Raw genomic sequence first — 57,671 nt, 5'->3', positions numbered from 1 at the left:
CCTGGGACTGTGGCGAATCAGCCCCAACCGGATCCTGTCCTGGATTGCCCGCATCTACGTGGCGGTCTTCAGGGGCACACCCGTCCTGGTCTGGGCCTTCTTCTTCTACCTGGGTGTCCCCCAGCTGATCGGCCACCGCATCAGCATCTGGCTGGCCGGCGCGCTGACACTGTCCCTCAACTCCGGAGCCTACCTGGTTGAGATCGTGCGCGGGGCCATCGACTCGGTGGACGTCGGGCAGATGGAGGGGGCCCGCAGCCTGGGACTGACACGACGCATGGCCCTGCGCCGGGTCATCCTGCCCCAGGCCGTAAGGTTCGCCACGCCCTCCATCATCAACCAGCTGGTCATCATGCTCAAGGATTCCTCCCTGCTGCTGGCCATCGGCTTCGGCGAACTGCTCTACCAGGCACAGCAGATCTACGCGGCCAACTTCCGCGTGACCGAAACCCTGTTCATGGTGGGCGTCATCTACTTCGTCGCCATCAGCGCCCTGACCTGGATGGCCAATATGCTCGATAGGAGGCTGCATCGATGAACTTCGAGGACCCGGACATGGACACCGGACGACTGACCCGTCGCATCCGTCAGAACCAAAGTCGCCGCAACCAGGGAGAGTCCCAGATGGCCGTATCCATCCGCGACCTGCACAAGCGCTACGGCGACACCGAGGTCCTCAAGGGGATCGACATGGAGGTCAAGCCGGGCGAGGTCATCTCCATCATCGGCCCCTCCGGCGCGGGCAAGTCCACCCTGCTGCGCTGCATCAACGCCCTGGAGATGCCGACCTCGGGCACCATCAGCGTCTACGGGATCGACATTTCCGATCCAAAGACCAACATCGACAAGCTGCGCGAGCACGTGGGCATGGTCTTCCAGCACTTCAACCTCTTCCCCAACATGAGTGTGGCCGACAACATCATGCTGGCCCCTCATATGCTGCACAAGACGCCCAAGGAGGATGCCCGTCAGCAGGCTCTGGACCTGCTGGAGACCGTAGGGCTTCAGGAGAAGGCGGACGCGCGGCCCACGGATCTGTCAGGCGGGCAGCAGCAGCGTGTGGCCATCGCCCGCGCCCTGGCCATGCACCCGGACATCATGCTCTTCGACGAGGCCACCTCGGCCCTGGATCCGGAGATGGTGGGCGACGTGCTTGAAGTCATCCGCTCCCTGGCTGAGGGCGGCATGACTATGATTCTGGTCACCCACGAGATGGCTTTCGCCCGGGAGGTCTCCTCCAGGGTGATCTTCACCGATGCCGGGATCATCGAGGAGGAGGGCACGCCCGAACAGATCTTCGGCCACCCCCAGAGCCCTCGGCTGCAGTCCTTCCTCTCCAAGGTCCTGTAACGCCTCGGGGCTAGAGTTCCATCAGTTCCTCGATGGGACCCACCCGGTATTCCTTGAAGACCACCTGGCCGCTCTCCTGGGTGGCATCCAGGTCCACGATGCCTGCGATGCCCCAGTCGTGCTCCCCCTCGACGTCGTCGAAGATCTGTTGGACCCGCCAGGTGTGCCCCTGGTGCTCGTCCCGGTCATCCAGGCTGAAGAAGTCCGAGGACCTGGCCTGGGCATCGGTCAGGATCCGCTCATGGTCCTCGTAGAGGTCGTCCAGTGCGTCGCTCCAGGCCCGCAGACCGTATCCCCAGTCCGCATCCAGCTCGGCCAGGGCCTCCGGCCGGTCGGCGGCAACCAGCTCCACCCGCTGGAACATGGCATTGCGCACCAGCAGGGTCAACCCACGCCGGTCCGCCACCACCTGGTTCTCCACCTTGGGCGGGGCGGCATCCAGGCCGCTTGCGGCTTCGCCATTTTCAGCCCTGCCCGCGGCCTCCCACTCATCCACCAGGCTGGAATCCACCGAACGGACTATCAGTCCCAACCAGGCCAGGATGTCCTCCAGTCGCTCATCCATGAACTCTTCGGGGACCGTCCTGCTGAGCGCCCGATAGGCATCGGACAGGTATCGCAGCAGGGTCCCCTCCGACCGGGATATTCCGTAGCGGGCGATGTAGCCGTTGAAGTCCGAGGCCGTCTCGATCATGTCCCGCAGAACGGACTTGGGGTGGATCTCATAGTCGTTGGCCCAGGGAACATCCCGACGGTAGCGGTCGAAGGCCTCCCCCAGCAGCTCCTCCAGGGGCTTGGGCCAGGTCACCTCCTGCAGACGCTCCATCCGTTCCTCGTACTCCAGGCCATCCTCCTTCATCTGCTGGATGGCCGCGTCACGGGCCTGCCGCTGCTGGGCCTTGAGAATCTGCCGGGGATCCTCCAGGGTGGCCTCGACCATGGAGAGCAGATTCATGTCGTAGTCAGGGTCCTCGGGATCCAGCAGCTCCAGGGCGGCCAGCAGGAAGGGCGAGAGGGGCTGGTCCAGGGCGAAATCCTCGGGCAGGTCCACGGTCGTGAAGTAGTCCAGGCCGCCGTCGGGGTTTCGTTCGGTCTCGATGACCCCGGTGTCGGTCAGGGTCTGGAAGATCTCGTCGGCCCGGTCCTGCAGATGCTCCTTCTGCTGCGGGGTCTGACGGGAGTCCTCGATCAGGTCCTCCACCCGCCTCCTGGCATCCCCGCCCTGGTCGACCTCGTTGAGCACCATGGCATGGGAGATCTTCAGGTGCGGCGTCAGGGTCTCGGGACGGGCCTCGATCAGCTTGTCGAAGGTGCCCTTGCCCCAGGTGACGAATCCCTCCTGGGGCTTCTTGTGTTTGATCCGCTTGAGCTTCTTGGGGTCGTTGCCAGCCTTGGCCACGGCCCTGGCGTTCTCAATCTCGTATTCGGGGGCCTCGGCCACGACCAGCCCGCTGGTATCGAAGCCCATGCGCCCGGCCCTGCCAGCGATCTGGTGGAATTCCCGAGCCCTCAGGCGACGCATCCTGTAGCCGTCGAACTTGGTCAGCCCGGTCAGCAGGACCGTGTGGATGGGCACATTGATGCCGACCCCCAGGGTGTCCGTGCCACAGATGACCGGCAGAAGGCCATCCTGGGCCAGCTGCTCCACCAGACGCCGATACCGGGGCAGCATGCCCGCATGGTGGACCCCGACCCCGGTGCGCAACAAGCGCTGCAGAATCCTACCGAAGGCCGTGGTGAAGCGGGTGCCGGCCATGGCCTCCTTGATCCGGTCCCGCTGGCCCCGGTCGGAGACCCCCGTGCTGGACAGGGCCTGGGCCGTCTCCAGGGCGGCATCCTGGGAGAAGTGAACAATGTAGACCGGCGAATCCCCATCGGCCAGCAAGGACTCCACAGTGTTGAGCAAGGGGGTGTCCACATAACGGTAGTCCAGAGGCACCGGTCGTGGGGCATCGGCGACGATGTCCACACCCACCCCGGTTTTGCGCTCCAGGTCCACGGCGATCTGATCCACGTCGCCCAGGGTGGCCGACATGAGCAGGAACTGCACATCGGGCAGGGTCAGCAGGGGCACCTGCCAGGCCCAGCCTCGGTCCGGGTCCCCGTAATAGTGGAACTCATCCATGGCCACGCAACCGATGTCGGCATGCCTGCCCTCCCTCAAGGCCTGGTTGGCCAGGATCTCGGCGGTGCAGCAGATGACCGGGGCATCCGTATTGATGTGGGTGTCGCCGGTGATCATGCCCACCCGGTCGCGGCCCAGGACCGAGACCAGGTCGAAGAACTTCTCGGAGACCAGGGCCTTGATGGGGGCCGTGTAGTAGGAACGCCGCCCGGTGCACAGGGCGATGAAGTGCATGGCCAAAGCCACCATGGACTTGCCCGAACCGGTCGGGGTCGACAGGATCACATGGTCGCCTGAAACCAGGGAGAGGACGGCCTCCTCCTGATGCGGCCAGGGGGTGATGCCTCGGGAAGCCACCCAGGAGAAGAAGCGGTCGTAGATCTGATCCTCGGTCAGGTTGCGGGGGCCTCCCGCCTCGGGGACCAGGTCACCCAGGGATGGAGGCTGGTCGGTTGAGGCGGTTGAGGAATCAGCATGTTCTTGGACCATGTCCACCAGTCTATCCGGCCAGGCACACAAGTCCGGCCGGAGGCCGGCTTCGTTACCTGACGCTTAAGTCCATAAAACGGACAAGCGACCAGGCAACAAAGCAGCCGGGAGATCTTTATCAGCTCCTGTTCTTGCCGTCTTTGTCGTTGCCGCCTTTCTTATCCTTCCTGGTCTTGCCCTCGGCCTTCTGCTCGCCGCCGGAGCGGCTGCCGCGTCCGGGCTTGAGGAAGTCCGGAATTTCCAGGCTCGCCTTATGCGGATCGACCAGCGTGTCGGGCTGGGTCCGGTCATAACCCTGGATGTAACGGGTCTTCCTCCAGTGCTGGATGGAGGCGTTCGATCCGCGGTGATGTGCATGGTACTGCAATGGTGCGCCGCCGTACCGGTCCTCGTCCACCTCCTTGGCCACGGCTATCTGGTTGACGTTGGAGGGATCCATGATGGCCACGGGCGCGGCCGGCTCCACGAAGTCGGCGGGGGCGGCGGTGCGTTCCTGCATCTTCTTGGGCAGCCAGCGGGCGAAGTGGGACAGCAGGAAGCAGACGAAGAAGTAGACCACCGAGGCCACCACCAGGGTCTGCAGGATGTTGAAGTACATGGAGCCCAGACGACGGGACTCCTGCAGCAGATCCGTGTACATGATGATGGAGCCCAGAGCCGTGTCCTTGAGGACCACGACCAGCTGGGTTACGGCCGCCGGCAGCATGGCGTAGACGGCCTGGGGGACCTCGATCTGCATCAGCGACTGGGTCCTGGTCAACCCCAGAGCCAGAGAAGCCTCACGCTGGCCGTTGGGCAGATTGCCCACGCCCGAACGGATGAGCTCAGCCACCACGGAGCCGTTGTAGAGGATCAGACCCAGCACGACGGCCCAATAGGAGGCCTGGCTGACTCCGGCAAATGCGAACCAGCGCCAGAAGAAGATCATCATCATCAGCACCGGGACTGCCCGGCAGAATTCCACGATGATGCCAGAGACCATCCTTACCAGACCGTTGGGCAACAGACGGCCGATGCCGAAGATGAACCCAAAGATGACCGAGCCTATCACTGCAACTACGGAGGCCTTGATGGTCAGCCAGAGCCCGGGCAGGTAGAAGTCGGACCAGGCTTCGTAGTCCAGGGCCGGACGCCAGAGCTCCCAGCTCAGCTGGTTCTCACCGTCCGGAGGATTGTGCAGCCGCATCAACACCAGGATGACCACTATGGCGAAGATGATGGCGGCTATCCAGTTGGCGATTCGTATGGTGCGCCGGCCCTTGGGACCGGGCTGATCGAAGAGCAGCGAGCTCTCATTGTCCTGTGCCAAGGCTGCTCACCTCCTCACTGCCAGCTTGTTGGACAGGTACGTGGTCAAAGCCCCGATGGGCAGAACCAGGATCACGTATCCCAGGGCGAAAATCAGGAAGATGGCCACGATGGCGTTGGCGTGGAACTCGATCATCTCGCTCATCAGGGAGGAGCTCTCGGAGGCCACGGAGGCCGCTGCAGCCACGGTGGAGTTCTTCAGCAGAGCGATGAAGGTGTTGCCCAGGGGGGCCACCGAACCGCGGAAGGCCTGGGGCAGAATGATCTGCGAAGCCGACTGGAAGAAGCTCAGCCCCAGGGCACGGGCCGCCTCAGCCTGGCCCAGAGGCACCGTGTTGATTCCCGAACGCAGGGACTCGCAGACGAAGGCCGCCGTATACAGGGACAGGCCCGTGACCGCCAGCCAGAAGAAGTTGACGGAGAATTCCGGCGAGAAGCTGATTTTGAGCTGGGCAAAGGCCCCCAGGACCATGAAGACCATGATAATGGTCAAAGGCATGTTCTGGAAGAACTCCACGTACCCGCGGCCGACGGCCCGCAGGGAGGAGATGGGCGAGATGCGCATGATCACCAAAATGATGCCCAGGATCAGCGAGAAGAGGGCCGACCAGAGGGTCAGCTGGATGTTGACCCAGAAGGCTGCCGGGATGTCGTAGTCGGAAAACAGTTCGATGATGGTTGACATCTCACTCCCCTTCCTTGGGCTTGGGCGGGTTGTAGCGCGGGTCGGGTTTGTAATGGGTGCCCCGGGTATTGTTCTCCAGCGCACGCTGCCAGGAGCCGTTGGCCTCCATGTCGGCCAGGGCCGCATTGATTTTGTGGGCCAGCTTGGTATTGCCCTTCTTGATGCCTACGCCGTAGTACTCCTGGGTGAAGGGCTTACCGACCAGCCGCAGCCTTCCACGGGAGGCGGAGGCCAGTCCGGCCAGGATGATGTCGTCAGTGGTGACCGCATCGACGATGCCGGAGAAGAGGGCGGTGGCGCATTCGGCATAGCCGGGCTGCTCCATCAGCTGGACCTCCTTGGCGAACCGTTTCTTGACGGTGACGGCCGAGGTGGATCCGGTCACCGAGCACAGCCTCTTGCCGTTGAGATCCTCGGGGCCGCGGATATGATGGTCCTCCTTGCGCACCAGCAGGTCCTGGCCGGCGACAATGTAGGGTCCAGCGAAGGAGACAGCCCGCTTGCGTTCGTCAGTTATTGAGTATGAGGCCAGGATCATGTCCACGTCACCGTTCTGGAGCATGGCCTCCCGCTGCTTGGAGGGGGCCTCCTTCCAGACGATGTCGTCGGCGCTGTAGCCCAGTTTACCGGCGATGTAGGTGGCCACATCCACGTCGAAGCCCACGTAGGTTCCGGCCTTCTTGAAGCCCAGACCCGGCTGGTCGAACTTGATGCCCACGCGGATCTTGCCTGCCTCCTTGTCGGAGCCACAGGCCGCCAGGGAAACCAGACAACCCAAAGCGCACAGGATTGCGGTCAGATTCCTGGCCAGCCGTTTCAGCGGACGGCTCATGCCATGCATGCTTGCATTCATGCGGATATGCTTCCCTCCTGCTTCAGTGGGTCAGAATCTTGGACAGGAAGTCGGCGGCCCGCTGGGTCTTGGGGTGGTCGAAGAAGTCGTCGGGGTTGTCCTTCTCCAGGATGCGCCCATCGGCCATGAAGACGATATGATCGGCGGCCTGACGGGCAAAGCCCATCTCATGGGTCACGCAGATCATGGTCATGCCCTCCTGGGCCAGCTCGATCATGACATCCAGCACCTCGTTGACCATCTCCGGGTCCAGGGCTGATGTGGGCTCGTCGAAGAGCATGACCTTGGGCTGCATGGCCAGGGCTCGGGCGATGGCCACACGCTGCTGCTGGCCGCCGGAGAGCTGTGAGGGCATCTTGGAGGCCTGGGATTCCACGCCCACCCGTGCAAGGAGGTCCATGGCCAGGTCCTCGGCATCCTTCTTGGGCATGTGGCGCACCTTGATGGGCGCCAGGGTCATGTTCTCCAGGATGGTCTTGTTGGCGAACAGGTTGAAGGACTGGAAGACCATGCCCACCTCGGCCCTGAGTCGAGCCAGGTCGCGTCCCTCCTGGGGCAGGGGCTCCCCCTCGATCCTGATGACACCTGAGTCGATGGACTCCAGACGATTGATGGTCCGGCACATGGTGGACTTGCCTGAGCCTGAAGGCCCGACCACCACCAGCACCTCACCGGTGTCGACCTGCAGGTTTATGTCCTTGAGGACGTGCAGGCTGCCAAAATGTTTCTCGACGTGGGCCAGCTCGACCAACGGCCCGGACTTATCCTTGACCGGTCGGTCCGAGACCGGTTTCTCCGGCAGAATCCGCTCCGACGGATGTTTGGTTGTTTCGCTCATATTGGGCAGTTTACTCATCCTTTGTTGCGGAACGGCCATAGAAACGGTTCTCTTGGAAAGCAGAGCCTCTGGCCAACCCTGGCCAATTGGTTCGTCCGCGTATAAAAGTTTCTAAACAATAGGGGCCGGAACCCCGCAGGATTCCAGCCCTTGTAGTCTCTCGTCGGTCAGCGACGGAATGCGCTCAGACGGCATCCTCCTGATCCGGCTCCCAGTCCACGCCGGTCTCGGCGCGTTGCTGGTCGGAGATGGGAGCAGGAGCCCCGGTCATGGGATCCTGGCCGCCGCCGGACTTGGGGAAGGCGATGACATCACGGATGGAGTCGGCTCCCGTCAGGATCTGAGCGGTCCTGTCCCAGCCGAAGGCGATGCCCGCGTGGGGCGGAGCGCCGTACTTGAAGGCATCCAGCAGGAAGCCGAACTTCTCCTGGGCCTCCTCGGGGCCGATGCCCAGCACCTTGAAGATCCTGTCCTGGATGTCGTCGCGGTGGATACGCACCGAGCCGCCGCCCATCTCCTCGCCGTTGCAGACGATGTCGTAGGAGTCGCTCATGGCGTGCTCGGGATCCTTGTCGAAGCGGTCGATCCAGTCGGCCGAGGGCATGGTGAAGGGGTGGTGCATGGAGGTCCACTTGGAATGGCCCACGGCCACATCGTCGTCGTCCGGGTCGTCGGTGGGCTTGAAAAGCGGGAAGTCCACCACCCAGGTCAGAGCGAATTCGTCGGGCTTGAGCAACCCCTGGCGGCGGGCGATCTCCACACGTGCCGCACCCAGCAGGGTCTGCGAGGCCTCGCGGGGTCCGGCTGCGAAGAAGACGGCATCCCCGTCCGAGGCGCCCACAGCCTCCTTGAGGCCCTGGCGTTCGGCATCAGACAGGTTCTTGGCCACGGGGCCCTTGAGGGTGCCATCGCCGGTGAACTGGACGTATGCCAGGCCCTTGGCACCCCGCTGGCGGGCCCACTCCTGCCAGGCATCGAACTGCCTGCGGGGCAGGTTGGCCGCGCCCTGGTAGACCACGGCACCCACGTAGGGGGCCTGGAAGACCCGGAAGGGGGTGTCCTTAAAGTAGTCGGTCAGCTCGACGATGGGGTTGCCGAAGCGCAAGTCGGGCTTGTCGGAGCCGTACTTGTCCATGGCCTCCTGCCAGCTGATCCTGGGGATGGGCAGGGTGACCTCGAATCCCGCAGCCTTCCAGACCTCGGCGATGACCTGCTCGGCCATGGCCATGACGTCCTCCTGGGAGGCGAAGCTCATCTCGATGTCCAGCTGGGTGAACTCGGGCTGCCTGTCGGCACGGAAGTCCTCGTCGCGGTAGCAGCGGGCGATCTGGTAGTAACGCTCGAAGCCGCCCACCATCAGCAGCTGCTTGAGCAGCTGGGGGGACTGCGGCAGGGCGTACCAGGATCCGGGCACCAGGCGGGCAGGCACCAGGAAGTCGCGGGCACCCTCGGGGGTGGACTTGATCAGGGTCGGCGTCTCGATCTCGCAGAAGTCCATCTTGTCCAGGGCGGCACGGGCGGCCCTGTTCATAGCGGCCCTCAGGCGGATGTTGTGCTGCATGGAGGGGCGACGCAGGTCCAGATAACGGTAGCGCAGCCGCACATCCTCGCCTGGCAGCTTGTTCTCGGCCTCGTTCTCCAGGGCAGTGGACACCTGGAAGGGCAGGGCGGCCGACTTGGCCAGAACCTCGATCTTATCGGCCACGATCTCGATGTGTCCGGTGGACAGGTGCTCGTTGTCATTGCCCTCGGGGCGTTCGCGAACCTTGCCGGTGACCTGGATCACGTACTCGCTGCGCAGGGGCCGGGCCTCTTCCTCGTCGTAGATGACGATCTGGACCAGACCGGAGCGGTCACGCAGATCGATGAAGGCCACGCCTCCGTGATCCCGGCGGCGATCCACCCATCCGGCCACCGTCACCTGGCGACCGACCATATCCTGCGTGACATCCGTGGCGTAGCTCGTTCTATAAGCCGACTGGCCCATGCTTTCCTGTACCTCCATAATGCTCGGCCTGCCCCTGCGTCAGGCCTGGTATTCCACACTCTGCCGGGCATACAGGCTATCCGGCGTCCACGACACCAGGTCAGCCGGAACCTGTTCGCCGGTAATGATGTTCTTGACCTGGTCGCCCTCCTGCTGGCCCTCCTTGGCCGGGAACCAGACATAGGGGATGCCCAGGTGGTCGGCATAGCGGATCTGCTTGCCGATCTTGGCTGCGGTGGGAGCCACATCGGCAGCGATCCCCCTGGCCCTCAGGTCCTGGGCGATGTGGTTGCTGGCGGTGCGATCCTCCTCGTCCCAGACAGCGACCATGACCGCCGCCGGGGAGACACGGGAGGCCTGGACCCCCTGGGCCAGCAGGTAGGAGAGCAGGCGTGAAAGCCCGATGGACAGCCCCACACCGGGATAGGTGCGGTTGCCCTGGCTGGCCAGGTTGTCATAGCGGCCGCCGGAGCAGATGGATCCCAGGGACTGCGCCCCCTCCAGGAAGGTCTCGTAGACCGAGCCGGTGTAGTAGTCCAGACCACGGGCGATCTTCAGATCGGCGATGACCGAGCCCGGCCGGATGCGGGCTGCCTCGTCGATGATCATGGCCAGCGTCTCCAGCCCCTCAATGGCCAGAGAATAAGAAGAAGACTGCTTGTCGATGCCGACCTTGTCGACCAGGGCATCGAACCGCTGGCGCAGCTGCTTGCCATCGTCGGCGGTCAGCTCGGCCAGATCCAGGCAGGCCCTGGCCTGGTCCTGGTTGGCGCCGCACTCACTGACCAGCAGGTTGGCCACCTCGTCAGGGCCGATCTTGTCAAGCTTGTCGATCTCGCGCAGGACGCCTTCGATGTCCTCCAGGCCCAGACCCCGGTAGAATCCCTCGGAGAGCTTGCGGTTGTTGGCGTGCACAGTGGGCTTGGGCAGGCCGAAGGCCCGCAGCTCCTCCAGGGCGCTCAGCATGACCAGGGGCACCTCGACCTCGTAGTGGTCGGGCAGCTCCCCGTTGCCGATCACATCAATATCAGCCTGGACGAACTCCCTGAACCGACCCTCCTGGGGGCGCTCCCCCCGCCAGACCTTCTGAATCTGCCAGCGCTTGAAGGGGAAGGTCAAGTCGTTGCTGTGCTCCACCACATAGCGGCTCAGCGGCACGGTCAGGTCAAAATGCAGGCCCAGTCGGCGCTCGACTGGCACATCCTTCTCCTGCCCCAGGTCCTGCAGTCGGGAGAGCAGGTAGATCTCCTTGCTGGTCTCCCCCTTCTTGAGCAGGCTGGAACCCTCTTCCACGGCCCTGGTCTCAATGCCGATGTAGCCGTTCAATTCAAAGACCTTGCGAAGCGTGTCAATGATGCGCTGCTCCACCACTCTTTGTGAAGGAAGCCATTCAGGGAAACCGGATAGAGATGTGCCTTTTGCCATAAGAACCTATACTATAGGAGGTCAAGGAAAATGGTATTGCCATATTTTGCGATCTCTCCAACACACAAGCCTAAGGAGCTGGCCATGGCCGACAACACCGCCATCACACCCGAGAACACCTCGACACCGCAGGAGGAGCACACCGCGGACGCGGAGGGCCAGGTCGCCGCTGCGACGACACCCGAAGCCGGACAGACCGCTTCTACTGAGGATGCGCCCACCCAGAGCACACCGGTACCGGCTGAGCCAAAGCCTGCACCTGTTGCACCCAAGCCCAAGGCGGTTCCTTCCCCTGCTGCTCTGGCCCACAAGGCACCTCACGTCAAGGCCGCTCCAGCCGCCCCCACCTATAGCCAGGAGGAGATCGACAAGGCAGAAGCCTTCGGCCGGGTGGACGAGCAGGGCAACGTATTCGTCCGCGAGGGCGACAAGGAGCGCCAGGTAGGCCAGTTCCCCAACGCTGATGCCAAGGAGGCCCTCAATCTTTATGCCCGCCGATACCTGGACCTCAAGGAGAAGCTGAATCTCTTCGCATCCCGGTTGCGCAGCCCCAAGATCAAGGCCCACGAAATCGACGAGTCCATAGCCTCCCTCAAGGAGGAGACCAGCCAGCCAGAGGCAGTCGGTGACCTGGCCGCCCTGCGCACGCAGCTGGACCAGCTGGCCGAACAGGGGCAGGCCCGCAAGGCCGAGCTGGCGCAGGCCCGCAAGGACGCGATGGCCAAGGCCATCAAGGAGCGGACAGCCATCGTGGAGAAGGCCGAAGACCTGGCCGCCTCCCTGGGCGACTCCACCAATTGGCGTTCCACAGCGGACAAGTTCCGTTCACTCTTCGAGCAGTGGCAACACCACCAGCGCACCACCATCCGCATCGACAAGGCCGACGCGGACGCACTCTGGAAGCGCTTCTCCTCAGCCCGCACCACCTTCAACCAGGCCCGCCGCAAGTGGGCCCAGCAGCGGGACGCCCAGCGGTCCGAGACCAAGCGGATCAAGGAGGAGATCATCGCTGAGGCCGACCAGATCAAGGACTCAACCGACTGGGGACCCACTTCCCATCAGTTCAACGAGCTCATGGACCGCTGGAAGCAGGCCGGACGTGCAGGACGTCAGGATGACGATGCTCTATGGGCTCGCTTTCGCCAGGCCGCGGATGTCTTCTTCAACGCCCGTCAGGCCGACCGCGACAAGACCTCGGTCAACGAGCGCGAGAACCTGACCAAGAAGGAGGCTCTGGTGGCCAAGGCCGAGGCCCTGCTACCCGTCAAAGACACCAAGGCCGCCAAGCAGGCCCGGCAGGAACTGGCCAAGATCCAGGAGGAATGGGACGCCATTGGCTTCGTTCCCCGTGACGACGTGCGTCGAATCGAGGGCAGAATGGATGCCGTGGACCGGCAGATCAAGGCCGTTGAGGATGCCGCTTGGAACCAGTCCGACCCCGAAGCCGATGCCCGAGTCTCCAGTTTCGAGCAGCAGCTGACCGCCCAGCTTAAGGATCTGGACCGGCGGATCGCCGCCGAGCAGGATCCGTCCAAGAAGCAGGAATTGGAGGCCGAGAAGGCCACCAAGGAGCAGTGGATGAACGCCGTGCGCTGATCGCAGCCGTTTCAGCTTGGACCCCCGGCCTGGTCATTGACCAGCGGGGGTTCTTCTGTAACCGCCGTTGATAACCGTCTTTTCGCCTTTGGCCAGGCGAATTATCAAGGCTGAAAGCAATCGATCACTTCGACAGAACAATATGAAGGAGGCCGTCGCAGGAGTCTGGAGGGAAAGCTGACAAAGTGGTAATTGCAGGGGTGCAGGGGAAGGTCAGATGGCCCGCATATGGGGACTGGTCGAGCCCTTGGCCCCGGTCAGCCGGTAGGCATCGAAGACCCCGTCGATCTTCCTGACAGCCGACAGGAGGGTGTTCAGATGCTGGGGGTCGCCCATCTCAAAGACGAACTGGCTGACCGCCACCCTGTCCCGGCCAGTGGACTGGCTGCCCGACAGGATATTGACGCCATGGTCGGACAGTACCTGGGTGATGTCGGATAGCAGGTGGGGCCGGTCCAGGGCCTCCACCTGGATCTGGACCATGAAGGTGCCCTGTTTGCCCGTCCAGGAGACCTCGATGATCCGTTCTGGCTGCTTCTTGCGCAGATCCAGAAGATTCTGGCAGTCGGACCGGTGAACCGAGACGCCCTGGTTGCGGGTGATGAATCCGGTGATGGGGTCTCCCGGCACCGGAGTGCAACAACGGGCCAGCTTGACCCAGACATCGTCCACGCCCTTGACCGAGATTCCCTGGGAGGTCTCCGGCCGACTGGACTTGGTGACCCGCTGCAGGGGAATGGCCTCCTGCTCGACCTCATCCTCGAGGGCTGAACGGCCGGCATCGTGAACCAGCCGGGAGATCACGTTCTGGGTGGAGACCTGTCCATCGCCAATGGCGGCGTAGACCGCCTTCTCATTGGGATAGTTGAGTTCGTCGGCGGCTCCCACCATGGCTTCAGGGGTAAGCAGGGTGGCCACGGGCAGGTTCCGCTTGCGCATGGCGCGGATCAGCTCGTCCTTGCCCTCCTCAATGGTCTCCGAACGGCGTTCCTTACTGAACCACTGACGGATCTTGCTGCGGGCTCGGGGGCTCTTGGCAAAGCTGAGCCAGTCGCGGGAGGGCCCATCGGTGTCCGATTTGCTGGTCAGAATCTCAACCGTGTCCCCGTTGCGCAGCTTGGTGTCCAGGGGGACCAGACGGCCGTTGACGCGCGCGCCCATGGTTCTGTGGCCCACCTCGGTGTGAACGGCATAGGCGAAGTCCACCGGAGTCGAATCAGCCGGCAGGGAGATGATTTTGCCCTTGGGCGTGAACACATAGACCTCGGCTGCGCCCAGATCGTCCTTCAGGGAGCCCAGGAACTCGTTGGAGTCAGGAGTCTCGCTGGTCCAGTCGGCCAGCTGCTGAATCCAGGTCAGGTTGTCCTCCTGGCTCAGCTCCCCCTCCTGGCGCTCACGCTTGACATCGGACTTGTCAGGCTGGGACAGCTCGCGACCGGCAGACCCGTTCTCCTTGTACTTCCAGTGGGCGGCGATGCCGAACTCGGCACGACGGTGCATCTGCCAGGTGCGGATCTGGATCTCGACCGGCTTGCCGCCAGGTCCCACCACCGTGGTGTGCAGGGACTGGTAGCGGTTGGTCTTGGGCATGGCGATGTAGTCCTTGAACCGCCCGGGCACCGGGCTCCACCGGGCATGGACGGCACCCAGGGCCGCATAGCAGTCACGAATGGTATCCACGATGATGCGCACACCGACCAGGTCGTAGATGTTGGCGAAATCGTGCCCGCGCACAATCATCTTCTGGTAAATGCTGAAGTAGTCCTTGGGCCGACCCGTCACCTGGGCCTTGATGCCCTGGGCGTCCAGATCCTCGTGAATCTCGTCCAGGATCTGCTTCAGGTAGACCTCGCGCTGGCCGGCCCTGCGGGAGACCAGGACCACGATCTCGTTGTAGATCTTGGGATAGAGGGTCTTGAAGCTGAGCTCTTCCAGCTCGGTCTTGATGGCGTTCATACCCAGCCGGTTGGCAAGGGGCGCATAGACATCCAGGGTCTCGCGGGCCTTGCGCTGTGCCGATGAAGCCTTGACATAGCGCCAGGTGCGTGCGTTGTGGACCCGGTCGGCCAGCTTGACCACCAGAACGCGCACATCCCGGCTCATGGCCACGATCATCTTGCGGATGGTCTCGGCCTGAGCCGAATCGCCGTAGTCCATCTTGGATATTTTGGTGACCCCGTCCACCAGACCGGCCACCGTGTCGCCGAACTCGTCCCTGCACTGCTCCAGGGTGTAGTCGGTGTCCTCCACGGTGTCGTGCAACAGACCGGCCGAAACCACTGTGGGCCCCATGCCCAGGTCTGCCAGAATCTGGGCCACAGCCAGTGGATGGATGATGTAAGGCTCGCCGGACTTGCGCCTCTGGTCGGCATGCTGAACCACGGCCCGGTCATAGGCGCGCTGAAGCATGGACAGATCTTCATCGGGATGATGAGCGGAGCAAATCTCCCAGATGGGCATCAGGGGGTTGAGCGGGTCGTCGCTGACCTCGCAGCCCAAGGCTCTGGAGGACAGGCCGGAAGGGGCCTGATCGCCGACATCATTGCTACAGACGCTGCCCTCCTGAGTGACCATTCAAGCCTCCAATGTCCTGATATAATGCACCAATCCTACACTTGCGTCTGGCCCATTCAGGCCGCCCGTGTCCGAAGGGTGCCTCAGCGGCCGGTCGAGCCGAATCCGCCATCCGAACGCACCGAGCCGGGCAGGCGTTCGGCGGGCACGAAACGGGCCTGCACGTAGCGCTGGATGACCAGCTGTGCGATGCGCTCCCCGGGTTCGAAGTGGACCGACTCATGCGGATCCAGGTTGATCAGCGGCACCTTGATTTCGCCCCGGTAGCCGGCATCGATGGTCCCGGGCGCGTTGAGCACGGTCACCCCCATTTTGACCGCCAGCCCCGAGCGTGGATGAACCAGGCCGACGTAGCCGTTGGGCAGGGCCAGCGCCACTCCCGTGGGCACCAAGGCCCGCTGGAAGGGGGCCAGATCCACAGCCACACTGGCTCGCAGATCGGCCCCCGCATCGCCGGGCATGGCGTATTCCGGCACCTCGGCCCCATCCAGGGACTGGAACAGGACCTCGACCGTTTCAGGCTCGTTGTAGGACTCGTCATAGGCCATCAGGCGGCGCACTCCTTGCAGACGGGCTTGCCGTCGGGGGTGGTGTAGGCCAGCTGGCTCCGGTGCTTGACCAGGAAGCAGTTGGAGCAGATGAATTCATCGCCCTGCATGGGGATGACGGTCACCGAAGAGTCCTCATTGCTCAGGTCGGCGCCAGGCAGCTCGTAGTCCTCGGCGATGGCGTTCTCGTCGTCGTCAAGGTCAGCCCCGGCATCCTGGCCGTTTTTGCCAAGCTCCTGCAGGGATTCCTCGTCTTCGTCCTTGTCGCGCGGGGTATCGTAATCCTGTGCCATCGTGTACCCTTTCCTTGTTCGACCAGCCACCTCGTATGCCGGTCATTTCACACGATATGTACTGCGCATAGGATACACGATTTCAAAAGCACGTAAAATACCAACCGTAGGGCACAATGGAAATACCTAAGGCCGTGTAAAGGAACCGTAAGAGGATAGGGGCGTGCATGTCTGAGAATGGGACCAGGGTGGCCAGCTTTGACCATGTCGACGACAGGGGCGATCTGGTCTTCGTCTGTGACCACCGGCACTTCGCCGTAAGGGTCGACGATGCGCTTGATCGCGCCATTCTTGAGGCCAAGCAGGTCAAGGAGGAAGAGGACGTGGACCCCCAGACCGGCAAGTCCAAGCCACTGCCTGTCTCAGCCATTCAGGCTGCTGTGCGCGCAGGCGCCCGCCCGGAGCAGGTGGCTCAGCAATACGCTGTCAACGAAGCGCTGGTACGGCGTTTCGCGGCCCCGGTGGAGACCGAAAAGAAGTACGCCATCGAGCAGTTCCTGACCATGCCGGCGCCCAAGGGGTCGGGAGGGCGAAACTACCAGGAACTGATCGGCAAGGTGCTGGCCCGTGCCGGGGTCAGCCTGTCACAGGTTTCCTGGCAGGCCACCAGACGAGGGTACGAACCCTGGAACATCAACGGCGTGTTTACGCTGGACAAGCGGATCTTCAACGCCCGCTGGGCCTGGAACATGCATGACAACACCGTGACCTGCATGAACGGGGCGGCCAGGATGCTGCTGGACGATTCCGCAGACGACCATGGCCAGGAGCGTCCCGGCTGGGACCAGGGTCCCGCCGAAGAGATCGACGACCAGACCGACAGGCGACCTCCAAACCAGGAGGATGCCCTTGCCCGAATCGGGGAAGAGGACCGTGGTTCGGACGACCAGGAGGACGGCGAGCGCCAGGCGGCACTCACAGCCTGGCTCTATGGCAAGCCCAAGGAAGGCCAGGAGCGGACAGCCGAGCGAAAGCCCAGCCACCCCAGTGCGGAACTGACCGAGGACCCCGACACGGCCGAGCATCCTCCCATCCGAGACAATGAATCCACCATGGTCCTGCCCGTACAGAACCATGGGCAGAGCCAGGAGCCGGAACAAGGCGATGATGCCGGTCAGGATGAGCAGGAGGACGAGACCAGGGAGGGCCGCCGCGGCAAGCGGGCCAAAAAGCACTCCGGGCGGTCGGCCGTACCCAGCTGGGACGAGATCCTCTTCGGCAAGTAGTCAGAGGCAAGTAGTCAGACCAGATCGATCAGACAGGGGATCTGCGTCTCCAGACGGGTCCATGAGCCATGCACACCAGGCAGTCTGGTCGCAGCATCAGTCTGATCTGCGGAATTCACCAGGGTGACCTGGTCGCCGGCCAGAACCAGAAGGTCGCCGATCATGGGTCGAACCCGGGTGTCCACAGGGCCGAAGATGCCCCCTTGGATGGCCTGATCCCGGGTCAGCACCCAGGCCCGCTCCCCCAGACGCTGGTGCCAGCGTGCAGCCACCACCTGGGGATCCGCCCCCTGGTCCAGGTAAAGCATGACCGCCCTGGGCTCACCGCCCACCAGTCGCACATCCTGGTTCAGCTCCGGGTCATGGGCGATGTCGATGCGCTGGTCCGGATCAGCCTCGACCATGCCGTGATCGGCCACGATCACCGTCAGCGTCCCGGCGGGCAGGCGGCGATGAAGCTCGGCCAGCTGTGCATCGGTCGCTTCGAGGGCGGCCACCCACTCCTCGCCCTCCCAACCGCTGTGGTGGCCCACCTTGTCCACATCGCGGATATAGAGGTAGGTCAGCCCCGGCTTGCGGGCAGCCTCGCAGGCGGCCAGGAGACGCTGACGGGAGTGGTTGTGGGCCAGGTACTCCCCGCCGCGCAGAGCAGCCCGTGTCAGGGCGGAATTACGAAAACGCGGCATACCCGACGAGGTCACCCGGACACCCTGCGCCTGGAGGGTCTCGAAGACCGTGGGGCGGCGCTGCAGGCGCTCCGGGTCCTGGGCCCCCCTGAACTGGATCATCTGGCCCAGCTGGCCGGTGTCCGGATTCAGCTGGGTGTAGCCGGTCATGCCGGTCAGTCCAGGGCTGGTTCCGGTGCCGAAGACCCCCATGGCCGCCACGGTCGTCGAGGGCAGGCTGGTGTAGAGGGGACGCTGGTTGATGGGCTCGGACAGCAGCGAGCGCAGGTAGGGCACATGGCCCTGGCGGCTGACCAGGTTCCAGAATCCCAGGCCGTCCACCAGGACGACGACCACCGACCGGGCTTCCGGCAGTCCCAGGGCCTCCTGGAGGGTCTTGGCAGACGGATGGACATCAGTGGACACGGGCGTTCCCAGACAGGCGCTCAGAGCGGGCAGGACGGCGGACAGATGCCTGGCCCCGCCGACTTGCCTGTCCCCCGCCCGGTCCCCGTATCGGATAGGCGGACTCGGCCGCAGCAGTTCCTTCATGTCAGGTGTATCCAGACCCATGCCTTCCATTCAAGCACGGTCAGACCCCAGGCCGACACTGCATCCCTGCTGTGAATGCTTTGGCGGACCGTCCGGTTATCATAAGGCGGAACGTGAAGGAGCAGGAGCTGGAGCATGGCAACTCATCGCAGGAGCAAGGCGGCGGGGTACGACCCCAGGCAGGTCAAGGAGCACATCGTCGAAACCCCTCTGAACGAGGAGATGAGCAAGTCCTTCCTGGAATACGCCTACTCGGTCATCTACGCCAGGGCCCTGCCCGACGCCCGTGACGGACTCAAGCCGGTCCAGCGGCGGATCATCTACCAGATGGGTCAGATGAACCTCAACCCCGACCGCCCATACATGAAGTCCGCCAGGGCCGTGGGCGAGGTCATGGGCAAGCTGCACCCCCATGGCGACTCATCCATCTACGAGGCCATGGTCCGCCTGGCCCAGCCCTTCGCCATGCGCCTGCCCCTGGTCGACGGCCACGGCAACTTCGGATCCCTGGACGATGGACCGGCGGCCTCCCGCTACACCGAGGCCAGGCTGGCCCCGGCGGCTCTGGGCATGAACGCCGACATCGACCAGGACACGGTGGACTTCTCCCCCAACTACGACAACAAGCTCAAGGAGCCCCAAGTCCTGCCCTCGGCCATCCCCAACCTGCTGGTCAACGGGGCATCGGGCATCGCCGTGGGCATGGCCACCAACATGATCACCCACAACCTGGGCGAGGTGGTGGCCGCCGCCAAGTATCTGATGGCCCACCCGGACGCAAGCCTGGACGAGCTCATGCGCTACGTACCCGGTCCGGATCTGCCCGGCGGCGGAATCATCGTGGGACGGGACGGCATCCGCAAGGCCTACGAGAACGGCCGGGGTGCCTTCGTGACCAGGTCCGTCACCCACCTGGAGAACGTGACCGCCCGCAAGAAGGCCATCGTGGTCACCGAGCTGCCCTTCATGGTGGGCCCAGAGCGGGTTCTGGAACGCATCTCGGATGGGGTGCGCAACCACAAGCTGGAGGGTATCTCCAGCGCCATCGACCTGACCGATCGCCACAACGGGACCCGCCTGGTCATCGAGATCAAGACGGGATTCGACCCGGCTAAGGTCCTGGGCAAGCTCTTCAAGTACACGCCCCTGGAGGACTCCTTCACCATCAACAACGTGGCCCTGGTCCACGGACGGCCCAGAACCATGGGGCTCAAGGAGCTGCTGGAGGTCTGGGTGGAGCACCGGCGCACGGTCATCCATCGGCGCAGCGAGTTCCGCCGCAAGAAGGCCCTGGAGCGTCTGCACCTGGTCGAGGGGCTCCTGCTGGCCCTGGTCGACATCGACGAGGTCATCCAGGTCATTCGCAGCTCGGACGATGCGGATGCGGCCAAGACCAGGCTGATGGCGGTCTTCGACCTGGATCAGACCCAGGCCCAGTACATTCTTGACCTGCGGCTGCGGCGACTGACCAAGATGAGCCGGATCGAGCTGGAGGGCGAGCGTGACGACCTGAACAAGCAGCTGGAGGAACTGGAGCGGATTCTGGGCTCCTCGGCCGAGCTGGACCGGGTCGTCATCCAGGAGATGGATCAGGCCGTGGCCCAGTGGGGCACGCCCAGGCGCACGGTCATCCTGGACCAGGAGCCCTCCGGTGACCTGGCCCCCGTGCAGTCGGCGGCCGGCGATCAGCAGACCACTCAGCAAACCTCAGGCAAAGTGGGTGCTGGCTCCCAGGCTGCGCTGCTGGCCGGCGGAGGAAGCGGCAGCGGTGGCGACGGCGGCGACCTGCACATGGAGGACAAGCCCTGCACGGTCATGATGAGCGCCACCGGCCTGCTGGCACGCAGCACCCCGGGCGCCCTGGATGCCTGGCGGTCCCGCCCGCGCAACCAGGACCGGGGGCGCGACGACCAGATCATCGCCATATTCGCCACCACCACCCTGGCCACCTACGGCCTGGTCACCACGGCCGGACGGCTGATCACCGCACCTGTGGCCGACCTGCCGCTGATCCCGGCCACCGCCAACCCCAACCTGAGCGGGGGCATCGTGGCTGACGAGCTCCTTGGCGGAACCGCCAGCACCGAACCCCAGGCCGACGAGCACGCCGTCACCGTCATCGACATGGCCGACTCCCGACCTCTGGCCCTGGGCACACGCCTGGGCACGGTCAAGCGCTGGAACCGCGAGTCGCCGACCACCATGGACTCCTGGTCGGTCATCGACCTGAAGGATGACGACCAGGTGGTCTTCGCAGCCCCCTGCCAGGACGGGGACCGCATGGTGCTCATCTCCTCGGATTCCAGCCTATTGACCTTCACCGGGGACAAGGTCCGACCCCAGGGCCGCAATGCCGCCGGCATGGCGGGCATCCGTCTGGCCCAGGGCTGCCAGGTCGCCACCTTCGCGGTCGTGCCGGCCGGGGAGATCGGCTGGACCTACCAGGAGACCGGCGAGGATGGCATGAGCACCCAGGCCGGGGCCGTGGTCCTGACCGTGGCCGGCGACTCCGAGGCCCTGCCCGGCACCGAGAACGGCTCGGCCAAGTTGACCCCGCTGGAGATGTATCCGGTCAAGGGCCGCGGCACGGGTGGCGTGCGCTCCCAACGCTTCCTGAAGGGACAGGACACCCTGCTGCTGGCCCGGGTGGGCGCCTGGCCCCTGCACGCCAGCACCGCAGCCGGTTCTCCGGTCGAACTGCCCGACGTGGACATGCGCCGGGATGCCTCCGGCCAGGAGCTGGCAGCGCCCATCGCCTTCGTGGCCTGAGGGCGCTCGGCACAGACTCAGTAGAGGGCCATGCCGCCCGGCCCGGCCGTGAATCCGGCGGCGGCCAGGGCCATGCCCACCGGTTCGCGCATGGTCAGGGGCCGGCCATTGGCATCACTGAAGAGGATGCGCCCCTGCCCGCCCCGCCTCAGCCATGAGGCCAGCTGGGCGAAGGCGGCCTCCAGCAATCCACGCTCGGGCTCACCGAAGACCAGCAGATGATGCCCCTTGGGCGCCGCATAGACCAGGGCACGGCCTCGATTCTGCACCAATAGGTTCCCCATTCGCCGAATGGGCCGACCGCCGCCATCCCCTGATGTGGTCGGCCAGGCAAGGGCCGTGCCATAGAGGTTGGCGGGATCGGTCACATCCATGACCACGGGCTCGGGAGAACGCTGTTCCAATCCACCATCGCCATCATCATTGCGCTGACCCTCTTGGAAGTCCCTGAGCTGGTCGATTACCTCCCGAGGAGCAAACTGGGCGCCGCCGAAACCGTCGACGATGACTCCACGCGTCAGCTGGCCAGCCTCCTCCATGCGCCTGCAGACCTGATAGAGGGCCGAGAATCCGCCAGGGAGGGACCTCACCTCAGGCAGGACCGGAGCCAGGAGCCCATAACGGTCCAGGATGGCTTGTTCCTCATGGACCAGGTGGACGGTCCGCTGCCGGTCATCGTCGCTTGAATTGTGCATGCCAATCCCTGCCGCACCTGCTGTTGGTCCGCGCTGATCGGCAACCAGAGTCCAGAATCCCTCCTCCGCCGCCGACAGCGCTGAAGAACCGGCCGCCCGTGTCAAGGCTGCGCGACTCAAGGGCCTGCCGCGTCCACGTAGACCATGGGGCAAACGGCGGGTCCTACCCGAGGGCTGTGGTCCGGATCCTCGGACCAGCCGCCTGACCGGAGCCAGGGAGGAGTTGGTGACCAGTCCACGCCTGACCAGCCCCCAGAGCGACCGGGCCAGGGCCTCCTGGTCTGGAGACTGAGAATCAGGGGACGCGATGTCATTGCCACCACGACCGGCACAGGCACGCAGGAGCCGATCAAAGCGGTAGGCTCCCCCGTCGGCCAGAACATCCAGCAGGGACTCTTCCAAGTCGCCCGGATCGCCCTGGTCGCTCGACCTGCTTACCTTATCGGCCTCGTCCCCAGCAGGCAGCGAACCGGTGGTTTGCCGGGGGATATCCTCATCCAGGTCCTCAGCCAGGTAAAAGGTCATAGCGCCCAGCGGTCCCTCCCCCTGGTCGGATCCCACCCAGACCACCTGGCCCGAAGCCAGCAGATCGTCCATCAATGCCGGACCGTAATCACGCACCCTGGCCGGGAAGATGGCCGACTCCCAGAGCGCGGGCGGCAGATCCAATCCCTCCAGCTGACCGACCACCTCCAGCAGCCCCTCAGTGCCCATCAAGGGCTCCTGACCCAAGGGTGCCAGACCCTGACGGTGAAGAAGAAAGTCGCTGTAGACATGGCCGGGAACGGGACTGGCGGCCTTGCTGGCCTTGGCCAGGGACCGTGAACGCAGCCGACGGAAGACCTCGGGATCCAGCCACCCTCGGCGGGGCTCGCCTCCCTCCCAACCAGGCTCGCCATAGGCACTCAGGTCAGGACTGGGAAAGACCCCGGTCATGAGCAGCTCGCGTGCGGCCAGGGAGCGCAGCCTGTCCTCCAAGAGAGCACTGCCTAGGCCCAGGTGACCAGCCAGATCCTGGGTGGTGAATGGCCCGTGGACTGCAGCGTATTGCCTGACCAGCTGGTCGAAGGCTTCGTTGTCTGATTCCGATTCCTTTACTGGCTGGACGGATTGGTAGATGCCAGGGCCCAGGACCGCCGTCAACCGCTCTGCCTGACCGGCCCATACCCAACAGTCGCGAGCGCCTAGTCTGACCGGAACCACTCTGGACTGGACCCGCAGCTCCTCCAGCATGGCACGGACCTGTGCCTCTGTAGCCGGCTCGTCCTCTTGGCCGCGCATACGCCGACGGATCTCGGCCAAATCCATGGGGCCCAGGGTGCGCAAGAGGTCGGCCAGTCCTTCGGCCCCCCTGGCCCGGTTCCTGGGCGAAAGCCGCTGCAAATCCGCAGTCACCTGGTCAACGGTCTCCTGATCAAGGAGGTCAGCCATATCCACCTGGCCGACCATCTGCTCCAGCAGGTCGGAGTCGATGGCCAGCATGGCGGCGTCGCGCTCGGCCTTTGGCATGTCGTACTGGTACATGAAGGTCCCCAGGTAACCGAAGAGCAAACCTGAGGCCATGGGTGAGGGGGTCTTGGTGGAGGCCGGAATCAGACGGACGCTCCCCTGCTCCAGGTCGGCCATCAGTTCGTGCAAGGCGGGCATGTCGTAGACGTCCTGCAGGCACTCGCGCATGGTCTCCAGAACCAGGGGAAAGTCATCCTCCTTCAGGGCCGCATCCAGCAGACGGGAGGCTCGAAGACGCTGCTGCCAGAGCGGAACCCTGCGGCCAGGCTCCATCCTGGGCATGTAGAGCGAGCGGGCTGCGCACTGGCGGAAGCGGGACTGGAAGAGTGCCGAGCCCACCAGATGCCGTCGGACCTCGCGCTCCACCTGGTCGGGGGTGAATCCGAATATTCGCCGATCTTCCAGGAAGGCGTCAGTGCCCGGAATCTGCACGACAATGCCGTCCTCCCCCGCCCAGACGGATCCGTCGTAGCCGCGCTCACGGGAGAGCCGGGCGGCTATGGCCAGGGCCCAGGGCTCGTTGACCCTGCGTCCGTATGGCGAGTGGAGGATCAGTCTCAGGTCACCCTCCTCGTTGGGGCAGCGCTCGACCACCAGGTGCCGGTCGTCGGGCACCTGACCGGTGGAGGCCTGCTGCTCGGCCAGGAAGGCAGCCAAATTATTGATGGCAGGACGATCCAGACCGTCCTCCAGCAGACGAGAAGAGACGGCTTGAGTGAAGGCCGGCCGACCGGAGGCAGTCTGTACTGCCGGTATCAGGCCCTGGGACAGTTCCCTGGCAAGCCTGCCCAGGCGGCGGCCAAAGGCGGGGTCGCGGCCGGTGCCCTCCCCGTGCCAGAAGGGCAGTCTGGCGGAGCGTCCCGGGGCGGGGACCACCACCACACGATCGCGGGTGATCTGCTGGATCCTCCAGGAGGTGGTGCCCAGGGTGATCACGTCCCCCTTGCGGGACTCGTAGACCATCTCCTCGTCCAGCTCCCCCACTCGTCGGGGCTTGCCGCCGGCGGCCTCAGAGGACATGACCACACTGTAGGATCCGCGGTCGGGAATGGTGCCTCCGGAGGTAACCGCCAGGCGTTGCGCACCGGGTCGGGCCGTCAGCGTTCCGGTCTGGTGGTCCCAGACCAGGATGGGGCGGAAGGCGGTGAAGTCCTGTGAGGTATAGGCGCCGCTGAGCATGCCCAGCACCGCCCGGTAGACCTGCCGGTCCAGGTGGGCGAAGGGCGCGGCCCGTCTGACCGTGGCCAGCCAATCCTCCTCCTTGAGTGGTCCCATGGCAGCTGCGGCCACCGTCTGCTGGGCCAGAACGTCCAAGGGACTGCTGGGCATGATGGTGGGTTCGATGTCGCCCTGGACCATGCTTTCCATGCTGGCCGCGCACTCCAGGATCTGCTCACGGGTCAGGGGAAAAAGCCTGGCCTGCGATACCCGTCCCACTTGGTGGTCGGCCCGGCCCACCCGCTGCAGTCCCGAGGCGGTCGACAACGGGGCATTGACCTGGATGACCAGATCGACCGAGCCCATATCGATGCCCAGCTCCAGGCTGGAGGTGGCTACCACGCACCGCAGTCTGCCGGCCTTGAGGTCATCCTCCACCTGGCGGCGGCGTTCCTTGGACACCGAACCATGATGCGCCATGGCAATGGGTTGGTCGACGACCAGGCCGGAAGTTCTCTCGGAGGTGGACCCGGTGGCCGAATCGTAGTGGGCGGGCTCCCCGACCTGCCCAGCCCTGTCCGTGGGCTCGTCTGTTTCTGGGGATAAACCTGGTTGGCCCTGTCCACTGCTGCCTCGGCTACGGTGCTTGGACGCTTGCAGATCGGACTGGTGGAGGTCGTTCAGCCGGGCGGTCAGGCGCTCGGCAAGGCCGCGGGAGTTGACGAAGACCAGGGTGGTGCGGTGGGACAGGACCTGGTCCAGAATGGCACGCTCGACGGCTGGCCAGATGGATCCGCTTCTTTTGTCGCTCTCCTGTCCTTCCTGCCCGGATTCGCCGGGTGGCGCAGCCAAATCGCCCATATCCTCCAGGGGCTCGATCAGCCGCAGGTCCATGGCTGTGGACGACTTGGGCTGGATCAGGCTGACCGGACGGCTGCCGCCCAGAAAACGTGCCACCTGCTCGGGCGGCCGGACCGTAGCCGACAGGCCTATCCGCTGCACCGGCCGCCCGACCAGGTTGTCCAGCCGCTCCAGGCTCAGCGCCAGATGGGCCCCGCGCTTGTTGCCCGCCAAAACGTGGATTTCGTCCACAATAACGGTCTGCACGTTCTTCAGTGTGCTGGCTGTTTTGGAGGTCAGCATCAGATAGAGCGATTCCGGGGTGGTGACCAGAATATCCGGCGGATGGACTGCCAGGGCCCTGCGACCACGGGTATCGGTGTCTCCAGTGCGGATGCCCGTCCGGACCTTGGGCGCTTTTCGTCCCTGCTGTGCAAATCGCTCGGCGATGCCATCCAGCGGAGCCTGCAGGTTGCGAGCCACGTCAGTCCCCAAGGCCTTCATGGGCGAGATATACAGCACGGCGACCCCAGGTTTCCGGGAGCGCCGAGGCCTGGTCATGAGCTCATCAATTGCCCAAAGAAAAGCGGCCAGGGTCTTGCCCGATCCGGTGGGCGAAATGATCAGCGCATCGCCGCCTGAGCGGATGGCAGGCCAGGCCTGGACCTGGGTCGGCGTGGGCCCCTGAGGAAAGGCCTGACGAAACCAGCCGGCCGTCTGCGGGGAGAAATTATCCAAGGGATCGCCCATATGCGTCACACTCCTCTCCCCGCCCCTTTGGGCCCTGCTGAAGGTCGATCAGGTGTCGATCTTGCTCCGATCGAAGTCGTCCGCATTGTCCACGATGAACTGCTTGCGGGGCGGCACGTCGTCGCCCATGAGCAGGGGAAAGATGCCGGCCGCCTGAGCGGCATCCTCCATGCGGATGCGGCGCAGCATACGGGTCCTGGGATCCATGGTGGTGTCAGCCAGCTGGTCGGCGTCCATCTCGCCCAGACCCTTGTACCGCTGCACATCGGGATAGTAGTCGATGTGCTTGGCCTGCAGGTCGGCCAGTTTGCCCTCCAGCTCATCATCCGAATAGGTGTAGATGAACTTCCCCTTGTTCTTGCCTGCCAGGGCGATTCGGTGCAGGGGCGGCACGGCGGCGTAGACCCGCCCGTTCTCGATCAGGGGCCGCATGTAGCGGTAGAAGAGGGTCAGCAGCAGGATGCGGATGTGGGCGCCGTCCACGTCGGCATCGGTCATCATGATGACCTTGTTGTAGCGGGCCTGGTCAATGTCGAAGCTGGCTCCCGAACCGGCGCCGACCACCTGGATGATGGAGGCGCACTCCTTGTTGGTCAGCATCTGGGACAGGGAGGCCTTCTGCACGTTGAGGATCTTGCCACGGATGGGCAGCAGGGCCTGGAACATGGAGTTTCTGGCGGCCTTGGCCGTACCCAGGGCGGAATCGCCCTCAACGATGAACAGCTCGGCGATGTCGTCGTTGCCGGGCATGGAGTCCGAGAGCTTGGAGGGCATGGAGGCCGATTCCAGGGCGTTCTTGCGCCTGGTGACCTCCTTGGTCTTGCGTGCCTGGACGCGGGCATGCATCTCGCCCACGATCTTCTCCAGCACCTGGCCGGACTGCTCCTTGAAGCCGCGCTTGGAGCCGCTGATCATCTGGCCGAACTGGTCGTCGGTCATCCGGTTGACGATGGGCTTGACCTGGGCCGTGCCCAGCACGTCCTTGGTCTGGCCCTGGAACTGCGGCTCGGCGATGCGCACGGTGACCACGGCCACCAGACCGGCCAGGACATCGTCGCGCTCCACCTTGGTGTGGGAATCCTTGAGGTTGACCTTGAGGCGGCGGGCGTTGGCCTCCACGGCCTTGCGCACCTGCCGGGTCATGGCGTTCATGAATCCGTCCACGTGCATGCCTCCGCCGGGCGTCTCCACCACATTGACGAAGCTGCGGACGATTGAATCGTAGTCATTGACCCAGCGCAGGGCTATATCCACCCCGCAGACACGCTCCACCTGCTCGGCATGCAGCTCGCCGTCCGAGCCCACCCGCTGGGTCTCCTCCTGGTAGGTGTCCTGGCCGCTGATCCGCCAGATGTCGCTGACCGGCTCGCCCTTGGACAGGAAGTCAACAAAGTCCGTCACTCCGCCAGTGTGCAGGAACTCCTCCACACGCTGATGGCCGGACTCGTCCTCCGGCTGCAGCATGGCCCGGTCAGCCTGCTCGGTGGCCGAAAGGTCGGCATCATCAGTTTGCGCGCCTTCGGCACGCTCGTCTCCGGCATCTTCTTTCGAAGAGTCGCCGCTGACAGACGATTCAAGAAGGTTCTCTTGAACGTCCTGATCGTCCGGCTCCGCAGTGGATTCGCCATCGACCTCCAGACGCAGGTCCTGTTCGGCGCTTCCTGTTGCGGGGATGCGGTCGTCGATCACGGTGATCTTGAGGCCGGGCACCAGGAAACTGGTCTGACGCACCCGGTCGATCAGCTGGGCGTAGCTGAACCGGGCCGTGGGGTTGAAGATTTCCGGGTCGGCCCAATAGCGCACCCTGGTGCCGGTCCGGGACTTGGGCACGCTGCCCACTATCTCCAGGGGTGTAGGCCTGTTCTTCCTGGTGCGTTTGAAGGGCGAGTCAGGCGAGGGATGCTCTGGGTCTGGATCCTGGTAGGTGCCGGGATGGCCCTGGTGAAACTGCATCCGGTGGGTCTTGCCGTCCCTGTCCACCTCCACGTCCAGCCGGGAGCTCAGGGCGTTGACCACAGAAGAGCCCACGCCGTGCAGGCCGCCAACAGCCGTGTATGAAGAGTTGCCAAACTTGGCGCCGGCGTGAAGCTTGGTCAGGACCACCTCCACGCCGGTCAGCCCGGTTCGGGGCTCAATATCGACGGGGATGCCTCGGCCGTTGTCGTCCACCTCGATGGAGCCATCCTTGTGCAGGATGACCTTGATGTTGTCGCACTGGCCGGCCAGGGCCTCATCCACGGCGTTGTCGATGATCTCCCAAAGGCAGTGCATGAGCCCCTGGCTGTCCGTGGTCCCGATGTACATGCCTGGACGCTTGCGCACTGCGTCCAAGCCATCCAGGACCGTCAGACTGCCGGCACCATAGGACTTCCCCTTATCAGGCTTTTTCGCCACCATTTACCTCGCCGTTCACCTCTTGGCGCCCAGGAAGACCGGGGTCCTCACATGGGCGGTCGCTTACGCACCGATGACCATTTTTAGCAAGGAGGCCTCGACAGCATCAGTACCTCCCCGCCGGGCGCAGAGGTCACTGATCCAGGAAGTCACGCAGGGTCTGCGAGCGCGAAGGATGCCGCAGCTTGGACATGGTCTTGGACTCGATCTGGCGGATGCGTTCACGGGTGACCCCGTATACGCGGCCGATGTCGTCCAGGGTCTTGGGCTGCCCATCCTCCAGGCCGTAACGCATCTTGATGACGCCGGCCTCGCGGGGGCTCAGGGTCTCAAGCACCTGCTGGAACTGCTCCTGCAGCAGGGAGAAGGCCACAGCATCCGAGGGGGCGATGGCGTCGGTGTCCTCGATCAGATCGCCGAACTCCGAGTCACCGTCCTCCCCCAGAGGGGTATGCAGGGAGATGGGCTCGCGCCCGTACTTCTGGACCTCCTGGACCTTCTCGACGGGCATGTCCAGCTCCCGGGCCAGCTCGTCGGGGGTGGGCTCGCGACCCAGGTCCTGCAGCATCTGACGCTGGACGCGGGAGAGCTTGTTGATGACCTCGACCATGTGAACGGGCACACGGATGGTGCGGGCCTGGTCGGCCATGGCACGGGTGATGGCCTGACGAATCCACCAAGTGGCGTAGGTGGAGAACTTGTAGCCCTTGGTGTAGTCGAACTTCTCTACCGCACGGATCAGACCCAGGTTACCTTCCTGGATCAGGTCCAGGAAGAGCATGCCTCTGCCGGTGTATCGCTTGGCCAGGGAGACCACCAGTCGCAGGTTGGCCTCCAGCAGATGGTCCTTGGCCTTCTTCCCGTCGTTGGCGGCCCACTTGAGCTCGCGGCGGCGTTTGAAGTCCATGCCCTCGCCTTCGGTGTCCAGCAGATGCTGGGCATAGAGGCCGGCCTCGATACGCTCTGAGAGGTCCACCTCCTGTTCGGCATTCAGCAGGCTGACGCGGCCGATCTGCTTGAGGTAGTCCTTGACGGGATCGGCAGTGGCGCCGGCGGTGACCACACGACGCTTGGGGTTGCCTGAGGGAGTGACATTCTCATCGTCATCGGAATCGTCGACGACGAAGGCGCCCTTGACCTTGGCGGCGAGGGCATGGGCGGCCTTGCGGTCCTCCTCGGCCTCATCCTCGACCTGGTGGGCCTCGTCCTCCTCCTGATCGTCCTCGTCGGGCTCGTCCTCCAGCTGATCCTCGCTCTTGTCCAGCTGGTCGTCGTCCTCCTGGTCCTCGAGCAGGTCCTCGTCGGGCTCCTGCTCCTCCGGCTGCAGGATGGGCTCCTCTTCGACCTTCTTCTTGGTCTTGGAGGCCGGGCGACGGTTGGTCTTGGCCGTCGAAGTGCTGGCAGTGGCGGTCTTGCGGGCTGCGGTCTTGCGGGACGCCTTGCTGCTGCTGGTCTTGGACCTGGTGGCGGTCTTGGTCTTGCCGGCGGTTGAACTGGTCCGGCCCTTCCCGGTATCCACTGCGGCTGTCTTGGCTGACTTGGTGTCCTTCGTGGCCAAATTCTCCTCCTGGATCATCCCACCCGCCGACACTGCTTTCAAGGCACAGCTATGGCAAGGTCAAATCTTAGACTCACTAAGTGAACCACCCCAGGGGGACGATTATTCCCGATTCAGCCCGATTGCCTCCAGGCCGGGTCGATGCCGCGGCCGATCAAAGCCAGGACGATGGCGGCCAGACTGCACGAGCGGTCGTCGGAAAGAGCTCCCTCGGCGAACCCGGATGCCCGGGATCCCCCATTCCACCAGTCGACGTAGGCCGCGACCGCCAGGGGCTGGGACCGAAACCCCGGCGGAACCTGATCAGCTATGGCTTGAAGCATGGCCAGCCCGGCCCGGCAACGCGGATGGTCCGGCCGTGTCGCAGAATCCTTGAAGACCGCATCCAGAATGCTGCAGAGCGCCGTCACGTTGGATGGATCATTGGGACGAACGCACAGGTCCAGCAACCGATCCCTGTCCAGACCAGGCTCAGGCGCCAGGATGGACAGAATGAGCCCGTCACGTATGGCCAGGGTCTCCTTGATGGCCACAGCCAGACGGTCAGCCGTATCGGAGTTCAAAGGCGGGTGCGGCTGCTGCCCTTTCAAACCGGCTGTCCAGTCTGTCAAGGGTTGCTGGAGCCATCGCCTATCAGCATCTTCCACGCCCCATCGTCGTCGGCCCTCTCGGTAGTTCTCCACAAGTTTCGTCATGCCGTCTTCGTGTGCATCGTTCATGCCGTCATTGCCTCCCATCCGCTCCCGGTCTGATGTCCGGGGAGCCTTGGCACCATCCTGAACCAGCAGGAACCGTCGGGAAGGCCACAGCCGAGCATGTGGTCAAGTGGGGTCATCCATCCACCATGCTCCCTGCAGCCACGGGCCGTGCAGCCCGCCCGCTGGGCAGATATGCGGATAGGCTCTAAGGCATGAAGAGCGTGACTGCAGCACGGGTCGAACAACGCATGGAGGAACTGCTCCAGGACCACTGCCACCACCTGACTGATCCAGAGCCCGGACCGGACCATCCCCTGGATCAGAACCCCTCACAGGGGGCTTTGCAGGAGGTCATCCACCAGGCAATCGAGGCAGGCCGTGGCGGCAAACGACTGCGCGCCCTCCTGCTCTGCGATGTCTGGCGGGCTCTGGAATCCGAGCGGAATCCGGACCGTGAACAGGCGGCAGTGGACCTTGCCTGCGCCTTGGAGGTCTATCAGACCAGCGCCCTCGTCCACGATGACATCATCGACGGCTCCCCCCGTCGTCGGGGCCGTCCTGCCGCCCATCTGGCCCTGAGCCGGTCGGCCGCCGGAAACGATCCAAGCGACCGGCTCCCCGCAGGCCCCGATGCCCGTGGCACCGGCCTGGGCATCCTCCTTGGCGACCTGCTGGCATCACTGAGCACAACCATGGCCCTCCAGGCGGCTGCCGACCTGCCTCAGGAATCGGCCATCGGTAGGTCTTTCCAATCCATGCAGACGGCTGTAGTCACCGGCCAGGTCCTGGACATGGGTATGGAAGAGGCTTCCCTGGACAATCCGGAACGCCTGCGCAGTCAGGCCCTGCACACCATGGCTTGGAAGACCGCCTCCTATACCACCATGGCCCCCCTGGCTCTGGGCCTGCTGGCCGCTGGAGCAGACCTGGAAGAGCACAAAAAATCAGTGCGCGTCCTGGGTCTGGATCTGGGGTTGGCCTTCCAACTGACGGACGATCTGCTGGATGTGGCAGGCGACGACCGCCGTACCGGCAAACCCGTGGGTGGCGATATTCGCGAGGGCAAGAGGACCGTCCTCCTGGCCGACACCCTGGCCATGGCCGACCCTGATCAGGCCAAGGAGGTCCGCCGACTCTACGGTTCCCCGACCGAACGCCGCAAGGATGCCCAGGTAAATATGGTCCGCGACCTGATGCAGTCCTGTGGGGCCGTAGATGTCAGTCGTCGACGCATTGCCGACCTGTCCGCCCGAACCCAGGCCGAAGCCCAGGCCCTGGCTGATGATCTGCATCTGTCGGCAGAGGGCCGAACCATCTTCCTGAAGGCCTGCCGACGCTTCCTGCCGCTTGCCACCACCGCCGGGTATCATGAACGTGTATCTTCCATTGATGCCGAGGCCGGTCAGGCCTCCGAGGTGCAGAGGGCCGGACAAGACGAGCATGAGTGAAGCGGACGAGAGGACCAGCGACCGGATCATAGACGGGCGCTACCGCATTCTGCGCGAGATTGCGCAAGGTGGCATGGCCACGGTCTACGAGGCCCTGGATCTGCGGCTGTCCAGGCATGTGGCGGTCAAGATCATGCACACCATGCTGGCCCAGGGGCCGCACAGGGCCCAGTTCGAGGAGCGTTTCCGCCGGGAGGCCAGGTCGGCGGCCGCCATCGCCAACCCCCACATCGTCCAGGTCTACGACACGGGCGTCGATCAGGGGCTGGACTACCTGGTCATGGAGTATGTCCACGGCATCAGCCTGCGGCGGGACATGGCCCGTCAGGGCGTCTATCCCCTGAAGGAGACCCTGCGGATCGTGGGCGAAATACTGGACGGCCTGGCCTCCGCCCACCGAGCCGGCGTCATCCACCGCGATATCAAACCGGAAAACATCCTCATCAACGACCGCGGCCACGTGGAGATCACCGACTTCGGCCTGGCCCGCGCCGCCGCCCAGGCCACCCTGTCCTCAACGGGCATGCTCATGGGCACGGCCGCCTACCTGGCCCCCGAAACCATCGAGAACAATGAGGCCTCCCCCCAGAGCGACCTCTATGCCGTGGGCATCATCGCCTACGAGATGCTGACCGGCACGGTCCCCTTCGCCAGCGACAACCCGGTGACCATCGTCTTCAAGCACGTCCACGAGGACGTCCCCTCCCTGGCCAGGGTCTGCCCGGGAATCGACCCATCCGTGGCCGCCCTGGTCTCCGGACTTACCGATCGCTCACCGGGAAACCGCCCGGACGACGCAGGCGAGGCCCTGGAGAGCCTGAGGAAGGTGGTCAGGGGACTGGACCGGCAGGCCATGGACTACGTGCTGCCTGCAACAGCCACAGCGACCGCGGCAGCTGCAGCCAGCGGACAGCCCGGGTCCGCCAACCCTGAGATGACCGAACCGCCAAGGCAGGCAGCCACGGCACCCAGCGACGATTCCGAAGACGCAGCCACACAGACCATTGCTGCAGCACCCGAAGCGCAAGATTCAGACACGGTCCTGAATGTGCCCGCCCCGCCCGAAACCGATGCGGACGCTGCGACCAAGCGCTATCGGCTCAACGACGTGGACACCCCCTCCCGGGCAGAGACCACAACCGTCCTGCAGCCTCAGGACCCGACAGCATCCCCCGCCGATGCAAACGTCGTCCCGGCTTCCTCCCAGACCCTGCAGCAAGGCACCGAAACAGCCAAGCCCAAGCACCGTCATCGGGGCCTGATCATCGCACTGGTGATTCTGCTGGTGCTGGCCCTGAGCGGAGGCGGCGGTGGCGCCTGGTGGTACTACCTGGGTCCGGGCAGCTATGTCGCCCTGCCCAAGCCGGATGACATCTCCTGCTCCGAGAATCAGGAGTGCAAGGTCATCGGCGCCGACTACGCCAAGTATGCCAGCACGCTCAAGGTCGCGGGCATCGATGTCGACACCGACTACGACTTCAGCGACCAGGTGCCCAAAGGGGCCATCATGGCCGCGGATCCCGATACCGTCGGAGCCCATATCAGCAAGCGGGGCGGCAGTCTCAACCTGACCGTCTCCAAGGGGATTCGCCAGGCCACGGTGCCCAAGGACATCCTCCAGCCGAACACCTCCAACGGCAAGGACCCCCTGCAAGCCCTGAAGGCGGCCGGATTCGACAAGATCGACCATGACTCCTCCAAGGACCAGTACTCCATGGATGTACCCGAGGGGGCGGCGATTTCGGTGGAGCCGGCCCCAGGGACCAAGACCCGGCACGATACCAAGGTCAGCCTGGTCCTGTCCAAGGGTCGAATGCCCGTGGCCATGCCCGACATCATCGGCAAGGCCAGGGACGATGCCAAGGCGGCCCTGGAGGCCCTCCGGCTCAAGGTCAACTACAGCGAGGACTGGTCAGATTCGGTGCCCCGCAACCAGGTGATCTCCGCCTCCCACCAGGCCCAGGAGCAGCTGCACTGGGGCGATGCGGTCAACGTGGTGATCTCCAAGGGGCCGCAATTCATCAGCATGCCCGATGTGAAGGGCAAGAGCCAGGACGAGGCCACCCAGATCCTGCAGGGATACGGGCTCAAGGTCAACATTTCGGCGCCGCTGGGCAACCTGACCCACACGGTGCGAATCCAGGACCCCAACCCCGGCACCCAGGTCAAGGTGGTCAATGATGACGGCTCGCCGGCCGTCGTGACCCTGACCGTGGTCTGACGGCCCTGTCTCTACAGTCAGTCGTCAGTCAGTTCTTCCTTGCTCTCATGCGCCTTGATGACCTGGGCATATACGTCCACGTAGCGCTGGCCGCTCATCTCCTGGATCTCCTGCATAATCCTGTCGGTCAGGTTGCGGATCTCCTCATGGGTGAGGCTGTTGACCGGCACATAGGGCACCGTGATGGGCTTGCCATAGATGACCTTGGTCCTGCCCTTATGCGGAAGCACATGGCCGGGCTCCTGAAGCTGCCTGGTGCCGATGATGGCTGCGGGCACCACCGTCGTCCCGGTCTCGAAGGCCAGTCGCGCCGCCCCGGTGTGCCCTCGGTAAAGCCTGCCGTCCGGGCTGCGCGTGCCCTCCGGATGAATGCCGAAGATGTGCCCGTGCTCAAGGATGGAACGCGCCGTTTCCATGGCTCCCAGCGACTTTGAGCCGCCTGATCTGTCCACGGGGAAGACGCCAACCGAGCTGAACCACCATTTCTTGAACTTGCCCTTTATCCCCTTGCCGTTGAAGTACTCGGCCTTGCCCATGAAGTGGATCATCCTGGGGCAGGTGATGGGCAGCAGGGCGTCGTCAATGACGGCCAGATGGTTGGAGGCGATGATGGCAGCCCCCTGCTTGGGAATGTTCTCCGTGCCTTCAACGGTCGGTTTGAACCAGGTACGCGCCAACGGACCGAGCAGTTTGACGAAGAACCAGTACAGCACAGAGACTCCTTGGTAGCGAATGCGTGCGGCCGAGGTTACGATGGTTCTATGACCGAGCACAAGCATAACGACGCCGGGAATCAGTATAACAGCGAGGCGGGAACCGGGCCCTCACAGGGGGACGAGGAGTGGGCGGACTTCCTGAATTCGCACGCTGACGAGCTGGGTTCCCTGGAATCGTCCAAGACGGCCAAGGAGTTCGAAAAGAAGGCCCGAAAGTCCGAGAAGAAGGCGGCGCTGAGGGCTGAGGACTTGAAGCGCGACTCCTTCGTCGGCGGCTCCGGACCGCGCGATTTCCAAGGCAGCAGCTGGCTGGACACCGACGAGGTCATGGACCAGTCGTCGAACTTTGTGCCGCCCAACCCCGACCTGAGCGACCTGGGCAGAAGGCATGCGGCCTTCATGATCATGACGGTGCTGGGCCTGATCTGCTTCTTCCTGACCATATTGATCCCCCGCTGGTCCGGCTTGACCGGCCTGCTGGCGGGACTGCTCCTGCTGATAGGCATCGCAGGACTGATCATCGACCGGAAGAACTTCCACGACGATTCAAGCGGGCTCTTCGATGACGACGAACGGCACTACCGGCGATAATGCCGAGTGCCGCCATATCCAGCATATCCAGGCCACCAATACGTTCGGACCCCACTGGCAGGAACATCAGCCAGCGGGGTCCGAACAGGTTTGGCAGCCGCGAACCTAGACCAGGACAGGACGGCGTGTCCGTTCCTCTTGCCGGCAGCGGGACTGCGCTTCCTGGGCTCCGTGGATCCAGGCTGCCAGCAGGTCGGCCGCCCTCCCCTGGTCCACAACCTGGGTAGCCAGTTGGTAGGCCTGGGCAAACCGCACGCTCAGGTCGTCCTCGGGACCGGCGTCGATCTGCGTGCCGTCTGCCACGATGGCCGAGGCCGCATTGAGCAGGGCCGTGGAACGCGAAGGAACCGACTTTCCAGCCAGGAAGTCCCTGACGACGTTTGCGTTGAAGGCGGGGTCGCCGCCGCGCAGATCATCCAAATCCACCGGATCGATACCAAGTTCACGGGTCGGGTCGAAGGTCCGCTCCTCCACCTTGCCCTGGTGGATCTCCCAGATGGAGACCGGACCGGTCGGAGCCATCTCGTCAAGACCCTCGACCGAGGTGTAGACCATGCCTTCCTGACCGCGTGAGGCGTAGACCTGGGCCATCATGGGGCTCAGTTGGCGCTGGGCGCATCCGATGGCCACATAGCGCGGGTTGACCGGGTTGGTCAGGGGTCCCAGCAGGTTGAAGACGGTCGGAATCCCCAGCGACGAGCGGACAGGCCCTGCAAACCGCATGGCAGGGTGGAAGGTCTTGGCAAAGACGAAGGTAATGCCGTAGCAGTCAGCCATGGCAGCCACCTCCTTGGGCGGCAGATCCAGGGGCAGGCCCAGCTGCTCCAGACAGTCGGCGGTACCGCTCTTGCTGGATGCGGCCCGGTTGCCGTGCTTGACGATTCTGACTCCCGCAGCCGCAGCCACGATGGCGCCCATGGTCGACAGGTTGACGGTAGCCGCCCCATCGCCGCCGGTGCCGACGATGTCGGTCACGTCGCCGCTGACCTTCAGCGGCACCGCATGGCCCACCATGGCCTTGGCAGCCCCCTCGACCTCCGGGCTGGTCAGTCCCAGGGCGGACTGCATGGACAGGGCGGCTCCCACCTGCACAGGGTCGGCATGCCCATCCATCAAATCGTTCATGCACCACTCGGCCTCATCCGCGCTCAGGTGTCGACCGGACACCAAGGAGTTCAGGACGGATTTCCAGCTAAGTGGCCGCATGATGACTCTTTTCCTTTGAAGAAGCGAGGCTGGATGCCCCGCTGTTTGCTCTAGGTTTACTGCCCTGTCCCTCCCCTGCACAAGGACATCCCATATTCTGGTCACTTTGCTACCAATATATGAAAGTAGGCAATCCAATATATGGAAACGGCCACCGCCCTTGTGAGCGATGGCCGTCAGTCAGACCGGCAACCCTTAATGTATCGGCAACCTTATCTGCAGAAGCCGCTAGTGATTATGCGAACCTGTCATTTCTTCTCGTTCTGGCCGTGGCACATCTTGTACTTGCGTCCGGAACCACAGGGGCAGGGGGCGTTGCGGGGCGTGCCCGGGAAGGTGCGGCCATCAGACCAAGGCGAGTGATCCTCTACGGCCTTGGGCCTCTTGTTGGCAGGGACTTTGCCCTCGGCATGGCTGATAGGGGCAGGCCCGACCGGGGCCGGAGCACCCTCGTCAGCGGCATCCTCAGAGGCATCCTCCTCTGAATCCTCCTGGATGCTGCCAGCCGGAGCACCCTCGTCATGTTCCTCGGCAGTCTCGTCGATATCGGTGGTCTCGTCCTCGGCATCAGGCTCTTCAGGCGCCTGGTAGTTGACCGGCTGGGACTGGCTCTCCTCGTTCTCCTTGCGCTCCTCGCGGGCCCTCCGCTCGTTCTCCTGGCTGGCCGCGATCTGCTTGAGGTCCACGTTGAAGAGCAGCTGCACGGTCTGCTCCTTGATGGCGTCGATCATGGAGTTGTACATCTGGTAGCCCTCGCGCTGGTACTCGACCAGGGGGTCACGCTGGCCCATGCCGCGCAGGCCGATGCCGTCCTTCAGATAATCCATCTCGTAGAGGTGCTCACGCCACTTGCTGTCCAGGACGGATAGGACCACCTGGCGTTCCAGCTGCCTGGAGCCCTTCTCGCCCAGCTCGTCCTCACGCTCCTGGTAGATGGAATCTGCATCCTCCACCAACTTGTCCGCCAGAGCCTTGACGGCCTTGTCACCCTTCAGACCCTCCAGGGAGTCCATGGTCTCATCCTGGTCAAGACTGACAGGGTAAACGGAGGCCAGCGCCTTCCAGAGCCCGTCGGCATCCCAGTCCTCGGGCTTGTCCGAGCCCTTCTGTGCACCCCGGATGTATGAGGTGATGGTCTCGCTGATGAAGCGGAGAATGTCCTCGTGGATGTCCTCGCCCTTGAGCACCGCCTGACGCTCGCCATAGATGACCTGACGCTGCTTATTCATCACATCGTCGTACTTCAACACGTTCTTGCGGATCTCGTAGTTGCGGGATTCCACGGACTTCTGTGCGTTGCGCACACCCTTGGAGACGCTCTTTTTGTCGATGGGCTGACCCTCGGGCAGGCTCTTGGACATGAGCTGAGCCACCATCCCGGTATTGAACAGGCGCATCAGATCGTCTTCCAGGCTCAGGTAGAACCTGGACTCGCCAGGATCGCCCTGACGGCCTGAGCGGCCGCGCAGCTGGTTGTCGATACGGCGGGACTCGTGCCGCTCGGTGCCCAGTACGTACAGGCCACCCAGCTTGACGACCTCCTCATGCTCGTCCTTGACCTGCTCCTTGACGGAGTCCAGCATCTTGGGCCAGCGCTTCTCATACTCCTCAGGAGTGTCGTCGGAGGAGTAACCCTGCTCCTTGAGCTTCTGATCGGCAAGGAACTCCACGTTTCCGCCCAGCATTATGTCGGTGCCACGCCCTGCCATGTTGGTGGCCACAGTCACAGCCCCCTTGCGCCCTGCCACGGCCACGACCGCAGCCTCGCGCGCATGCTGCTTGGCGTTGAGGACCTGATGGTCGATGCCGGCCACGTCCAGCAGGGAGGAGACCACCTCGGAGGACTCCACGGATGCGGTGCCCAGCAGGATGGGCTGGCCCTTGGCATGCCGCTTGGCCACATCGCGGACGATGGCGGTCAGCTTCTCCTTCTTGGTGCGATAGATCAGATCCGGCTGATCCTTGCGGATCATGGGCTTGTTGGTGGGGATGGGCAGCACGCCCAGCTTGTAGGTGTTCATGAACTCGGCGGCCTCGGTCTCGGCCGTTCCGGTCATGCCCGCCAGCTTGTCGTACATGCGGAAGTAGTTCTGCAGGGTGATGGTGGCGAAGGTCTGGTTCTCGGCCTTGACCTCCACGCCCTCCTTGGCCTCGATGGCCTGGTGGAGGCCCTCGTTGTAGCGGCGGCCCTTGAGCAGACGGCCTGTATGCTCGTCCACAATCAGGACCTCACCGTTCTGGACCACGTAGTCGCGGTCGCGCAGGAAGAGCTCCTTGGCCTTGATGGCGTTGTTCAGGTACCCGATCAGGGCGGTGTTGGCGGGCTCGTAGAGGTTGTCGATGCCCAGGTAGTCCTCCACCTTGGTGATGCCTGGGTCCAGGATACCGACGACCTTCTTCTTCTCGTCGACCTCGTAGTCCTCATCCCTGGTGAGCTTGGGGACCAACTTGGCGAACTGCCGGTACCATCGGGTCACGTCGCCCTCGGCAGGTCCGGAGATGATCAGAGGAGTTCGAGCCTCGTCAATCAGGATGGAGTCCACCTCATCCACGATGGCGAAGTGGTGGCCGCGCTGAACAAGCTCGTCCTTGTCCCAGGCCATGTTGTCACGCAGGTAGTCGAAGCCGAATTCGTTGTTGGTGCCATAGGTGATGTCCGCCTGGTACTGCTTGCGGCGCTCGGCGGGACGCTGGTCGGTGATGATGCAGCCCACGCTCATGCCCAGGAAGCGGAAGATGCGTCCCATGAGCTCGCTCTGGTAGGAGGCCAGGTAGTCGTTGACCGTGACCACGTGCACGCCCTTGCCCTCCAAGGCGTTCAGATAGCTGGGCAGGGTGGCCACCAGGGTCTTGCCCTCGCCGGTCTTCATCTCGGCGATATTGCCCCAGTGCAGGGCCGCTCCGCCCATCAGCTGGACATCGAAATGCCGCTGGCCCAGGGTGCGCTTGGAAACCTCGCGAACCGTGGCGAAGGCTTCAGGCATCAGGGAATCGAGGGATTCGCCGTTCTCAAGTCGCTGCTTGAACTTTGGCGTCTGACCCTTGAGCTCCTCGTCGCTCATGGCCGAGATCTGATCCTCGAAGGCGTTGGTCGCCTTGGCCACCCCCTGAAGCTTGCGAATCTGACGACCCTCGCCCATACGGAGGACCTTGTCCAAGACTGCTACCACGTTGCGCTCCCTACCGTTCTTTTATGGCCTTCGCACGCCCTCAGCTGACGTAGGCCCAGACCTTGATTATCTTACGCGAATGCACCGATTTTCTCGAAACCGATGGTTCCACAAACCCGGCTGCGGCCTTGGCAACCGGGTCGGTCATTGAAGAAGGGCAATTCTCCGGAGGCCGGGCCAAGCTGCCGCCGGGGAATCGCCCCACAGTTCAATATCCGTTTTACGCTTACTTCTTCTGGCCTACATGCTCAGGCGTATCGATCTCGAAGACGCCATAGCTCCAACCGTGCCGACGGTAGACCACCGACGGCCGTTGGGTCTCCTTGTTGACGAAGAGGAAGAAGTCGTGGCCGATCAGCTCCATCTCGTACAAGGCCTCGTCAATGCTCATTGGCTCGGCGATGTGCAGCTTGCGGCGGATGACGATGGGGGTATCGCCCACCTGCACTTCGACCGACTGGCCCGGCGCCAGGTCCGAGGCCACGGCGCTTTGGGCGCTGTTGTCTGGGTTGGACTCCTGGCCCTGGTCACCCTCATCGCCTGCCTGGTCGTCCACGGGCAGATCGGCGGGCAGGGGCGGATGCTCAAGTCCGCGGCGGTGGTCCTTGCGGCGGTCGCGGACCCGGCGCAGACGCTGGGTCAGCTTGTCCAAGGCCATGTCCAGTGCGCTGAACTCGTCGGCGCTGGAAGCCTCGGCGCGAATCACGGTCTTGCCGGCCTGGACCGTAAGCTCCACCCTCTTGGCGCTGTCAGCCTGGCGGGGATTGCCTTCATGTGTCAGAACGACCTGGATGCGCTGTGCATCGGGGGCGATGGCCGTCACCCTGTTCATCTTGCTGTCCACAACATCGCGGAACCGCTGCTTGATTTGGGTATGTCGACCGGTAATGACGATCTCCATGGGAATCTCCTTGCACTTGTGAGCGGACGAACCGCTGGTGCGATGGCGGACTTAGTCACCATCGACTGTGCTTCCGATTGTATCCGAAGAGCAGGGCTGACTCACTGATTGAGCTTGAGGCCAGAGCGGGATCGTCACCATTGGTCTGGTCGTTCAGTTCCGCTATGCTGAATCCCCGAGACCTCTCGGATGGCCGCGGTCCCTCCTCCTGGGAAGGGCTGAGGAACTTCCGGGCTCCACAGAGCACGATGGCGGATAACGTCCGCCCAGGGCGACCTGAGAGATAGCGCAACAGAGAACAGACCGCTCGCCTTGTTAAGGCGGGCAAGGGTGAAACGGCGGTGTAAGAGACCACCGGGTCGACGGTAACGCCGACCGCATGGCAAGCCTCATCGGGAGCAAGGCCAAGCAGAAGGCATTCAGGGGCTGCTCGTCCCGCCTTCGGGTAGGCCGCTAGAGCCTGGCGGCAACGTCAGGTCGAGATGGATGGCCATCCGTCGTCCGGATTGTAATCCGGCCGATGACAGAACCCGGGGTATATGAGAGGTCTCAACTTCTCTTTTACTGCGTGGTGCCTTAGCAGCAATCAACTCAATCGAGAGGGTCGTCAGAGACGAAAAGGTCGGCTGCCACCTGGTTGAGGAGGCCGGGAGAGTGACCCTTGCGGGATCCAGCACTCCAGAATCGCCGTTTTCGGACTTTGAGATCCAGCCCGGCTGTCTTTCGGGCCACCTTGCGACCGAGCTCGTAGGCGGAGTCAACGAAGAGTCCCTCGTGAGAGGCCTGGGCCACCACCTGCGCAGCCAGTCCCGGATCCAGACCCTTGCGGGTCATCTCCGAGAGCACGCCCCGCTCCCCCATGGTGCGATGCAGGCAGGAACGCAGAAGATCCTGGGCATAGGCCCGGTCATCCAAAAGGCCCAGCTTGGTCAGCCTGTCGATTACCTGATCGACTACGTTCGTATCAAAACCCTTGTCGACCAAACGGCGGGTCAGAGCCCCGCTAGAACGGGCTGCCGCATCCAGCAGGGTCAGGGCAGCCTCCCTGCAAGCATCCGCATCACCGGCATCTGCTCGCGGGGCTGCAGGCGCGGAACCGCCGCCAAAACCTCCGGCACGTGAGCGACGGCCACGATGACGGGTCTTTCTATCGGAACCACGGGCAGAACGGCGGCCATGGGAATGTCGACCTGCCAGGGATTCATCACCCATATCAGCATTGGCAGAACTGTCTGCATCTTCCAGACTGCCTCCGAATCGGGCGCCATGACCGAGACCCAGTACAGCGGCCTGCACTGGGCGGCTGTCCTCCTTGAAGCTGTCATCCTTCTGCTCAGGGGCAGGATCAAGGATTGCCACCGAATCTGCTGGAGCAGGCGCAACTGCAGGGTCTGGCTGCAACTGGTCCGACCGAGAATTCTTCGACTCTGTGCTGGAGTCGGCAGAATCCTCGGCCTGAGCCAGTCGGACAGGATTTTCCTTCAGGAAGTCCTCGGCCGAGATCATCGGGTCATGCAGCCTGGGCCGTGGGCACGGTGGTGTTGACGTCGACAGGAGCCGAGTCGTCTTCCTTGCTGCCCTGGTCAGCATCAGCCTGATCGGCCTTGTCGTCCTCGGAGGGAGCAGGAATAAGGCCGAAGGCCACCTTGACCTTATCCTCAATCTCCTTGGTCAGGCCGGGGTTGTCCTTGAGGAACTGACGGACGTTCTCCCTGCCCTGACCCAGCTGATCGCCCTCGTAGGTGAACCAGGAGCCCGACTTCTTGACGATGTTGGTCTGCAGGGCCATGTCCAGAACCGAACCCTCCTTGGAGATGCCCTCCCCGTAGAGAATGTCGAATTCGGCCACCTTGAAGGGCGGGGCCATCTTGTTCTTGACCACCTTGACCTTGGTGCGGTTGCCCACCGCCTCGTCGCCATTCTTCAGGGTCTGGATACGGCGGATGTCCAGGCGGACCGAGGCATAGAACTTCAGGGCCTTGCCGCCGGTGGTGGTCTCCGGGCTGCCGAAGAAGACGCCGATCTTCTCCCTGAGCTGGTTGATGAAGATGGCCGTGGTGTTGGCCTGGGACAGGGCACCGGTCATCTTGCGCAGGGCCTGGCTCATCAGACGGGCCTGCAGACCCACGTGGCTATCGCCCATATCGCCCTCGATCTCGGCCTTGGGCACCAGGGCAGCCACCGAGTCGATGACGATGACATCCAGGGCTCCCGACCGGATCAGCATGTCGGCAATCTCCAGCGCCTGCTCGCCGTTGTCCGGCTGGGAGACGATCAGGGAGTCCGTATCCACACCCAGCTTCTTGGCATACTCGGGATCCAGAGCGTGCTCGGCATCGATGAAGGCAGCCACTCCACCGCCGGCCTGCGCATTGGCCACCGCATGCAGGGCCAGGGTGGTCTTGCCCGAGGATTCCGGACCATAGATCTCGACGATGCGGCCGCGGGGCAGTCCGCCGATGCCCAGGGCCATGTCCAAGGCCAGGGAACCGGTGGGAATGACCTCCACATCCTGGGCAGGCTTGTCGCCCAGTCGCATGGCCGAACCCTTGCCGAAGCTCTTCTCCACCTGCGCGAGGGCCGTGTTCAAGGCTGCCTGGCGACGGGGGTCGATCCCGCCCTCTTCTTCCTTCTTCGCCTTGCCACTGTTGCTCTGACGTGCCATATGGCTCTCCTTTTTCGTAACCGACCTCACAATGACGACATCCTGATTGACGACCTCACGATTGACAGCCTATCCGCCGTCGGAACCCGTCTGCGGTCCCGGCGCCCGATGTGGTCGAACGTGCCGATAGTCACCGGACCATGGGTACCAGTATACCCGACTATGCGAACAAATGTTCGAAAAACGCCTGGTATGGGAAATACGTTCGCGGAGGATAAAACCCTCCGATCAGGCTGCCGGCATGGGCGGCGCATTGTGGTCCTTCCCCCAGCGCCGGGAGTCGGGAATCTCCATCTGATCGCAAAGCACGTTCCAGACCACACGCGGCTCCACTCCCGCATCCAGTGCCTCTATTACGGTCATGGCATCCAGGGCGGTCAGCCTTTGGTCACGGGCCAGACTGCGTCCGTAGACCCGGCCGAAGACCTCCTCCAGCAGCTGCCAGAATTCCCGTTCACGCACCCGACATCACCTTTCGTCCAAGACCCACCCTGTCACACCCCTTCTACGGTAGCAACCGACAGTCAGCAGAAGAGGGCGCCTGGTTCCTCAGAACCGGACGCCCTCAATAACGGTCCGCCGGGTCGACCGGCAGGACCTGACATGCTTACTCCTGAGTGGACTCCAGGTAGTCCGCCACCATCCGCAGGGTCTGCGGCACGCCCAGGCCCAGCGCGTCGGCGATGGAGCTCAGCAGTTCGGAGCTGGCCTCCTTCTGGCCGCGCTCCACCTCGGACAGGTAGCCCAGGGACACGCCTGCCTTCTCGCTGACCTCACGCAGGGTCTTGTGATCGTTGGTCCTCAGCTCGCGCAGCACGTGGCCCAGGGCCTCGCGCAGGGAGACGGTATGGGTGACGGCCCGGCCGTCGTTGTTGGAGGCTGCCCGCTGACGGCTGGCTTCCATACCGTCCTCCTCCATCCACATCTTGTTCAGGTTGGCCTGGCGCTCCTCCTTGGCCTTCTTGGCGGCCTTGGCACGGATCACCTGCTGTTGGGCGAAGACGACGGCACGACGCTGGGCGGGTGTCAGATCACGAACCCGCGCATTGCGCTCCACTCCGGGTGCGGCCGGCTTGACATCATAGGTTTCGTTGGTTCGAGTCATCACGGTCTCGGTGCTGGCCATAGCAGCCCCTTTCGCCATTATCGTGTTCAACTTCTTACACAGTGACCAACAGACGAGCCGCTGGATTATTCCAGGGGAGGAACCTGAAGGGCCTGCTTTGTGACCAAGGTCACGTATGCAGAAGGTCCGGTATCAGTTAGGAGAAGCGACCTAACGCACCAGGCAGTCAGCCGCGCGAGTGCAGGGCCCGATCCAGCTGGTCCAGAATCCGCATGACCGTGCCTCGACGCACCTGTTCGCGATCGCCGTCCAAATGCAGCTCATAGGCATAGGTGCGGTAGGCATGGGACTGAAGGCCGGTCTCTATACGTCGACCCAACACACGAACAGGCAGGGCCAGACCGATGTAGACCAGCCCGGCAGGATCATCCCCGTCAGGGCCCGGGCCGGCCACACCGGTAGTGGCCATGCCGATTACCGTATCCTCGTGCCCTGGCCTGGTGTAGAGCCTGGCCGTGCCCTCGGCCATCTCCTGGGCGACCCGTGGATGGACCGCACCCTGGGTGGCCAGCAGGTCCTGATCAACCTTGAGAATGGCAGCCTTGGCAGCAATGTCGTAGGTGACGGCCGACCCGAGGAAGACGTCTGACGCCCCGGGAATCCTGACGAAGGCATCGGCCAGCAGTCCCCCGGTCAGCGATTCGGCAGCGGCCAGCAGCAGGCCCGAATCACGGCAGGTGTCGATGATCCGTCCCGCCAGGTCGTCGCAGCGGCCCTGCACGCTCTTGCCGATCATTGCCGCATCCCTATCACGTATTCCGCTCCCGAATAGAGGCAGAGGGCCAGGGCCACCAAAATGACCACGCGGGTGGCCACCAGATACCAGGGCCAGACCGGCGACAAGGGCACCATCAGCATGCCCAGGCCGATGCATTCAAACAGGGTCTTGTACTTGCCGGCCCGGGAAGCGGCGATGACCCGTCCCTGCTTGTTGATGACCAGGACCCGCAGCAGGGTGATGCCCAGCTCGCGCACCAGGAAGAGCACGGTGACCCACCACCAGAGCTCGCCGAAGACGGAGGCCACAATCAGCGCCGAGCAGATCAGCAGCTTATCGGCGATGGGATCCATGAGTTTGCCCAGCTCGGTCACCTGGTTGTACCGGCGGGCCATCCACCCGTCCAGCTTATCGGTCGAGGCGGCGAGAACGAAGAGCACGGCGGCGGTCCACCGCATGCCAGGCTTGCGCTCGCCCCAGGGACCGGCCATCAGATCCAAGGCGATGAAGACCAGGACCAGGAGGATACGGGTGTAGGTGACCAGGTTTGGGGGTGAATTCCATCCTTCGAGAAGCCTGCGCCTCTCACGACCGGTCTCTGACTCGGCATGCTCCTGCATTGCCACTCCTTATACGCGATACTCGTGCGCTTGGGCCGTCCAACACTACATGCCGGGCGGCAGTTTCATCATAACGGTAGACCAGGCCTGGCTTTTTGGGCAGATGTTCAGCCCTGCGCTTGCTCATCCGGGGCGGGATCCATGGAGGTGGCGTCGCCTCGGATGAAGGCCAGGGCCTGCTGCAGCTGTGGCGGTTGGATGAGCACCTCGCGGGCCTTGGAACCCTCCGATGGTCCTACGATTCCCCTCGACTCCAGTAGATCCATCAGCCTCCCCGCCCTGGCGAAGCCCACACGCAGCTTGCGCTGGAGCATGGAGGTGGATCCGAACTGGGTGGTCACCACCAGCTCGGCCGCCTGGAGCAGCTCGTCCATATCGTCGCCGATCTCCTCCTGGACCTCATTCTTGTGGTCGGCCTTGTCGGCCATCTGCTCGATGTCCTCACGGTAGTGGGGCTTGCGCTGGGTGCGCACATAATCCACCGCCTTGCGGATCTCGGACTCGGAGACCCAGGCTCCCTGGACTCGGGTGGGCTTGGCTTGCCCCATGGGCAGGAAGAGGGCGTCGCCCTGGCCGATCAGGGTCTCGGCACCGGTGGCGTCCAGAATGACCCTGGAATCCGTGGATGAGGAGGTAGCGAAGGCCAGCCTGGAGGGGATGTTGGCCTTGATCAGGCCGGTGACCACGTCCACCGAGGGCCGCTGGGTGGCCAGGACCAGGTGGACGCCGGCGGCACGCGCCAGCTGGGTGATGCGCTGGATGGAGCTCTCCACGTCGTTCTTGGCCACCATCATCAGATCGGCCATCTCGTCGACCACCACGACCAGATATGGATAAGGAGCCACCTTGCGATTGGAGCCTGCCGGAGCGTGGACCTTGCCCTCACGCACGGCCTTGTTGAAGTCCTTGATGTGCCGAAATCCGAAGAACTGCAGGTCGTCGTAGCGGGCGTCCATCTCCTTGACCACCCACTCCAGGGCCTGGGCGGCCTTCTTGGGTTCGGTGATGATGGGCGTGAGCAGGTGGGGAATGCCGGCGTAGGCGCTCAGCTCCACGCGCTTGGGATCCACCATGATCAGTCGGACCTGCTCCGGAGTGGCCCGCATAATCAGCGAAACCAACATGGAGTTGATGAAGCTGGACTTGCCCGAACCCGTAGCGCCGGCCACCAGCAGGTGGGGCATCTTGGTCAGGTCGGCCGTCACATAGTGGCCCTCCACGTCCTTGCCCACGGCGGTCATCATGGGGTTATCGTCCTGCTGGGCCTTGTCGGAGCGCAGCACGTCGCCCAGGTGGACGATCTCGCGGTCCACGTTGGGAATTTCGATGCCGATGGCCGACTTGCCGGGGATGGGAGACAGGATGCGCACATCCGAGCTGGCCACCGCGTAGGCGATGTTGCGCTGAAGGTTGGTGACCTTCTCCACCTTGACGCCCGGGCCCAGCTCCACCTCGTACTGGGTGACCGAGGGGCCGCGCAGGAAGCCGACCACCTTGGCATCCACGTCGAACTGCTGGAAGGTCGATTGCAGGGCCTTGATGACTGCATCGTTGGCCGAGGTCCTGACCGCGTGGGGCTTGCCCTTGACCAGCAGGTCCGTGCTGGGCAGCACATAGGGTCGGCTCTCGTCCGCTTGGCGCTCATCGGAGGAGCTTGACGCGCCGGCAGCCTGGGCTCCCGTACCCTGGGCTCCAGCAGTCTGGTTTCCTGCTCCCGGAGCGGGCTGGGCGTCCATCTGGACGGTGTCGGCTGCTGCTGCGGCAGCGGCCCAGGGGTCCGAAGCCCCCACGCCGGACAGGGCAGCCGGATCCACCTTGGGATGCCCCTGCTCCCTGGCATCCAGGAGGGCAGCTGTGGCCGGGGCCTCCACCACAGGCATGTTCTGCGTGGACACCTGGTCAGTTTCGGAACCCTGCGCCGACTGATCACCCTGGTCAGTCCCTTCAAGAGAGGCCGCCTGGGAGAAGGGCTCGTCAGCCTCGTAACGCTCCAGATGGGTGTCAGTATCCTTGCCGATGCGGCCATGCAGCAGGCGGCTGAGCCAGCCGGCCACCCCGCCCTTGCCGGAGTTCTGGGCATCCTCCTGGTCCTGCTCCTCGTGGGTGGGCACGCCGGGCGCCAGGGGCAGGGTGTCGTCCCCCAGCCTGACCTCGTTGGGGGCGGTCTGCGCCGGAGCCGAGCTGGAGGCATGGGTCCTCTTCCCGCGCAGCCAGGCCATGAGGTCGCTCATATGGAATCTGAAGGTTATGAAGAGGCCGAAAATGGCCACAAGGACAAAGATGATGACGGCGAAGACCTTGGACAACCCCCAGGCCAGGGGCGAACCCAGGAAGAACCCCAGAAGGCCGCCTGAGTCGCTGATGGCCTTCATGTCGAAGCCGCGATAATCCGAGGCCATGAGCACGTCCAGAATGGAGCAGACCGACCAGAGCACCACCATGAGGCCGCCCACCACAGGCAGGTTCCCCGCCTCGCGCCCTGTGTAGCAGACCAGCCGGAAGGCCGCAAAGAGCAGAACCACCGGCAGGATGATGCTGCAGAGCCCCAGAACGCCCGCAGCCATGGCGTGCAGTCCCCGCCCCAGGAAGCCGTTCACGCGGAACCATTCGCTGGCGCAGAAGAGCACGGCCAGGATGACCAGCACGAAGCAGAGCCCGTCCTTACGGTAGGCGGAGTCGTCGCCGTTCTTGCCGGCCACGGCACGCACCAGGGATCCCAGGCCCCGGGGCAGGGCCAGCAGGGCCTTGTGCCAGAAGGGTTCCGGGTCTTGACTGTCCTTGGATGCGGTCCGGCCGCGACCGCGTGCGTCTGCTTGCTGCTTACGTGTCATAACCCTTTCAGCCTACCCAGAACCCCGGTCCGCATCGGGCCCGCCGGGTCAGTGTGCACAACTCTTTCAGACGGGGGCCGCCAGGGCTAGCATCGTTGGCATGACACCAGCCGAACGTCAGAGCGCCGTGGCTTTCGCCCTGCGCAACCTGCTTCTTGATGACCGTCAGCCCGGCCCTCCGGCCCTGCAGGCGGCAAGCGACTTTATGGCGGGCAGAAGGCAGGCCGAAGCGCTGTCCGACCAGGCCCGGCGCTTGGAGGCCAAGGCGGATGCCCTGACGGATGCCCTCTTTCTGCGAACCATCCTGATCTGTCAGCGGCCTTGGGCATCTGAGGGCGATCTTGACGAGCTGCGAGCCATCCACCGCCGGCTGCTGCCCAGCCTGCCGGAAGAGCGAGTGCTGCGCCGACCTCAACCAGACGACGACGCCAGTCTGTATCCAGCGACCATGCTGGAGCAGGGAGCCGCGGCCATTGGCCAGGAGCTGGCGGCCGAACGCAACCTGGCCAGCCTGGACCGTCCGGTCTTCGTGGAGCGCTTGGCCCATTACTATGACGAGCTTTCCTACCTGCATCCCTTCGCCGACTGTGACGGCATGACCCTGCGCATCTTCCTCTCGCGCCTGTCCCACGACGCCGGCTGGGACCTGGACTGGGGACGGGCTGATCCGACCGCCCACCGCCGGGCCGTCCGGCGAGCGCTCCGAGGCAACACCGACGATCTGCAGACCCTGATTGCAGGCATGGTCCGCCCGGTCAACCCAACCAGAATATTTCTGATAGCCGGATGGGACCAGGGTCCAGCCCACTGAGCTGCCAGCCTCAGCCCGGCAGCCTCAGCCTGCCAGCCGCTCGTTGCCACTGCGCTTGGCGGCCTGGATGATCTGGGCACTCTGATTGATCAGTTCTGTCGCCCCGGCCTGGTCGTGGTCGCGCACGTGCCCCCAGTATTGTATTTTGAGCTGCACATACCGCTTCCGCGCCCGTAGGTCGGCCATCCGCTGGTCCAGCCGTCGTCCCTGCTCGGCCAGGAGCTCAATCTGCCGTCCAGCGGCCTCTGCTCCCGCGGCACGATTGCCCAGATACTCCCGCATGTGTTCCAGGGACATGCCCGTGGCGCTCAGGCAGGAGATGGTCTCCAGCAGGTCCAGATCATCCTGGCTGTAGCAGCGGTGGCCGCATGAGGGGTCCCTGGCGATGGGCGGAATGATGCCGATGGTCTCGTAGTAGCGCAGGGTGGTCTCCGGCATCCCCGACATGAGCGAGGCCTGGCGGATGGTGTACCAGGGCCCTGATTCCTGGTCGGGCTGGCTTTGGGCGGTCTGGGTTTCAGCCTGGGGCTGCGTGATGGTGGTCATACCCGTCCAGCCTAGGAACTTCAAGTACTTGAAGTCAAAGCGCGCCCAGATGGTGTCTGGTCACCCTCCCCTGGTCCGACTGGTCGGCCTGGGCATCCGCCTGGTCGAAGCAGCCTTGGTCGGCCTGGTCCACCAGGTCCAGGGCCTGCCGGGCCAGGTCCGGGGCCAGGGCATTCAGCCAGTGGATGCGCGGGTCCCGGCCGAACCAGCCCATCTGCTTGCGGGCCAGGCGCTTGGTCTTCTGTGCTATCAGACCGAAGGCGGCATCCAGATCGGTGCGGCCGTCCAAATAATCCAGAATCTGCTGATAGCCCAGGGCGCGTGAGGCCGTGGTCCCCAGCCGGTTGCGCAACCGGCTCACTTCATCGACCAGCCCCTGGTCGCGCATGACCTGGGTGCGCTGGTCGATCCTGCGATCCAGCTCCTCCCGGGGCAGATCCAGCCCCAGCTGCAGGGCGGGCAGCAGGTAGCGGTACCGAGGCAGGCTGGCCGAATAGGGCCGTCCGGTGATCTCCATGACCTCCAGAGCCCGCACGGTCCGCCGCACATTCCGAGGGTCCATCCGGGCCGCAGCCTCCGGGTCCCGCTCCTGCAGCTGGCGGAAGAGCAGCCCGGGTCCCTCCTCCTGGGCCCGCTCCTCCAGCCTGGCCCTGACCGCCGGGTCGGTGCCGGGGAAGGACAGATCGTCGATGACCGCCCGGGTATAGAGCCCGGAGCCGCCGACGAGAATGGGCCGGATTCCCTGCGCCCGCAGGTCGGCTATCAGGGACCGGGCCATGGCCTGGAAGCGGGCCACGCTCATGGCCTCCTCCGGCTCGATGATGTCGATAAGGTGGTGGACCACCGCCTGCCGCTCCCCTGCCGAAGGCTTGGCCGTGCCCACGTCCATGCCCCGGTACATCTGGTAGGCATCGGCATTGACGATATGAGCCTCCTGCCCGCGGGCTTGGAGAGCCTGTGCCAGGGCCACGCCCAGGGCGGTCTTGCCCGAGGCTGTGGGACCCACGATGGAGACGATGCGGGGGTCAGCGGATGTCATAGACCTGCCCCGCCCGGGGATCCGGGTCAGCGATCAAATAGTGGGGCCCGGCCTGGGTGACGGTGCAGGTCACGAGATCCCCGGACTTAGGTGCAGGCATCCCCTGGGGCACGCCGACGTGGACCAGCACCCCGGTGCGCTCGTGCCCGGTCACCCGATGGGTGCTACCGTCGTGACGGCCGTGCCCGTCGCCAATCAGCACTTCCACCTCTTTACCCAGGAAGGCCTGCATGTGCTCCATGGTGATGGACTCCTGCAGGGCCTGTAGCCGCTCGAACCGGTCCTGGACCACGGCCTTGGGCAGCTGGGGCATGCGCGCGGCTGGAGTGCCCGGACGAGGCGAATACTCAAAGATAAAGGCCGACGAGAAGCGCGCCCGGCGCACTACATCCATGGTGGCCTGGAAGTCCTCCTCGGTCTCCCCGGGGAAGCCCACGATGATGTCGGTGGTGATCAGGGCATCGGGCATGGCAGCCCGCACCTTGTCCAGTATCTGCAGAAAGCGCTGGGGCCGGTAGGAGCGCCGCATGGCCCGCAGAATCCGGTCGGAGCCCGACTGCAGGGGCATGTGCAGCTGGTGCATGACCGTGGGCGTCTCGGCCATGGCGGCGATCACATCGTCGGTGAAGGCCGCCGGATGGGGCGAGGTGAAGCGGATCCGCTCCAGCCCGGGCACCCCGCCGCAGGCGCGCAGGAGCCGGGCGAAGGCGTAGCGGTCCCCCGTGGACCAACCGTAGGAGTTGACGTTCTGCCCCAGCAGGGTCACCTGGCGGGCACCGGAGCGCACGCAGTCCTCAACCTCCTGCAGGATGTCTTCCATGGACCGGTCCCGCTCCCGCCCGCGCACCGAGGGCACGATGCAGAAGGTGCAGGTGTTGTTGCAGCCGACCGATATGGACACCCAGGCCTGCGAGCGCGAGGCCCTGACCGCCGGCAGCCGCCCGGGCAGATCCCGCAGCTCCTGCGAAACCCCCACCTGGGGCCGCCCGTCCTTGCGGGCCTTGTCCAAAAGCCCGGGCAGCGAGCCGATGTCCCTGGTGCCGAAGACCGCATCCACCCAGGGCGCCGCCTTCACGATCCGCTCCCGGTCCTTCTGGGCCATGCAGCCACCCACGGCGATGCGCGTGTCGGGCTTGTGCTGCTTGAACCTGTGCCAGCGCCCGATGGTCCCGTACATGCGCTGGGTGGCGTTGTCGCGCACGGCGCAGGTGTTGAGCACCATCACGTCCACCTCGCGCGCGCGGACCTGCTCGGGCGTGGCCTGCTGGTAGCCCTGGGCCCGGAGCACCCCGGCGATCCGCTCGGAATCGTGCTCGTTCATCTGGCAGCCCAGGGTCCGCACATAGTAGACGCCCCTGCTGTCCTTACGCTGAGCGGTCGCGCTCATGCCCTCGCCTGCTTCCATAAGCCCTGATTGTATGCGCAGGTCGGGTCCCGCGGCCATCGGGGCCTGTGCGTACCATGAGTCATGGTTACGAACGGCGGCATGGGAGGTTCATGTGATACTCGACCGTAACAGTGCCATGAGCGCATCCGAAATGAAGCAGCGACTGTCGGACTTGGACGAAAAGGACCGTCCCAAGCTGGACATCGACGAGATAACGGAGTTCGTCAATCTCATGCAGACCTACGAGGGGGCCATGTACGAGATTTCGACCAAGCTGGACGTGCTGGACACGGAATTCCAGGTCCGGTTCAGCCACAACCCCATCCACCACATGGAGCGCCGGCTCAAGAGCGTGGACTCCCTGATCGGCAAGCTGCACCGCAAGAACCTGCCCGTCACCATCCCCTCGGTGCGCGATCACATCTTCGACGTGGCCGGCGTGCGCGTCATCTGCAACTACCGGGACGACGTCTACTCGGTCTCCCGCTACCTCTCCGACCAGTCGGACATCCAGGTGCTGAGGGTCAAGGACTACATCCGCAACCCCAAGATGAACGGCTACCGCAGCCTGCACGTCATCTACGCCGTGCCGGTCTTCCTGACCTCTGGCCCCCACTACACGCCGGTCGAGGTGCAGTTCCGCACCATCGCCATGGACTACTGGGCCTCCCTGGAGCACCAGCTGCGCTACAAGTCCGACCTGCCCGACGCCCGCCTGGCCGAGCATTCGCAGACCCTGCTGGACTGCGCCCGCTCCCTGCAGAACATCGAGGTGCAGATGCAGTCCATCCACCGCGACATCTCAGGTTCGCCCCAGGAGCAGGAGACCGACGACGAAGCCATCAGCGGCAATACCAATTAGCTGAATCCTCACAAATCCTTTACCATAGGAACCAGGCCAGGTGGAAGGGTTGGGGCTTCCGCCGGGTCCCAGGAGGAGGCCCCGCCTTCAAGGTCGGGTCTCCTCCTGTACCACCACGTCAGAAGTTGAAGTTGTCGGGATCCGCGCCGGTGCGCTCGTCCCTGTTCATGGCGGTGATGGCCTTCATATCCTCATCGCTCAGCTCGAAGTCGAAGACCTGCGCGTTCTGCTCGATCCGCTCCTTGTGGGTGGACTTGGGGATGACGATGACCCCGCGCTGCAGGTGCCAGCGCAGCACGATCTGTGCCGGGGAGCGATCGTAGCGCTCGGCCATGGCCTTGAGCCTGGGGTCGGCCAGCAGGTTGCCGCCGGTGCCGCCCAAGGGGCTGTAGGCCTCCACGTCCACACGCAGGGTGCCGTGGCAGTAGTCGATCAGGTCGTCGTTGACGAACTGGGGCGAGGACTCGATCTGGTCGACCGCCGGCTTGGTGCCGCTGATGGTGTGCAGCTCGTCCAGGTGGTGCTTCTGGAAGTTGCAGACCCCGATGGCCCGCACCCGCCGCTGGGCGTAGAGCTCCTCCATGTCCTCCCAGGCCTGCTGCCAGCCCTTGGCGGGCCAGTGGATCAGGTAGAGGTCCAGGTAGTCCACGCCCAGCCGGTCCAGGCTCTCCTTGAAGGCCTCCTTGGCCCGCCCTGCACGGATGTCGTCATTCCAGAGCTTGGTGGTCAGGAAGACATCCCGCCGGTCAACCCCGGAGCGGCGCAGACCCTCCCCCACGGACTGCTCGTTACCGTAGATCATGGCGGTGTCGATGTGGCGATAGCCCGCCTGCAGGGCCCAGGTGACGGCCTGGCTGGTCGCCTCGCCATCGGGTGTTTGGAAGACCCCAAGACCCAGCTGGGGAATCCTGACCCCGTTGTTGAGGGTGATGAAGGTATCGGTGACGTTTCCGGTCATATAGGCATACTCCTTGTCGGTCAATCTGAGGCCGTGACGTGTTGTGTGTTCATTCTATCTGCCAGGCAAGATGGGATCAGCTGTTGTTTAAGGCCTACCGTCGCGCTTCTGCATTTCGTGCGTTCTCTGTTGGCTTGGTGGTAAAGTGAAAATTGGGGATGTTGGGAGATAACTGGCTTCTACTTTATGGGCGATTAACGCCCGCAGTAACGACGGTTCATCGACTTGAAAGACGTTAATGCTGATAGGCAGGAGGCCTTGATACCGCTTGGCATTGGTGAAGGGGATTGATTTCATGCATCTGGGTACCCGTCTGCGTCGCGCATCGGCGACGGCGATCGTCCTGCTGGGCCTGCTGGCAGGCCTGGGTGTCGCGTCCGCCAACGCGGACGATGTCGTGTCCGCCAGTCCGGCGGACACTCCTGTATTTAGCGGGGGGGGGGGGGGGTCGTCAGACCCCTCGCGTAGCTGAGCACACCCCCGGCGCACTCCCCAACAGCGCATCCAGCACTCCGCTTCCCTCGCCCTCGCCTCTGACAACCGCCTCGCCACTAAACCCCACGACATCCAGCCCAGACGCCCCGTCACCGTCGACAGACAGTCCAGGCAGCGCAGACTCCGCTTCAACCAAACCATCCCAGCAGACGGACGGTCAAGCCACGCACACGGTACGCTTCGATCCGGCCGACGGGAGCAAACCCACCCAGGCGACCGTGAAGACCGGGACGCTTGCCTCACCTCCGCAAAAGAACCCGCAACGTGAGGGCTTCCGGTTCGACGGGTGGACACGTGACGGCCAGCCCTATGACTTCCAGGTTCCCATCCTCCAAGACACAACACTGAAAGCCAAATGGAGCAAAGCCACGGACTGGACGCTGAGCCCGGACCACGGGCCCGCCATCGGCACCCAGCTGACCATCAGCCCGCCCAGCCTGCAAGAGCCCTACTACATGAGCATCCAAGCCGCAGGGGACCAGTTTACCGGTCTGACCGGCGACGGCCGCATCTACACCTGGGCACAGGACGGCACACCCAAGCAGATCCCCTCCCCCGCCCAGGCCCCCGACGGATTCCGCTACCAGCTGGCCGCAGCCGGCAGCCAATGGCAGGCCGCATTAGGATCCGACCAGCAGATCTACACCTGGTCCAACGGACAATCCACGCCCACCATCCTCGACACCAAGCAGAACATCAGGTTCACCAGCATCAGCATGGGCGACGACCTGCTGCTGGCGGTGGACCGGCAGGGACAGGTCCACGCCTTCCAAGCCGGCCAAACCGACAGCCAGAACGAAAAATTGGCAGAGCAATCCACGACCGTTCTGCCCGGACAGACCCAGGCAACACTGGCCGTCGCCTCCGCCAGCCGGACCCTCGCCCTGGACACGGACGGGCAAGCCTGGAGCTGGAACACAAGCAGGACCGCCAACGTCAAGCCCGAACGCATCAGACAAGACCAGGGCATGCGCATCACCCAAGCCCAAGCCCTCAGCCAGGGGTTCCTCCTCCTGGGCGCAAACGGGCAGGCCTGTTACCTGGCCGACGGCAAGACAAGCCTCGCAACCACCGGCCTGCCGGAAAACATGAAAGCCAGCCGGATCACCGCCAACAAGAACCAGGCCGTCATCACCGGCACGGACGGCCACATCTGGACCTGGAAGCCCGGAGAAACACCCACGCGCGCAGACAACGGGAACCAGTCCTACACACAGACCGCCACTACAGGCGGCAGGATCACCGCCCTAGACAGGCAGGGCAGCCTATACCAGTGGAGCATCAACACCCAGAACCAGCCAGACAAGCCAGCAAAAGTCAACACCACCCAGGCGGCCACTCTTGAATCAGCCAGCCTGGACGGGCAGGCGCTGACACTCAACAAAACAGACGGCTCCTGGCAGGCGGAAATGCCCGCAAGCCAGCCCGGACCAGTCACCATCACACTGACTGGCAGGCAGGACGGCCAGCCCTTCACCCGAAGCTTCAACTACACGGTAGACCAAACGCTTCTGAAGGACATCCGACAGAGTTCCACATCCACGGTCACCTTCAAGACAGACGGAGGAAGCCCCAAACCCGGAGACCAGCAAGTTACCTATCCCTACGGGAGAGTCCAACGGCCCTCACCCGACCCGACCCGCAGCGGCTACCAGTTCGACGGATGGTTCATCAACGAAGTCGCCTACGACTTCAGCAAGCCCGTCACCGAAAATCTCACCCTCACCGCCAAATGGACCAGCAAAACCCCCAACACCTCCTGGAGAATCAACCCCGACAAGGGCAGCCAGCTCGGCCACGAAACCACCACCATCACCCCACCAGACAGCACCAGCGGCATCAGATTCAACCAGGTCGGCGGAGCAAAATACTATACCTATGTTTTTTCCTTGGCGGTGGGCAGCGACGGGAAAGCCTACGCATGGGGAGACAACACCTATGGTCAGCTCGGCGACGCAACGACTAACAGCCGGAGTACGCCGAACATAGTGAGAAAACCTGCAGGCGTGCCGACCGACTTCACCTATGTGCAGGTCAGCGCAGGAAAATGGCATTCGCTGGCCGTGGGTAGCGACGGATACGTATACGCCTGGGGCATCAACCAACATGGTCAGCTCGGCAACAACACCACAACGAATTCCTCTGTTCCTGTGCGCGTGCGCGACCCCGCCAGCCCCACTGACCCGAACAAAGGACTCAAGGCCATACAGGTCAGCGCCGGAGACGAGCATTCACTGGCCTTGGACAGCAACGGATACGTCTACGCCTGGGGATGGAACGACAATGGCCGACTCGGCAACAACAGCACAGCAGATTCGTCTTTCCCTGTGCGCGTGCGCGACCCCGCCAGCCCCACTGACCCGGGCAAAGGGCTCAAAGCCATACAGGTCAGCGCCGGATGGCACCATTCGCTGGCCGTAGGCAGCGACGGATACACCTACGCCTGGGGATTAAACAACTATGGCCAACTCGGCA

Annotated in this window: 40 protein-coding genes, 1 other RNA gene and 2 pseudogenes (1 of these 43 running past the window's edge); 12 read left to right on the top strand and 31 right to left on the bottom strand. The window is 64.0% G+C overall.

The window, feature by feature from the left end:
* Both GKC41_RS07290 and GKC41_RS07285 read left to right on the top strand, forming a co-directional pair.
* On the top strand, positions 1–538 hold the 3' portion of the coding sequence (locus tag GKC41_RS07290) for an amino acid ABC transporter substrate-binding protein/permease (RefSeq protein ID WP_324612093.1). 977 nt of this gene lie to the left of the window's left edge; only the last 538 of its 1,515 coding nucleotides appear in the window; the start codon falls outside the window, past its left edge; the stop codon is at positions 536–538.
* An 86-nt stretch (positions 539–624) separates the two neighbouring features.
* Complete coding sequence (locus tag GKC41_RS07285) at positions 625–1,350, top strand: amino acid ABC transporter ATP-binding protein (RefSeq protein WP_045936082.1); 726 nt, start codon at positions 625–627, stop codon at positions 1,348–1,350.
* Between the two features lie 10 nt (positions 1,351–1,360).
* Here GKC41_RS07285 and GKC41_RS07280 read toward each other — a convergent pair whose 3' ends face one another.
* From GKC41_RS07280 to hisS, 7 genes are all read right to left on the bottom strand, one after another.
* Positions 1,361–3,964, bottom strand: coding sequence for a DEAD/DEAH box helicase (locus tag GKC41_RS07280; protein ID WP_154313606.1), 2,604 nt, complete (start codon positions 3,962–3,964; stop codon positions 1,361–1,363).
* Positions 3,965–4,082: 118 nt separating this feature from the next.
* Entirely contained in the window at positions 4,083–5,273 is a 1,191-nt protein-coding gene (locus GKC41_RS07275; RefSeq protein WP_154313605.1) for an amino acid ABC transporter permease, read from the bottom strand.
* A gap of 6 nt (positions 5,274–5,279) precedes the next feature.
* On the bottom strand, positions 5,280–5,957 hold the full coding sequence (locus GKC41_RS07270) for an amino acid ABC transporter permease (protein WP_024627819.1): 678 nt from the start codon (positions 5,955–5,957) through the stop codon (positions 5,280–5,282).
* A gap of 1 nt (position 5,958) precedes the next feature.
* Entirely contained in the window at positions 5,959–6,789 is an 831-nt protein-coding gene (locus GKC41_RS07265; protein WP_195760204.1) for a glutamate ABC transporter substrate-binding protein, read from the bottom strand.
* 43 nt (positions 6,790–6,832) lie between these two features.
* Complete coding sequence (locus tag GKC41_RS07260; RefSeq protein WP_324612092.1) at positions 6,833–7,648, bottom strand: amino acid ABC transporter ATP-binding protein; 816 nt, start codon at positions 7,646–7,648, stop codon at positions 6,833–6,835.
* 184 nt (positions 7,649–7,832) lie between these two features.
* Positions 7,833–9,635 (bottom strand): aspartate--tRNA ligase, encoded by a 1,803-nt coding sequence (gene aspS, locus GKC41_RS07255; protein ID WP_154313681.1) that lies wholly within the window; start codon positions 9,633–9,635, stop codon positions 7,833–7,835.
* 39 nt (positions 9,636–9,674) lie between these two features.
* Positions 9,675–11,060: a histidine--tRNA ligase gene (gene hisS, locus GKC41_RS07250; RefSeq protein WP_154313604.1), complete on the bottom strand. Its 1,386-nt coding sequence runs from the start codon at positions 11,058–11,060 to the stop codon at positions 9,675–9,677.
* Between the two features lie 84 nt (positions 11,061–11,144).
* Here hisS and GKC41_RS07245 point away from each other — a divergent pair, with 84 nt between their 5' ends.
* Positions 11,145–12,656, top strand: a complete 1,512-nt coding sequence (locus GKC41_RS07245; RefSeq protein WP_154313603.1) for a DUF349 domain-containing protein — start codon at positions 11,145–11,147, stop codon at positions 12,654–12,656.
* A 213-nt stretch (positions 12,657–12,869) separates the two neighbouring features.
* Here GKC41_RS07245 and GKC41_RS07240 read toward each other — a convergent pair whose 3' ends face one another.
* The 3 genes from GKC41_RS07240 to GKC41_RS07230 form a co-directional block, all read right to left on the bottom strand.
* A complete protein-coding gene (locus GKC41_RS07240) occupies positions 12,870–15,230 on the bottom strand; it encodes a RelA/SpoT family protein (protein ID WP_229281715.1) in 2,361 nt (786 codons plus the stop codon).
* Positions 15,231–15,313: 83 nt separating this feature from the next.
* Entirely contained in the window at positions 15,314–15,778 is a 465-nt protein-coding gene (gene dut, locus GKC41_RS07235) for a dUTP diphosphatase (RefSeq protein WP_154313602.1), read from the bottom strand.
* Positions 15,778–16,071: a DUF4193 domain-containing protein gene (locus GKC41_RS07230; protein ID WP_154313601.1), complete on the bottom strand. Its 294-nt coding sequence runs from the start codon at positions 16,069–16,071 to the stop codon at positions 15,778–15,780. The genes dut and GKC41_RS07230 overlap by 1 nt, the downstream gene beginning before the upstream one ends.
* Positions 16,072–16,238: 167 nt before the next feature.
* On the opposite strand from GKC41_RS07230, the gene sepH reads away from it, so the two are divergent.
* Positions 16,239–17,297 carry a septation protein SepH gene (sepH, locus tag GKC41_RS07225; RefSeq protein ID WP_154313600.1) on the top strand — a complete coding sequence of 353 codons (1,059 nt, stop codon included), beginning with the start codon at positions 16,239–16,241 and terminating at the stop codon, positions 17,295–17,297.
* A 14-nt stretch (positions 17,298–17,311) separates the two neighbouring features.
* On the opposite strand, the gene GKC41_RS07220 is transcribed toward sepH, so the two are convergent.
* Positions 17,312–18,535 (bottom strand): alkaline phosphatase family protein, encoded by a 1,224-nt coding sequence (locus GKC41_RS07220; protein ID WP_154313599.1) that lies wholly within the window; start codon positions 18,533–18,535, stop codon positions 17,312–17,314.
* 114 nt (positions 18,536–18,649) lie between these two features.
* Between GKC41_RS07220 and GKC41_RS07215 the strand changes: the two genes are divergently transcribed.
* Positions 18,650–21,283: a DNA gyrase/topoisomerase IV subunit A gene (locus GKC41_RS07215; RefSeq protein ID WP_154313598.1), complete on the top strand. Its 2,634-nt coding sequence runs from the start codon at positions 18,650–18,652 to the stop codon at positions 21,281–21,283.
* A gap of 17 nt (positions 21,284–21,300) precedes the next feature.
* On the opposite strand, the gene GKC41_RS07210 is transcribed toward GKC41_RS07215, so the two are convergent.
* The 4 genes from GKC41_RS07210 to GKC41_RS07195 all read right to left on the bottom strand — a co-directional run bounded on the left by GKC41_RS07210 (position 21,301) and on the right by GKC41_RS07195 (position 30,906).
* Positions 21,301–26,235: an ATP-dependent helicase gene (locus tag GKC41_RS07210; protein WP_154313597.1), complete on the bottom strand. Its 4,935-nt coding sequence runs from the start codon at positions 26,233–26,235 to the stop codon at positions 21,301–21,303.
* A gap of 48 nt (positions 26,236–26,283) precedes the next feature.
* Positions 26,284–28,632: a DNA gyrase/topoisomerase IV subunit B gene (locus GKC41_RS07205; protein WP_154313596.1), complete on the bottom strand. Its 2,349-nt coding sequence runs from the start codon at positions 28,630–28,632 to the stop codon at positions 26,284–26,286.
* Between the two features lie 130 nt (positions 28,633–28,762).
* Positions 28,763–30,187, bottom strand: a complete 1,425-nt coding sequence (locus GKC41_RS07200) for an RNA polymerase sigma factor (RefSeq protein ID WP_375537543.1) — start codon at positions 30,185–30,187, stop codon at positions 28,763–28,765.
* A 113-nt stretch (positions 30,188–30,300) separates the two neighbouring features.
* Complete coding sequence (locus GKC41_RS07195) at positions 30,301–30,906, bottom strand: DUF4192 family protein (RefSeq protein WP_195760199.1); 606 nt, start codon at positions 30,904–30,906, stop codon at positions 30,301–30,303.
* 191 nt (positions 30,907–31,097) lie between these two features.
* Here GKC41_RS07195 and GKC41_RS07190 point away from each other — a divergent pair, with 191 nt between their 5' ends.
* Both GKC41_RS07190 and GKC41_RS07185 read left to right on the top strand, forming a co-directional pair.
* Positions 31,098–32,333 (top strand): polyprenyl synthetase family protein, encoded by a 1,236-nt coding sequence (locus tag GKC41_RS07190; protein WP_154313594.1) that lies wholly within the window; start codon positions 31,098–31,100, stop codon positions 32,331–32,333.
* Positions 32,326–34,554: a Stk1 family PASTA domain-containing Ser/Thr kinase gene (locus GKC41_RS07185; protein ID WP_154313593.1), complete on the top strand. Its 2,229-nt coding sequence runs from the start codon at positions 32,326–32,328 to the stop codon at positions 34,552–34,554. The genes GKC41_RS07190 and GKC41_RS07185 overlap by 8 nt, the downstream gene beginning before the upstream one ends.
* A gap of 17 nt (positions 34,555–34,571) precedes the next feature.
* On the opposite strand, the gene GKC41_RS07180 is transcribed toward GKC41_RS07185, so the two are convergent.
* Positions 34,572–35,267, bottom strand: coding sequence for a lysophospholipid acyltransferase family protein (locus tag GKC41_RS07180; protein ID WP_324612091.1), 696 nt, complete (start codon positions 35,265–35,267; stop codon positions 34,572–34,574).
* A 48-nt stretch (positions 35,268–35,315) separates the two neighbouring features.
* Here GKC41_RS07180 and GKC41_RS07175 point away from each other — a divergent pair, with 48 nt between their 5' ends.
* Entirely contained in the window at positions 35,316–35,861 is a 546-nt protein-coding gene (locus tag GKC41_RS07175) for a hypothetical protein (protein WP_154313592.1), read from the top strand.
* 105 nt (positions 35,862–35,966) lie between these two features.
* Here GKC41_RS07175 and trpD read toward each other — a convergent pair whose 3' ends face one another.
* From trpD to hpf, 4 genes and pseudogenes are all read right to left on the bottom strand, one after another.
* Positions 35,967–37,067 (bottom strand): anthranilate phosphoribosyltransferase, encoded by a 1,101-nt coding sequence (trpD, locus tag GKC41_RS07170; RefSeq protein ID WP_154313591.1) that lies wholly within the window; start codon positions 37,065–37,067, stop codon positions 35,967–35,969.
* Positions 37,068–37,315: 248 nt separating this feature from the next.
* Positions 37,316–37,501: pseudogene (locus GKC41_RS09110) on the bottom strand (SEC-C metal-binding domain-containing protein); the annotation flags it as partial.
* Positions 37,502–37,731: 230 nt separating this feature from the next.
* Positions 37,732–40,237: pseudogene (secA, locus tag GKC41_RS07165) on the bottom strand (preprotein translocase subunit SecA); the annotation flags it as partial.
* Between the two features lie 226 nt (positions 40,238–40,463).
* The gene (gene hpf, locus GKC41_RS07160; protein ID WP_154313590.1) at positions 40,464–41,138 is read right to left on the bottom strand and encodes a ribosome hibernation-promoting factor, HPF/YfiA family; all 675 of its coding nucleotides are present in this window, start codon (positions 41,136–41,138) and stop codon (positions 40,464–40,466) included.
* 177 nt (positions 41,139–41,315) lie between these two features.
* On the opposite strand from hpf, the gene rnpB reads away from it, so the two are divergent.
* Positions 41,316–41,693: RNase P RNA component class A (gene rnpB / locus GKC41_RS07155), an RNA gene on the top strand.
* 36 nt (positions 41,694–41,729) lie between these two features.
* Here rnpB and GKC41_RS07150 read toward each other — a convergent pair.
* The 7 genes from GKC41_RS07150 to GKC41_RS07120 all read right to left on the bottom strand — a co-directional run bounded on the left by GKC41_RS07150 (position 41,730) and on the right by GKC41_RS07120 (position 49,098).
* A complete protein-coding gene (locus GKC41_RS07150; RefSeq protein WP_229281713.1) occupies positions 41,730–42,644 on the bottom strand; it encodes a regulatory protein RecX in 915 nt (304 codons plus the stop codon).
* A 4-nt stretch (positions 42,645–42,648) separates the two neighbouring features.
* Complete coding sequence (gene recA, locus GKC41_RS07145) at positions 42,649–43,803, bottom strand: recombinase RecA (RefSeq protein ID WP_024627844.1); 1,155 nt, start codon at positions 43,801–43,803, stop codon at positions 42,649–42,651.
* 228 nt (positions 43,804–44,031) lie between these two features.
* Positions 44,032–44,265, bottom strand: a complete 234-nt coding sequence (locus GKC41_RS07140) for a DUF3046 domain-containing protein (protein ID WP_015021655.1) — start codon at positions 44,263–44,265, stop codon at positions 44,032–44,034.
* A 145-nt stretch (positions 44,266–44,410) separates the two neighbouring features.
* Positions 44,411–44,908: a helix-turn-helix domain-containing protein gene (locus tag GKC41_RS07135; RefSeq protein WP_154313675.1), complete on the bottom strand. Its 498-nt coding sequence runs from the start codon at positions 44,906–44,908 to the stop codon at positions 44,411–44,413.
* Between the two features lie 187 nt (positions 44,909–45,095).
* Positions 45,096–45,665 carry a CinA family protein gene (locus GKC41_RS07130; RefSeq protein ID WP_110412685.1) on the bottom strand — a complete coding sequence of 190 codons (570 nt, stop codon included), beginning with the start codon at positions 45,663–45,665 and terminating at the stop codon, positions 45,096–45,098.
* Entirely contained in the window at positions 45,662–46,267 is a 606-nt protein-coding gene (gene pgsA / locus GKC41_RS07125) for a CDP-diacylglycerol--glycerol-3-phosphate 3-phosphatidyltransferase (RefSeq protein WP_154313589.1), read from the bottom strand. Before pgsA ends, GKC41_RS07130 begins: the two co-directional genes overlap by 4 nt.
* A gap of 107 nt (positions 46,268–46,374) precedes the next feature.
* Entirely contained in the window at positions 46,375–49,098 is a 2,724-nt protein-coding gene (locus tag GKC41_RS07120; RefSeq protein ID WP_154313588.1) for an FtsK/SpoIIIE family DNA translocase, read from the bottom strand.
* A 100-nt stretch (positions 49,099–49,198) separates the two neighbouring features.
* On the opposite strand from GKC41_RS07120, the gene GKC41_RS07115 reads away from it, so the two are divergent.
* Entirely contained in the window at positions 49,199–49,909 is a 711-nt protein-coding gene (locus GKC41_RS07115; protein WP_154313587.1) for a Fic family protein, read from the top strand.
* 24 nt (positions 49,910–49,933) lie between these two features.
* Here GKC41_RS07115 and GKC41_RS07110 read toward each other — a convergent pair whose 3' ends face one another.
* The 3 genes from GKC41_RS07110 to miaB are packed head-to-tail and all read right to left on the bottom strand — an operon-like array spanning position 49,934 to position 52,899.
* Positions 49,934–50,455 (bottom strand): MerR family transcriptional regulator, encoded by a 522-nt coding sequence (locus GKC41_RS07110; protein WP_154313586.1) that lies wholly within the window; start codon positions 50,453–50,455, stop codon positions 49,934–49,936.
* Positions 50,456–50,489: 34 nt separating this feature from the next.
* Positions 50,490–51,494, bottom strand: a complete 1,005-nt coding sequence (gene miaA / locus GKC41_RS07105) for a tRNA (adenosine(37)-N6)-dimethylallyltransferase MiaA (RefSeq protein WP_154313585.1) — start codon at positions 51,492–51,494, stop codon at positions 50,490–50,492.
* A complete protein-coding gene (miaB, locus tag GKC41_RS07100; protein WP_229281712.1) occupies positions 51,481–52,899 on the bottom strand; it encodes a tRNA (N6-isopentenyl adenosine(37)-C2)-methylthiotransferase MiaB in 1,419 nt (472 codons plus the stop codon). The genes miaA and miaB overlap by 14 nt, the downstream gene beginning before the upstream one ends.
* Before the next feature lie 133 nt (positions 52,900–53,032).
* On the opposite strand from miaB, the gene GKC41_RS07095 reads away from it, so the two are divergent.
* On the top strand, positions 53,033–53,743 hold the full coding sequence (locus GKC41_RS07095) for a GTP pyrophosphokinase (RefSeq protein WP_229281718.1): 711 nt from the start codon (positions 53,033–53,035) through the stop codon (positions 53,741–53,743).
* Positions 53,744–53,861: 118 nt separating this feature from the next.
* Here the strand turns inward: GKC41_RS07095 and GKC41_RS07090 are convergent, their stop codons facing one another.
* Positions 53,862–54,701 (bottom strand): aldo/keto reductase, encoded by an 840-nt coding sequence (locus tag GKC41_RS07090; RefSeq protein WP_154313582.1) that lies wholly within the window; start codon positions 54,699–54,701, stop codon positions 53,862–53,864.
* Positions 54,702–55,414: 713 nt separating this feature from the next.
* On the opposite strand from GKC41_RS07090, the gene GKC41_RS07085 reads away from it, so the two are divergent.
* The coding region (locus GKC41_RS07085; RefSeq protein ID WP_324612089.1) for an InlB B-repeat-containing protein at positions 55,415–57,671 on the top strand (2,257 nt) is incomplete at its 3' end.

The sequence above is a fragment of the Bifidobacterium asteroides genome, from assembly GCF_009683175.1.
Classification (GTDB): Bacteria; Actinomycetota; Actinomycetes; order Actinomycetales; family Bifidobacteriaceae; genus Bombiscardovia; species Bombiscardovia asteroides_H.
This window is presented reverse-complemented; position numbering and strand designations above follow the sequence as displayed.

Coding starts and splice junctions, on each gene's coding strand:
- GKC41_RS07285 (WP_045936082.1), top strand. CDS start 625: ATGGCCGTATCCATCCGCGACCTGCACAAGCGCTACGGCGACACCGAG.
- GKC41_RS07280 (WP_154313606.1), bottom strand. CDS start 3,964: ATGGTCCAAGAACATGCTGATTCCTCAACCGCCTCAACCGACCAGCCT.
- GKC41_RS07270 (WP_024627819.1), bottom strand. CDS start 5,957: ATGTCAACCATCATCGAACTGTTTTCCGACTACGACATCCCGGCAGCC.
- GKC41_RS07265 (WP_195760204.1), bottom strand. CDS start 6,789: ATGAGCCGTCCGCTGAAACGGCTGGCCAGGAATCTGACCGCAATCCTG.
- GKC41_RS07260 (WP_324612092.1), bottom strand. CDS start 7,648: ATGAGCGAAACAACCAAACATCCGTCGGAGCGGATTCTGCCGGAGAAA.
- aspS (WP_154313681.1), bottom strand. CDS start 9,635: ATGGGCCAGTCGGCTTATAGAACGAGCTACGCCACGGATGTCACGCAG.
- hisS (WP_154313604.1), bottom strand. CDS start 11,060: ATGGCAAAAGGCACATCTCTATCCGGTTTCCCTGAATGGCTTCCTTCA.
- GKC41_RS07245 (WP_154313603.1), top strand. CDS start 11,145: ATGGCCGACAACACCGCCATCACACCCGAGAACACCTCGACACCGCAG.
- GKC41_RS07240 (WP_229281715.1), bottom strand. CDS start 15,230: ATGGTCACTCAGGAGGGCAGCGTCTGTAGCAATGATGTCGGCGATCAG.
- dut (WP_154313602.1), bottom strand. CDS start 15,778: ATGGCCTATGACGAGTCCTACAACGAGCCTGAAACGGTCGAGGTCCTG.
- GKC41_RS07230 (WP_154313601.1), bottom strand. CDS start 16,071: ATGGCACAGGATTACGATACCCCGCGCGACAAGGACGAAGACGAGGAA.
- sepH (WP_154313600.1), top strand. CDS start 16,239: ATGTCTGAGAATGGGACCAGGGTGGCCAGCTTTGACCATGTCGACGAC.
- GKC41_RS07220 (WP_154313599.1), bottom strand. CDS start 18,535: ATGGGTCTGGATACACCTGACATGAAGGAACTGCTGCGGCCGAGTCCG.
- GKC41_RS07215 (WP_154313598.1), top strand. CDS start 18,650: ATGGCAACTCATCGCAGGAGCAAGGCGGCGGGGTACGACCCCAGGCAG.
- GKC41_RS07210 (WP_154313597.1), bottom strand. CDS start 26,235: ATGGGCGATCCCTTGGATAATTTCTCCCCGCAGACGGCCGGCTGGTTT.
- GKC41_RS07205 (WP_154313596.1), bottom strand. CDS start 28,632: ATGGTGGCGAAAAAGCCTGATAAGGGGAAGTCCTATGGTGCCGGCAGT.
- GKC41_RS07195 (WP_195760199.1), bottom strand. CDS start 30,906: ATGAACGATGCACACGAAGACGGCATGACGAAACTTGTGGAGAACTAC.
- GKC41_RS07190 (WP_154313594.1), top strand. CDS start 31,098: ATGAAGAGCGTGACTGCAGCACGGGTCGAACAACGCATGGAGGAACTG.
- GKC41_RS07185 (WP_154313593.1), top strand. CDS start 32,326: ATGAGTGAAGCGGACGAGAGGACCAGCGACCGGATCATAGACGGGCGC.
- GKC41_RS07175 (WP_154313592.1), top strand. CDS start 35,316: ATGACCGAGCACAAGCATAACGACGCCGGGAATCAGTATAACAGCGAG.
- trpD (WP_154313591.1), bottom strand. CDS start 37,067: ATGCGGCCACTTAGCTGGAAATCCGTCCTGAACTCCTTGGTGTCCGGT.
- hpf (WP_154313590.1), bottom strand. CDS start 41,138: ATGGAGATCGTCATTACCGGTCGACATACCCAAATCAAGCAGCGGTTC.
- GKC41_RS07150 (WP_229281713.1), bottom strand. CDS start 42,644: ATGATCTCGGCCGAGGACTTCCTGAAGGAAAATCCTGTCCGACTGGCT.
- recA (WP_024627844.1), bottom strand. CDS start 43,803: ATGGCACGTCAGAGCAACAGTGGCAAGGCGAAGAAGGAAGAAGAGGGC.
- GKC41_RS07135 (WP_154313675.1), bottom strand. CDS start 44,908: ATGACTCGAACCAACGAAACCTATGATGTCAAGCCGGCCGCACCCGGA.
- GKC41_RS07130 (WP_110412685.1), bottom strand. CDS start 45,665: ATGATCGGCAAGAGCGTGCAGGGCCGCTGCGACGACCTGGCGGGACGG.
- pgsA (WP_154313589.1), bottom strand. CDS start 46,267: ATGCAGGAGCATGCCGAGTCAGAGACCGGTCGTGAGAGGCGCAGGCTT.
- GKC41_RS07120 (WP_154313588.1), bottom strand. CDS start 49,098: ATGACACGTAAGCAGCAAGCAGACGCACGCGGTCGCGGCCGGACCGCA.
- GKC41_RS07115 (WP_154313587.1), top strand. CDS start 49,199: ATGACACCAGCCGAACGTCAGAGCGCCGTGGCTTTCGCCCTGCGCAAC.
- GKC41_RS07110 (WP_154313586.1), bottom strand. CDS start 50,455: ATGACCACCATCACGCAGCCCCAGGCTGAAACCCAGACCGCCCAAAGC.
- miaA (WP_154313585.1), bottom strand. CDS start 51,494: ATGACATCCGCTGACCCCCGCATCGTCTCCATCGTGGGTCCCACAGCC.
- miaB (WP_229281712.1), bottom strand. CDS start 52,899: ATGGAAGCAGGCGAGGGCATGAGCGCGACCGCTCAGCGTAAGGACAGC.
- GKC41_RS07095 (WP_229281718.1), top strand. CDS start 53,033: ATGAAGCAGCGACTGTCGGACTTGGACGAAAAGGACCGTCCCAAGCTG.
- GKC41_RS07090 (WP_154313582.1), bottom strand. CDS start 54,701: ATGACCGGAAACGTCACCGATACCTTCATCACCCTCAACAACGGGGTC.